This window comes from Streptomyces sp. NPDC001904 (assembly GCF_040297005.1).
In the GTDB taxonomy this organism is placed as follows: Bacteria; Actinomycetota; Actinomycetes; order Streptomycetales; family Streptomycetaceae; genus Streptomyces.
In genome coordinates this window covers 1-47,981 of the sequence record NZ_JBEOYI010000039.1, presented here as the reverse complement: position 1 = coordinate 47,981, position 47,981 = coordinate 1, and the positions used below count along the sequence as shown (strand labels likewise).

Below are 47,981 nucleotides of genomic sequence, written 5' to 3'. Positions count from 1 at the left end.
CGCGCAGTTCCCCGCGCCCCTTAAGGCTGCGCTGCGCGCAGCCTCCCCTGAGCGAGCGGAGCTCGCTTCAGGGGCGCGGGGAACTGCGCGAGCGACCACGACGAGACCCGCACCCGGCGACGAAACAGCCCCCACCCGAAAAAGACGACCCGCACCGAAGAGGAGCCCCGATGACAGCCGCGCCCCAACCGGAGGTACTCCGCGCACCCTTGGTCGTGGAGTTTCCTTTCACCCGCTCCCTGGGCCCCGTCCAGAGCGCCTTCCTCACCGGCCTGCGCCACCGCACCGTACTCGGCGTCACCACCACCGACGGCAGAACCCTCGTCCCGCCCGTCGAGTACGACCCCGTCACCGCCGACGAGCTGCGTGACCTGGTGGAGGTCGCGGACACCGGCACCGTCACCACCTGGGCCTGGAACCCCGAACCCCGCCGCGGCCAGCCCCTCGACACCCCCTTCGCCTGGATCCTGGTCAAGCTCGACGGCGCCGACACCGCCCTGTTGCACGCCCTCGACGCGCCGGGCCCGGACACCGTGCACACCGGCATGCGGGTCCGCGTCCGCTGGGCCGGAGAACGCACGGGCGCCATCACCGACATCGCGTGCTTCGAACCGTACGACGGGCAGAGCGAACAGAACCCGCCCGCCCCGCACACCGGCACGTTCGACGGGGACCCGGTCACCGGCATCGTGGCCGAGGCCCGGCTCGACTACACCTACAGCCCGGGCGGCGCCCAGAGCCGTTACATCAACGCCCTCGCGGACAACCGCACCGTCGGTGAACGCTGCCCCTCCTGCCACAAGGTGTACGTCCCGCCGCGGGGCGCCTGCCCCACCTGCGGCGTCGCCACCACCGACCAGGTCGAGGTCGGCCCGGCCGGCACCGTCACCACGTACTGCATCGTCAACGTCAAGGCCAAGAACCTCGACATCGAACTGCCCTACGTCTACGCGCACATCGCGCTCGACGGCGCCGACCTCGCCCTGCACGGCCGCATCGCCGGCATCCCCTACGACCAGGTCCGCATGGGCCTGCGCGTCGAGCCCGTCTGGAGCGAGGGCGGCCGCTACCCGGATCACTACCGGCCGACCGGTGAACCCGACGCCGACTACGACACGTACAAGGAGCTGATCTAGATGCGGCCGCCGATCCGGGACATCGCCGTCGTCGCCTTCGCCCAGAGCGACCATCTGCGCACCACCGACGAGATGTCGGAGGTGGAGATGCTGATGCCCGTCCTGCACAAGGTGCTCGCGGCCACCGGCCTGAAGACCGCCGACATCGGGTTCACCTGCTCCGGCTCCTCCGACTACCTCGCGGGCCGCGCCTTCTCCTTCACCATGGCGCTCGACGGCGTCGGCGCCTGGCCGCCGATCTCCGAGTCGCACGTGGAGATGGACGGCGCCTGGGCGCTGTACGAGGCGTGGACGAAGCTGCTGACCGGAGAGGCCGACACCGCGCTCGTCTACTCGTACGGCAAGTCGTCCCCCGGCAGCGTCCGCGACGTGCTCACCCGTCAGCTCGACCCGTACTACGTCGCCCCGCTGTGGCCCGACGCCGTCGCCCTCGCCGCGCTCCAGGCCCAGTCCCTCATCGACGCGGGGGAGACCGAGGAGGGCGCCCTCGCCGGGGTCGCCGCCCGCAGCCGCACGGCCGCCACGGACAACCCGCACGCCCAACTGCGCGGCCCGGAGGTCGCCCACGGCGACTACGTCGTCCGTCCGCTGCGCACCGGAGACTGCCCGCCGATCGGCGACGGGGCCGCCGCCGTGATCCTCGCCGCCGGGGACCGGGCCCGCGAGCTGTGCGAGCGGCCCGCCTGGATCCGGGGCATCGACCACCGCATCGAGGCGCACAGCCTCGGGGTGCGCGACCTGACCGACTCGCCCTCCACCCGGCTCGCGGCCGAGCGTGCGGGGGCCTTCGAACGTCCCGTCGACACGGCCGAGCTGCACGCCCCCTTTACCTCGCAGGAGGTCGTCCTCAGGAAGGCCCTGCGGCTCGGCGGCCCTCAGGACGGCGTAACCGTCAACCCGTCCGGCGGGGCCCTCGCCGCCAACCCGATGATGGCCGCCGGCCTCATCCGGATCGGCGAGGCCGCCGCCCGCATCCACCGCGGCGAGTCCCGCCGCGCGCTCGGCCACGCCACCTCCGGGCCCTGCCTCCAGCAGAACCTGGTCGCCGTACTCGAAGGGGAGGACCAGTGATGTCCCAAGCTGTGGCCAAGGAACCGGTGGCGGTCGTCGGCATCGGCCAGACCAAGCACGTCGCCGCCCGGCGCGACGTGTCCATCGCCGGACTCGTCCGCGAAGCCGCCCGGAGTGCCCTCGCCGACGCCGAGTTGACCTGGGCCGACATCGACGCCGTCGTCATCGGCAAGGCGCCCGACTTCTTCGAGGGCGTCATGATGCCGGAGCTGTACCTCGCCGACGCGCTCGGCGCCGTCGGCAAACCCATGCTGCGCGTGCATACCGCCGGCTCGGTCGGCGGCTCCACCGCCCTCGTGGCCTCCAACCTCGTCGCGGGCCGCGTCCACGGCACCGTCCTCACCCTCGCCTTCGAAAAACAGTCGGAATCCAACGCGATGTGGGGACTGTCGCTGCCCGTCCCCTTCCAGCAGCCACTGCTCGCCGGAGCCGGCGGATTCTTCGCGCCCCACGTGCGCGCCTACATGCGGCGCACCGGCGCACCCGACCACGTCGGCTCGCTCGTCGCCTACAAGGACCGCCGCAACGCCCTGAAGAACCCGTACGCCCACCTCCACGAGCACGACATCACCCTGGAGAAGGTCCAGGCCTCGCCCATGCTGTGGGACCCGGTCCGCTACTCCGAGACGTGCCCGTCGTCCGACGGCGCCTGCGCGATGATCCTCACCGACCGGGCGGGCGCCGCCCGGTCGCCGAAGCCCCCCGCGTGGATGCTCGGCGGAGCCATGCGCAGCGAGCCGACGCTTTTCGCGGGCAAGGACTTCGTGTCGCCGCAGGCCGGAAAGGACTGCGCCGCCGACGTGTACCGGCAGGCGGGGATCGCCGACCCGCGCCGGGAGATCGACGCCGTCGAGATGTACGTGCCGTTCTCCTGGTACGAGCCGATGTGGCTGGAGAACCTGGGATTCGCCGCCGAGGGCGAAGGCTGGAAGCTCACCGAATCCGGCGTCACGGAACTCGACGGGGACCTCCCCGTCAACATGTCGGGCGGAGTCCTGTCCACGAATCCCATCGGCGCCTCCGGAATGATCCGGTTCGCCGAGGCCGCCCTCCAGGTCCGCGGGCAGGCGGGAGAACACCAGGTGGACGGGGCGCGCAAGGTGCTCGGCCACGCCTACGGGGGCGGCTCGCAGTTCTTCTCCATGTGGCTGGTCGGCGCCGAGCCGCCCACCCACTGACCTTCGGCCCCTTTCGTGGCCTGTGCGCGGCACCGGCCGATCGCTAGGCTGACGCACGGACGACGAACCGGGAGGAGCACGGACGTGGCCGAGAGCACCATCGACCAGCACCCGCTCGCGGGATGGGACAAGCCGGACCTGGATCTGAGCAAGGCGGACTGGCGCTCCAGCAGCAGGGGACTGGGCGATGTCCAGATCGCCTTCATCGAGGGCTTCATCGCGATGCGCAACAGCGGCAGCCCGCAGAGCCCGTCGCTGATCTTCACTCCCGCCGAGTGGGGCGCGTTCGTGCTCGGGGCCCGCGAGGGCGAGTTCGATCTGACGTAGACCCCGGGCGGGAGAGATCCCGCTCCGCCTCCGACACGTGACTTTCGGCCCTGTCCTGTGGCACTTGTGTGCGCGACCCTGGCCACGAGAACACAGGAACAGCCGGTCAGCGAGGGCACGGCCAGCGTGCCCGGTGTCGGAGGCATTGATCCATGAGCACGCCCGAGTCGCAGCACCTTCCCGTCGTCGTCGCGGTCGACGGGTCCGACGACAGCCGCGCGGCCCTGGAGTGGGCGCTCGCCGAGACGACCCGGCGCGGCGCCGTCCTGCGCGTCGTGCACGTCCGCCAGTACGCGCCCCTCCTGCAGCCCGCCGTCCTGACGGCCGGGCCGGAGGAACCGGCCGACGACCCCGTCATCGCAGAGGTGTGCGAGGAACTCGAAGGGCGTTCGGGGCTGCCGTCGGTGGAGTACGTCTGTCTGGAGGGCGTGCCCGCCGGCGTCCTGCCCGAACTGGGCGGCGAGGCGCAGCTCCTGGTGCTCGGCTCGCGCGGGCGCGGCGGGTTCGCCAGCCTGCTGCTCGGCTCGAACGGAGTGGCCGTCGCCCGTGACGCCGCCTGCCCCGTCGTGGTGGTGCGCGCCCAGGAGGCGACGGCGGAGCGCGTGGTCGTCGGCCTGCAGCCGGACGACCCCGACGAGACGACGCTGGCCTTCGCGCTCGACCACGCCGCGCGGACGGGCGCGCCGGTGCGGGTCGTCGCCGCGTACGCGTGGCCCGTGCTCGCCTGGACCGCGTACGGCGACTTCGCACTGACCGGCCAGGAGCAGGAGACCGTCGAGAAGGAGACCCTCGCGCTGGCCCGGCAGGCCGTCGCACCGCTGCTCGACTCTCACCCTAAGGTCGAGGTTGAGATTCTGGTCGCTCCGGGCGATGCGGCGGGGCAGCTCGTCGACAACTCCGAGGACGCCGCCCTCGTCGTCGTCGGCCGGCACCGGCGGCGCTTCACCCGGCCCGCGCCGATGCTCGGCTCGGTGACGCACGCCGTGCTGCTGCACGCGAAGAGCCCGGTCGCCGTGGTCCCGCCCGCGCCCCAGGAGTAGGGCTCTACAGCAGGGTCACGCAGCCCCGCCCGGCCAGCTCGTCGAGCAGGCCGGGCGGAATGCGCAGGTCATTCCATCGGAGGTCGAGTTTCTCCAGGGCCGGCAGCCCGGCCACCCACCGCGGCAGCTCCGACAGACGATTGCCGCGCAGATCCAGTCGGCGCAGCCGGGGCAGACCGCGCAGCGACTCCGGCACCGTCTCCAGCGCGTTGTCCCGCAGCTCCAGTGCGCGCAGCTCGCGCAGATCCCGTACCGAATCCGGCAGGCCGGTCAGGAGATTGCCGCGCAGCCACAGTTCGCGCAGCGCGGTGAGCCGGCCCAGACCGTCGGGCAGCCGCGTGAGCCGGTTGTCCTGCGCCCGCAGCTCCACCAGACCCGTCATCGCGCCGAGCGTCTCCGGCAGCGCGGCCAGCCGGTTTTCCCCGACGTTGAGGTACGCGAGCCGGGTCAGCGCGCCGAGCCGGTCGGGCAGGGCCGTCAGCCGGTTGTCGTGCAGGTACAGATACCGGGTCAGACCCGTGAGGGAGCCGATCTCCGGGGGAACCGCGGCGAGCCGGTTGTGGCCGAGGTCCAGGGTGTGCAGCGCGGTCAGTGAGCCGATCCGGGCCGGAAGCGACGTGAGCCGGTTGTCGCACAGCAGCAGGACCTCGGGCCCCGGGTGCGTCCACACCTCTTCGGGCACCTCGTCCAGACCCGCACGCCAATAATCGAGCCGCAGGTCGTCCATGTGCTCCTCCCCTCCCGCGCCGCTGATCGCGCATCCTATTCAAGGGCCCCGAAGGGGGCCGTCGCGATGTCCGCCGCGGGTCTCGCGAAACGGCCCCCGCCGGACCGCGTCGGCGTACGCTGAGGTGCCTGGAACCCGCGGCGCGCACCGGCTCCCCGCGCCGGACCACCACCGCGGGAGGGGGTGCGACATGGTGCTGCGTGCTGGCCGGGGTGGGACAGGACGAGAGACCTTGTTCGAGCGCGAGAGCGAACTCGCCGCGGTCGACGAGGCGCTCGCCGAGCTGACCGGGATACCCCAGGGCGGCGATCCGCCCGAGCGGCCGCACGGCGCGCTGCTCGCCGTCGGCGCGCCCGCCGGACTCGGCAAGACGACCCTGCTCGCCGAGGTGCGCAGGCGCGCCGCCGCCCGGGGCTGCACCGTCCTGTACGCCCGCGGCGGCGACCAGGAACAGGGCGTCGCCTTCCACGTCGCACGCCAGCTGATCCAGCCCCAGCTCGCCGCACTGCCCGAGGCCGAACTGCGCGCCCGGCTCGGCAGCTGGTACGCCATCGTGGGCCCCGCGCTGGGCCTGTGCGCGGACTCCGACGGCGCGCCGCCCGACCCGCAGGGCCTGCGCGACGGCCTCGACTGGGTCCTCACCCACCTCGCCGTGCGGCGCGCGCCCATGGTCCTCGTCCTCGACGACGCCCACTGGACCGACCCGGAATCCCTCGGCTGGCTCGCCGCCTTCGCTCCGCGTGCGGAGGAACTGCCCCTGCTGATGGTCGTCGCCTACCGCCCCGAGGAGCTGCCCGAACACGGCGAGGCACTGCGCGGCCTGCCGGGCCGCAGCGGCCGGCGACCGCTCGGCCTCGAGCCGCTCAGCGCGACAGCCGTCGCCGACCTGGTACGCGAATCCCTCGGCGCCCACGCCGACGACGCGTTCTGCCGCGAGTGCTGGGCCGTCACCGCCGGCAACCCCTTCGAGGCCGTCGAGCTGACCGCCAAGGTGCACGACCGCGGGCTCGCCCCGACCGTGAGCGGCGCCCACCTGTTGCGCGATCTCGCCGCCGCCGTCAAGGGCAGCGGTCTCATCGCCCGCCTCGAACGCCTCGGCACCTCCACCGTCCGGTTCGCCTGGGCCTGCGCGGTCCTCGGCACCGAGATCTCCCCCGAGCTGGCCGCGAGCGTCGCCGGGCTCGGCGCGGAGGAGGCGGCCGACGCCGCCGACCGGCTGCGCGCCGCCCGCATCCTCACCGGTGAGGTGACCGCCGAGGGCACCCTCGAGTTCGTCCACCCGCTCATCGCCACCGCCGTCTACCGCGCCATCCCCGGCGCCGTCCGCGTCGCCCTGCACGGGCAGGCCGCCTGGACCGTCCTCAACGCCGGGCTCGGCCCGTCCACCGCCGCCCGCCACCTCCTGGAGACCCACCCCGACGGCGACGGCTGGGTGGTGCAGCAGCTGCGCGCCGCCGCCCGCGAGACCGTCCGCGCCGGAGCCCCCGACGCCGCTCGCCGCTATCTCGCGCGCGCCCTGCGCGAACCCCCGCCCTTCGAGGACCGCGCCGCCGTCCTCTACGAACTCGGCAGCGCCTCCCTGCTCACCGAGCCCGCCACGACCGTCAACCACCTGCGCGCCGCCCTGGAGGAGACGGTCACCGACCCCGCGCTGCGCCACGGCATCGTCTACCGCCTCTCGCAGGTCCTCGCCCACAGCGACCGGCTCGCCGAGGCCTCCGAACTCCTGGCCCGCGAGATCCGCACCACCGGCGACGCCCGCGTCCGCCTGCGGATGCAGGCCGAACAGTTCATGTGGGACGCCTTCCGCGCGGACGAACCCGACTCACCGTCCCGCTCCAGGCGCCTGGCCAGGCTCGCCGACCGGCTCGGCGGCCGCGACCTCACCGAGCGCTACATCATCGGCCTGCGCACCTGGGACGCCACTCTGCGCGGCGAACCCACCGACGTCGTCCTGCGGCATGCCGAGCGTGCCCTGGAGGGCGGCCTGCGCTGGGCCGCCGACGAGGACCGGGGCTTCGAGGTGCCCGTCCTGGTCGCCATGGCGTTCATGTACGCCGACCGGCCCGGCCGCACCGAGGAGCTGTTCATCGACGGCATCGCCGACTTCGAACGCGCGGGCTGGCACGGCGCCCACCTCTCCTTCGCGTACACCCTGCTCGCGTACGTCCGCCACCGGCGGGGCAGGCTCGCCGAGGCCGAGGACTTCGTCCGCGCCGGGCTCCGGCTGGCCCGGCGCGTCGGACCCGGCACCCCCGCCCACTGGTACGCCAGCGGCACCCTCATCGAGGTCCTGCTCGCGCGCGGCCGGGTCGCGGAGGCCGAGGAGGCCGCGCGCACCCACGGCTTCGGGCCACCGTTCCCCGCAGCGGTCGTCTTCCCCGACGCGCAGACCGTCTACGGCGAGCTGCTGCTCGCGCTCGGCCGCACGAAGGAGGCGGCGGCGGAGCTGAGCGCGGCCGGACGGCGCCTCGACCCGCGCGGCATGCGCAACCCCGGCTGGTGCCCCTGGCAGCTCCACCTCGCCCGCGCCGAGGCGCACGAGGCCCCCGAGCGGGCGCTCGCCCTCGCCCACGACGCCGTCGAGCGGGCCCGCCACTTCGGTGCCCCGTCCGCGATCGGGCAGGCGCTGCGGGCCGCCGCCGACGTCTCGCCGCGCTCCGCACGCGCCAAACTCCTGGAGGAGTCCGTCGCCCAGCTGGAGCGCTCACCGGCCGGCTACGAACTGGCCTGCTCGCTCGTCGCCCTCGGCGCCGAGGCCCGTCGCGGCGGCCATGCCGGGGACGCCGCGGACCACCTGTACCGGGGTCTGGAGACGGCGGCCGACTGCGGTGCCGACGGCCTGGTGGAGCGCGCGCGGGACGAACTCGCCGCCGCGGGCCTGCGGCCCCGCCCGCTGCGCGGAGCTGCCACCGACGCCCTCACCGCCGGCGAGCGGGCCGCCGCGGCCTGTGCGGTCCGCGGTCTGTACCCGGCGGAGACGGCGGCCGAGCTGCACCTGGCGGAGACGGACGTGGTGCGCCTGTTGTCCGCGGTGTACCGGAAGGTCGGCACGGATCAGGCAGGACTGGCCGCGGCGCTCGGCACCTAGCGTCGAGCAGGTCCCGGTGCGAGAGCCCCGAAGCGGGAGAAGGCGCCGGGGCGACGTACCATGGCCGCATGTCCTTCCTCCGCCGCCGAGCAGCGACCCCCGCGGGCCCCGACTTCGACGTCCTGGCCATGGACCCGGGCGACTGGCCGGGCAACCTCGGCGCGGGCCTGCTGCCCGCCCCCGACGGCACCTGCCAGGGCGTGTTCCTGCGCTACGACCTCTTCGGAGGCCGCGGCCCGGCGATGGTGATCGGCAACCTGCCCGAGGGCTCCCCGGCCCGCGAGGTCGCCGAGGGCGAGATCCCCTTCGAGGTCGCGCAGCTGCTCATCGCGCTGGAGAACGACGAGGAGGTCACGGTCACGGACGTCGAGGACGTCCCCGTGATGCAGGGTGACAACCTCCTCATCGTGCGCCGCCTCAAGCTCTCCGAGACGCGGATCTCCTGCGTCCAGTTCGACCGCAGCGACAATGTCCTGGTGACCATCGCGTCCTGGGACCGCCCCATCACCGACGACCTGTACGCGCTGCTGAAGCCGCTGCCCGCCGAGCTGTTCCAGCAGGGCTGAGCACCCGCACACGACAAGGGCCCGGGACCGCGCACGCGGACCCGGGCCCCACTTGTCAGCCGTGCACGGCCGTCACTTCACCGTGGACGGCACCACCCGCACGTCCGCCGCCCGCACATACGCGACGCGGTGTCCGAACTGGATCTCGTAGTACACGTCCTTGCCCTTGACCACCTTGTGGGAGGTGGTGTCGAAGGTGGGGGAGTAGAAGTACTCGCCCGTGGTCCTCCCGCCGATCACATAGCGCTGGCCCGCGAGGAGCGTGTACGACAGCGGAGAGACCGCCTGCGGGGTCATCCCCGCCGGATAGGCCTCCTTCTCCGGGTAGGCCCGCCCGTACACCGGGACCGACGCCGCGCCGTCCTTCGGCTCGACGACAAGTCCCTTGGCGTTCAGGGCCGTCGGCTGCTTCTTCGGGTTCTTGAACCAGGCCTTCTGGCCCAGGTACCAGATCGCCGTCCAGTCGCCCTCGCGCCCCGCGACCGCATACTGCTGGCCCGTCGAGGCCCGCGACGCCATGTCGTTCACATCGATCGTGGAGTCCTGGCCGCCCGGACGCAGCCCGATGTCCTTGACCAGCGGGGCGTCCTCACTCGGCGCCGTGTACAGCCGCACCGCGCTCGAACCGTGCGGCGCGCACGCCACGCCCGCCTTCTCGCAGCCCGTGAACTCCGGCTGATTCCGCGCGAACTGCGGGTCGATCGTGACCACACCGCCGCGCGCGCCCGCCGTCGGGTGGAACGGCTTCCCCATCAGCTGGAAGTAGTGCGCCCAGTCCCAGTACGGGCCCGGGTCCGTGTGCATCGACGGGATGGTGGACGTCGTCGGCCCCGGCACCGTGTCATGGCCGAGGATGTGCTGCCGGTCCAGCGGGATGTCGTACTTCTTCGCCAGGTACGACACGAGCCGCGCCGACGAGCGGTACATCTCCTCCGTGTACCAGGAGTCCGGCTGCGCGAGGAAACCCTCGTGCTCCAGACCGATCGACTTCGCGTTCACGTACCAGTTGCCCGCGTGCCAGCCGACGTCCTTCGCCTTGATCGACTGGACGATGTGGCCGTCCGTCGAGCGCAGCGAGTAGTGCCACGCCAGATACGTCGGGTCCTGGACCAGCTTGAGCGTCTGCTCCCACGTCGCCTCGGTGTCGTGGATGACGATGTAGTCGATGCTCTGGTCGTGGGGCCGGTCCGCCAGATCGTGGTTGCCGTAGTCGCCGTCGCCGAACTCCTCGTACGGTGCCGGGATCCACTCGCACGACACGGTCCTCGGGCACTCGGTGCCGGACGTGTCCGTCTTCTTCAGGCCCATGGCCCTGAGCTGCGCGGCCTGCGGCTGCGCGGCGCGGTCGGCCGCCAGGGTCACCCGCTGCCCGGCGTCCGTGGTGCGCTGCTCTCCGTCGCGGATCACCGCGAACACATCATTGGCGTACGTCGCCGCGGTCGACGCGTCGTCCGCGCCGGAGAACGACGCGATCGCGCCGTACCAGTCCGCGGGGTCGGAGCTCAACGGCTTGCCGAGCTCCTTCTGCGCGTCGGCGAGCAGGGCCGCGCCACCGCGCACGTTCGCCGCCGGGTCGGTGCGCAGGTCGTCGGCCGCGATGCCGGTCAGACCGGCGGCGCGTACCAGCGTCTTGAGCCGCGCCGGGAGCTGCGACTCGGTGGGGACCGAACGGGACGTCCCGGCGGCCTTCAGCGCGGCACGCGAGTCGTCGCCGCGCGCGTCGCCCTCCGCGTGGTCGTACGCCACCGTGTTCGCGAGGGCGGTGCGCGCGTCCGTCAGGTGCATCGGACCGTAGCCGCCGCTGACGCTGGGCGCGCCGGCGTGCCCGTCCCACCGCGACTGCAGGTACGACACGCCGAGGAGCACGCTCTGCGGCACCTTGTACTCGGCCGCGGCGGACGCGAACGCGTGCTGCAGCGCGGCCGACGGTGCCGCCGTGTCCTGGGGCGGGGCCGCGCCGAGGAGGGGCAGGAGCAGGGCGCCGGTCGCGAGGGTGCCCACCGCCCGTGCGCGCGTGCTGCCGCCGGGACCTCTGCCAGTGAGGGAACGCGGGGTTCGTTGCAACGGTGCCTCCAGGGGCCGGCGAATCTCGGGTTGGTGCGCGGTGCGTGCGGGGCCGATCGTCGTCAGTGGTATCGGCTCACCGACGATCCGTCAATGATCGGACCGGCAACGGAGATTCGCGGGATTTCCCATGTCAGCACGCGTACGCCCGGGTTTCCGGCGCGGTGGTGCGGCCGCCTGCGGCGCGTCAGTGGTGTGGACCAATGTGCGGCAACGGAGAGCGGATCCGGGGGAGTTGGGCGTGGGCCGTGGCCCGGACACGGGGAAGATCCGCGGTACGCCATCCTCCACCCCGGCGTACCACGGATCTTCGTCTCGGTCAGCGAGTGCCGACGGCCGCACGCACCGCCTTGCGGGCCATGTTGCAGTCGTCGTGCAGACGGCGCAGCAACAGCCGCTGCTCCTCGCCGGTCGGTACGGCACCGGGCGGCTGGGGCTGACCGGGCTGTGCCGGTGCCGCCGGGGCCTGGTCGTGCATCGAACGCTGCACGACCGTCTCGTAGGTACGGATCTCGCGGGTCAGGACCAGCATCAGATTGACCAGGAACGCGTCGCGGGAGGCCGGGCCGCCGGACTGCGCGAGCTGGCTGATCTGCCGGCGGGCCACCGGCGCGTCGCCGAGGACCGCCCACAGCGTCGCCAGGTCGTACCCCGGCAGGTACCAGCCCGCGTGCTCCCAGTCCACGAGCACCGGGCCCGCGGGGGAGAGGAGGATGTTCGACAGCAGGGCGTCGCCGTGGCAGAACTGGCCCATGGAGCCACGGCCCGAGGCGTGCGCGATGCCGTGCAGCAGCTTCTGCAGATCGCCCATGTCACGGTCGGTCAGCAGACCCAGATCGTGGAACCGGTTGATCCGCTCCGCGTAGTCCAGCGGCGCGCCGAAGGTGCCCGCCGGGGGCCGCCACTGGTTGAGGCGGCAGACGGCGCCGAGCGCCGCCCTGATGTCCGCCCGGGGCGGTGCCTCGGCCGGGTGCCGCTGCAGGGCTGCCACCCGGCCGGGCATCCGCTCGATCACCAGCGTCCCGTTGTCCGGGTCCGCCGCGATCAGGCGCGGCACCCGCACGGGGGGCCGGTGCCGGACGAACGAGCGATAGGCGGCTATCTCGTGCCGGACCCGCTCCGCCCACACGGGGGAGTGGTCCAGTAAACATTTCGCGACGGCGGTGCTGCGCCCTGTCGTACCGACGAGGAGCACGGACCGCGGGCTGCGGCGCAGTACCTGTACCGGATGGAACTCCGGGCAGATCCGGTGCACCGCGGCGACGGCCGTGCGCAGCTGGGCGCCCTGAGGGCCGGACAAGTCGAGTCTCCCGCTGAGCGGTTGCGTGCCGAGCCCCGGGACACGCCGGGTCCTGCCGACGCCACCGAGCGCCGTGGACCCCGGTCGCGCGGGGTCGAGGTACGGGCCGCCAGCGACCACCGGGCGGGCGGAGCGCAGCGGCCGGGGCGGGGCGGACACGGAGGACGATGCTGCGTACATGGGAGATACAGATCCCTTCGTGTGCCGATCAGTTGCGTGCGCCTCCCGGCCCGGCCGAGTTCGGTAACACCCTGGGGAATGCCCTGCGACGACCGGGTCGGGGTGGCGCATTCCTACCTGACACCCGAGGGGCAGGAGCACAACAGCTGGCGCACCCTGGCGAACCGTGGCGAATAGTCGCTCAGCAACTGACAGAGGGCTACTGTCAACTTCAGCCGAGAACCTGGGGGCTTGAAGTGAGCGGACAACCCAACACCCGCCTGAACGACCTGTTCGGCCTGGCCGGCTGGTCCAAGGGCGAGCTCGCGCGACTCGTCAACCGGCAGGCGGCGGCCATGGGCCACCCCCAGCTGGCGACGGACACCTCGCGGGTGCGGCGTTGGATCGACATGGGAGAGATCCCGCGCGATCCGGTACCGCGGGTGCTGGCGGCGCTGTTCACCGAGCGACTCGGCCGTGTCGTGACCATCGAGGATCTCGGTCTCGTCCGACACGGGCGCACGGGGAAACGGCAGGGCGGCGGAGGCTTGGAACAACAGGGCCCCGACGGAGTGCCGTGGGCGCCCGAGCGGACAGCTGCGGTCCTCACCGAATTCACGGGAATGGACCTCATGCTCAACCGACGCGGCTTGGTGGGCGCGGGTGCCGCGCTCGCCGCAGGATCCGCACTCAGCAGCGCCATGCACGACTGGCTGCACACCGACCCGGCCCTCGTGGCCGACGCTCCCCGGACCTCCGATCCCCTGCACGCCGACCCCGCCGGGTTCGACCGCTACGAAGCGGCCCCCATCGGGTCGCAGGAGATCGAGGAACTGGAGCGCTCGGTCGAGGTGTTCCGGGCCTGGGACGCCTCCCGCGGCGGCGGGTTGCAGCGCAAGGCAGTCGTGGGCCAGCTCAACGAAGTCGGCGGAATGCTCTCGTACCGCCATCCCGACCATCTCCAGCGGCGCCTGTGGGGCGTCGCCGCCAATCTCGCCGTCCTCGCGGGCTGGATGTCGCACGACGTCGGCCTGGAGCCCACGGCCCAGAAGTACTTCGTCATCGCCGCGCACGCCGCGCGCGAGGGCGGCGACCGGCCGCGCGCCGGCGAGGCCCTGTCACGGGCCGCCCGCCAGAAGATCCATCTCGGCGCGCCCGACGAGGCGCTCGACCTGATGAAGCTCGCCAAGTCCGGCTCGGGCGACCAGGTGCTGCCCCGCACCAAGGCGATGCTCTACACCATCGAGGCCTGGGCCCAGGCGTCCATGGGCAAGGGGCAGGCGATGCGGCGCACCCTCGGCCGCGCGGAGGATCTCTTCGTCTCCGACAAGGGGGACGTGGAGCCGCCGAGCTGGATGCAGATGTTCGACGAGGCGGACCTGCACGGGATGCAGGCCCTGGCCTACCGCACCCTCGCCGAGCACGAGCCGGGCGCGGCCGTCATCGCCCAGCAGCACGCGAGGGAGGCGCTCGCACTGCGGGCGGGTGGCCGGGACCGGTCGAAGATCTTCGATCACCTGTCGATGGCGTCGGCCTGCTTCATCGCCGACGACCCCGAGCAGGCGGACCGGTACGCGCGCCTCGCCCTCTCCTCGATGGGGGCGAACTCCTCGCACCGCACCTGGGACCGGCTGCGCGAAATGTACCGGCTCACCGGCCAGTACGCCGGTTACCCGAAGATCGAGGACCTGCGACAGGAGATCAAGCTGGCACTGCCGAGGAGTGCGGGAAAGAGGATGCGGGCCTGAGTCCACCAGGGCGCCCACGCCGACAGGGCGTCAGAGATCGATCCTCGCGATGAGCACACAGGCGTCGTCCTCGCGCTCGCCCGAGCCCAGCGCATCGGTCACCACGCGCACGCACTCCTGTGCGTCGCGGGCCTGAGCGAGGCGTGGCGCCAGTGCGAGCAGACGGCCGGCCGCCGCCTTCTCGCCGCGTCGTGGCACCAGTGCGTCGGTGTGCAGCACCAGTACGTCACCGCTGCGCAACCGCACTTCGGCCTGCTCGTACTCGGCACCGGAGGTGGCGCCGAGCAGCACGCCCCGAGGAGGCGTGAGCGCACTCCCCGTCCCGTCACGGAAGAGCAGTGGGGCGGGATGTCCCGCCTGCGCCCACGCCAGTGTGCGGTCCGCCGGGTCGTACCGACAGCACAGGGCGCTGCCGAGAGCGGGCCGTACGGCGTTGTCGAGCAGGTGCCCGAGGCGGCCGAGGAGCTCGGCCGGCGGGGTGCCGCACACGGCCATGCCGCGGACGGCGCCGAGCAGCATCGCCATGCCGGAGGTGACGGCGACGCCCTGTCCGGTGAGGTCGCCGACGGTGAGGAGGGTCTTGCCGTCGGGCAGTTCCAGTGCGTCGTACCAGTTGCCACCGGTCGGGGTGCCGTTGGAGGAGGGGAGGTAGCGGGCCGCGACGTGGAGACCGCCGGGGCCGCCGTGCGGGAGCCGCAGGGAGCCACGCCACGGCGGCAGCACGGCTTCCTGCAGCTCGACCGCGAGCCGGTGCTCGGTCTGCGCGATGTGCCGCTGGCGCTGGAGCGAGTCACGGGTCTCGCTCACCGCTCGCTGGCTGCGGCGCAGTTCGCTGACGTCGCGCACGACCGCCCACATGGAGGCGGTCGAGCCGTCCGCGTCGAGCACGGGCTCGCCCATCATGTGCACCGCGCGCACGGTGTCGTCCGGGCGCACGATGCGGAACTCGCCGTCGATGGGCTTGCCGTCGATCAGACAGTCCGTGACCATCGCGGTCAGCTTGGGCTGGTCGTCGGTGTGCACCACGGCGGACAGCTCGTCGAGGGTCAGGGCGGGGGAAGCGGGGTCGCGGCCGAGGATCTCGTACAGCTCGTCGGACCAGTGGGCCTCGTCGGTCAGCAGGTTCCAGTCCGCGCTGCCGACGCGGGTCTCCGGCGAGCCGGTGGGCGCGTCGGTGGCCGGTCGCTGGGCCGGTACCCCGGTCCGCGGTGCCGGGCCCTCCCGGAGTTGCGCCAAGTGCCGGTCCAGGTCACTGAGTTGATGGACCGCCAGCTCGTACAGGGCGCGCTGCCAGCGGGCCTCGGGGGCGGTCTCGTCGGGGATCGCGTCGACGGAGTCGCGGCGCACCGCGTCGACGTCACCGAGCAGCCGGCGTGTCTGGTCGATCAGCGCGTCGACGGTGCCACGCTCCGGCGGCTGGCCGGCGGGGCGGTCCGCGAAGACATGGGGCGGCATGACGAACTCCGATGCAGGCACGGGAACGGCCGAGGCGGACGGAAGGACCGCCAACGACTCTGGCACAGGCACCCTGGCCTCGTAAGGCATTTGGCCATACACGATGCGGTGGTGCTTCTGGCATATGCCCTTGTCCTCGTGAATCGTTCTTCCGGGTGGCTTGGTCGAACGGGTGCCCGGTTATGGCGTAGCTCCGGCTGGTCCGGGCCGTACGGGGCGCGGAGTGGAAACGCGTAGCCGTCCTACGCCGGACGACGTGCCGCCCGGACCCCGTGCCAGAGGGGTCCGGGCGGCACGCGTCGTGCGGGTCGGGGTCCCTACTGCCCCAGTCTCGTACCGGGTACGGCCGAGGCTGCCGCCGCGGTGGGACTTCCGTTGATGACGAACTGGGAGCCCGGCTCGATGAGCACGTTGCCGTCGCGCGAGTCCTTGATCGTCACGCCGGAGAGCGTGGCGCTGCCCCGGGCCCCGCTCATGGCGAGGATGCCGGATCCGTTGACGGACTTGGAGATCGACACATTGCTGATCTGCACGTCCGGCATGGCGCCGCCACCCGTCTTGAACTGGATGCCGTCGTACGTGGAGTCCTGGATGTCGGTGTCCCTGATGGTGACGCCCGGGATGTTCTGCCCCTGGGCGAACAGGGTGATCGCGCCGAACTCCTGGTCCTCGTTCCAGAACGCCCCGCCCGTGCGGTACAGGCCGTTGTTCGCGATCAGCGTCTGCCCGGAGAAGGGCAGCGGGTCGTGGTCGGTCGCGAGCATGATGCCGGGGTAGTTCGCCGTGTCGTACACCAGGTTGTTCTCGATCTTGTTGCCGTAACCGCCGTACACGGCGATGCCGTTGGCCCGCCACGGCAGCTGCACCGTGTTGTTGCGGAAGACGTTGTCGTGCCCGATGTCGACCGAGGTGTCCTTCACGTACTTGTTGGCCCACACGGCGAGCGCGTCGTCACCGGTGGTGCGGAACGACGAGTTGTAGACGCTCGAGTTGCGCGTGCCGTTGGAGAAGTTGATGCCGTCGGCATACGTGTCCCGGATCCGCATGCCGCTGAACTCCAGGCCGTCGGCCGGGCCCCACAGTTCCGGGATGTTGCTGTAGTCGCGGCCCACCCACACAGCGACGTTGGCGTGCTCGATCCACACGTTCGAGATCTTGGTGTTCTTGCCGAAGCGGCCGTTGAGACCGACGCCGCCCTCGGCGTTGCCGTCACCGCCGCGGATCGTGCCCGAGCCGAAGATCGCGATGTCGGAGATCTTGGTGTTGTCGTCGATGTCGAAGCCGAAGTTGCCCTCGTGCGGGTGGTTGATGCCGCCCGCGTTCTGCGGCGCGGTCAGCGTGTAGAGCTGCGAGTGCCACATGCCGGCACCCTTGATGGTGACGTCGCGGATGCCGACCTGGTTGTACTGGCCGCGGTTCAGCGGGTCGTCCGTGAGGATCTTCTGCTCCTGGCGCCACTGCCCGGCCGGGATCCACACGCAGGCGATGTCGCCCTTCTGGTCGGCGGTCACCGCCTTCTGGATCGCCGCCGTGTCGTCGTTGCCGTCGTTCGGCACCGCTCCGTAGGCGGTGATCGAGGTGCACTCGGCGGGCTTGCTCGCCGGCGGCGCCACCTGCTCCAGGTCGACGAGGTCGACGATGTAGTACGCGGCGTCGTCACCGGAGTCGCGCTGCAGCCGGAACTTCGTGCCCTGGGGGTAGGTCTGCGCGAGGAGGGCGTGCGTCTCGTCGAAGAGACGGCGCGCGTCACCGCCGGGGGTGTTGGTCAGCCCCTCGGGGTCGTCCGTGTGCCCGTAGAGCCAGCTGTGCTTGGAGGACAGGTTCAGCTTCTGCACGAACGTGCCGTTCGCGTAGAGGCTGAGGGTCTTCTCCTGGCCTCCGCCGCCCGCCGCGTCCGGGATGGAGTTGCGCACGACGATTGAGTTCGTCGAGTTCTTGGAGGTGAACTCCACGTACTGGCCGGTGGAGTTGAGCCGCACCGACTTGCGGCCGGACGACTCCGACGCGTAGTTCGTGTGACCGAAGGTGCGCACGGCGTCCGCCGTCAGGAGCGTGCCCGTGTACGTGCCGTCCTCCGCCTCGTACTCGGTGTAGGGCACGGCCGCGCCCCGGCCCACGACGATCGAGCGCGCGAGGACGTTGTTGTTCTCGTTCGTCTCGGCGACCGTGCCGGTGGCGTCCGCGGTGGCGGTGAGGGTGGCGCCGCCGCTGACCGCGGTCCAGCTGCCGGAGAGGGCGACGTCGGCGCTCGCGCCCGCGGCGAGGGCGGGCGTCGTGCCGTTCAGCGTGGTGGTGCCCACCGTCAGCCGGGTCACGGAACCGGCCGGGACCGCGCTGGTGCCGCGGTTGTGCACCTTCACCGAGAACGTGACGTTCGCGCCGACCGCGGGGCTGGCCGGGTTCGACGTGATGCCGGTGACCTCCAGGTCGGGACCCGGGGTCTGGCCGACGGTGAGCTTGGTGTCGGCGGTGCGGCTGTTGTTCGTCTCGTCCTGCTCGTTGATCGCGTTGGTCGGGTCGACCAGCGCGGACACGGTGTAGCTGCCCTCGGCGCGCTTGCCGATGGTCACCGGCACCGTGGCCGACGCCCCGGCGGCGAGCGCGGGGACCGCCACGCTGCCCGCGACCGTCCCGCCGACGCTCACGTCCACGGTGGTCGCCGCGGCGGCCGCCGTACCGGCGTTGCGCACCGTGGTGTTCACCTTGATCGTGTCGGCCTCACTGGGCTGCGCGGGATCCCAGGACAGACCGGACACCGTCAGATCCGGGTTCGGCGCCGGAGTCCCGTGCACCTCGAACTCGGCCACCTGGCCACCGTAACCGGCGGTGTTGGAGGAGAACTTCAGCTGCACGTCGGAGTAGCGCCCGGACACCGGGATCGTCACGGTGTTCTGGTTGCCGGACGGGTTGAACGTGTAGTCGGCCTTGGCCTTGACCGAGCTGAACGCGCTCGCCGACGCCGCACGCCCGAGCACCTCGATGCTCTGCGTGCGGGTGGCCCAGGCCGGGTCCGGGTTCAGCTTCAGGACGAGCGAGTCGAGATCGGCGTCGGCGCCGAGCTTCACCGTGAGGGTCGACGGGCTGCCGCTCGCCTCCCAGTACGAGCCGGTGCTCCCGTCCACGGCGTTCTTCGCGACATAGTTCTGAATGGTCGACGACGCCTCGACGGGCTTGTTCAGGGCCAGGTTCGGGCCAACCGTCGCCGATGCCGGCTGGGCGGTGACGGGCAGCAGCCCGAGCGTGCCCAGCGCGGCGCCGAGCAGGACGGCGGTCAGCCGTCTGCCTCTCTGCCTGTCTCTCTGCCTGTGTCTCACGACGCGGTCCTCTCGATACGGGGGATACGGGCGATGCGGGGGATACGGGGGCGGATCACTTCAGGTACGCCTCGACCTCGCTGAGCTGCGCGGCGGGCCAGCCCGTGTTGGCGGTCACCTGCACGCGCAGGTGGCGGGTGGCGGGCGAGGAGGTGGGCAGGGTGACGGTCACGGTGTTGCCGGTGGCCGGATCGAAGCGGTAGTCCTTCGACGCGGCCAGGGTGGTGAAGGAGGACCCGTCGGTGCTGCCCAGCACCGAGAGGGTCTGGGTCCGCGCGCCCCAGGCCGCCGACGGCGGCAGCTTCAGAACGACCCGCCGCACGGCCTGGGCCGAGCCGAGGTCGACGGTGAGCGCCTGCGGGAAGGCGTTGTTGGTCGACTCCCAGTACGAGTTCGCGTCGCCGTCGACCGCCTTGCCGGGCGTGTACACATCGGCCGATCCGGTCGCGGTGGCCGGGCGGCCCTGGGCGAGGTTGCGGGCCGGGTCCGGGTCCGGGTTGCCGGAGCCGGGCTGCGGCCAGGCCGAGCAGTTCGACCAGGTGCTGGACCAGCCGGAGTTCCCGCCGCCGTCGGTGAGCGCGAAGGTGCCCGCACCGGACGGGTAGGGGCAGTTGTAGACACCGGCCACGCCGACCCCGGTGGCCTTCAGGTTGCTGATCTTCACGGCGCCGGGCGTCTCCGCCTGCACCACGACCGTGCCGACCTTGTCCACGGTCGACCCGTCGACGGTCACGTTCTTGACGGCCTTGCCGGTGCCGCTGCCGGAGACGAACTCGTAGGCGCTGTAGGGGCTGTCCTTGATCGTGGTGTTGGTGATGTTCACGGTCGCCTCGATGGCGCTGTCGTAGGCGTCGACGCGCAGCGCGCCCATGGGATGGCCCCAGTTGGGGTTGATCGCCCCGGTGCGGACGAGCGTGTTCCCGGAGACCGTGATGGTGCCGGCGAGCGGGGAGAACGGGTCGAGGAACTTCTGGTTGGAGATCGCGATGCCGCTGCCGAGGGCGTTGGTGTCCTGGACCAGGTTGTCCTTGACCGTGATGTCGGTGCCGCCGTAGATCGCGATGCCGTTCGCGAGGTTGGGCTGCGAGATGGTGTTGCCGGAGAACGTGGAGCCGGTGTCGGCGCCGTTCAGCGACCACATGGCGAGCGAGTCGTCCCCCTGGTTGCGCAGGAAGTTGCCGCGGACCTGGACACCGTGCGCGTTGCCGTTCAGGTTCAGGCCGTCGGCCGTGGTGTCGAGGATCCGGTTGTTCTCGACGATCAGGTTGTCGTTGTTGCCGGTCAGCCAGAAGCCGCACTTCAGATGCTGGATCCACATGCCGGACACGGACGAGTTCGGGCCGAGGGAGCCGTTGACGAAGTTGTCCGGGTTGTTGTCGACGCGCTCGGTGACCTCGCCGATCACCGCGAAGTTCTTGAGGTTGACCCTGCCCGCGGAGTTCGACTGATCGATGAAGTGGGAGGAGCGTACGACCGAGTACCAGCTGCCCGCACCGAGCAGGGTCACGTTCTCCACGCCGCTGAGCGCGGAGCCGACCTTGAAGTTGCCGGCCGGGATCCAGACCGTGCCGCCGCTGCCCTTGGCCGCGCTGATCGCGTCGCGGAACGCCTGGGTGGAGTCCTGCTGACCGGTCGGGTCGGCGCCCTTGTCGACCACGGAGATCGCCCCGGCGGGCTTGGCCGCGGCGGCGGCGACCTGCTCGAAGTCGGCGACGTCGACGGTGACCTGGGTCGAGGCGGCCTCCAGCTTCACCTTGTCGCCCGCCTGGAGGTTGCGGCCGAGCAGCAGGCGGGCGTTGTCGAAGAAGTGGTGCGTCTTGGCGCCCGCGATCCAGGACGTGTCGACATAGCTGTACTTGGAGGTGACGGCCAGCGACGAGGAGAGCTTGGTGCCGTTCACGTAGACCGCGAGCGAGCCCGACTGTCCGTCGGGCACGTTGTAGGCGACGTTCACGGCGTTGGCCGCGCCGGTCAGGGTGAACTCGACGCTCTGGCCGGCATTCAGGCGGACGGCCTGGCGGCCGGAGGCCTCCGAGGTGACGGTGCCCTGGGTGTAGTCGGGCCCGGTCTTCGTGCCGCCGGTGACAGCGGACTCCGCCTCGTAGGAGGTGAAGGGGAGTGTGGCGCCCGCGGCACTCGCGGCGGCGGCCCGCTGCGGGGCCGCGTGGGCTGTCGCCGAGCCTCCGGCGCCGACCACGGCGCTGACCAGGGCGACCGCGAGGGCGAGCACGGGGAGTCGGCGCGAGGACCGGAATGGCGCGTTCATGACATGCGGGTTCATCTGCGGTGGGGGCCTTCCTGGTGGGGGTGGGGAGGTGGGGGTGAGGATGGGGCCGATGGCGGAGAGATGCCTTCCGGGGACCGCGGGGTGCCCCGGCCGCAGGCAGCGCTCACTCAAGCATCGCCTTCAGGACTGCACAAGATGTTGGGCAAAGACTGCAAATAATTGACAGCCTTGCGCAATCTCTGACCAGGCAAGGAAGTTGACGTCTCTTGAGGTTCCGGAGGGTCGATCGTCGGCGTCCGGCTCTCAGCGGAGGATCCGGCTCCGCCCACCGCCTGTATGGCGCACGCTTCCCGGGCCTGGTGCGGTTCGGCACTGACGGCGCATCACCGGGGAGCCGTCGTGATGTAGTCGTAATCTTGCAATTTTGGATCCGAATCTTGCGGTCATCTGTGCGCCGTCCTATCGTCACGTCTCGAATCAAGGGCAGTGCTTGGGCTTGACCCCTGGAGGAGCCGTAATGAAGCCCCGTAACCTCGCGATCCTTCTGACCACAGGTCTGGCACTCACTGCCACCGCCTGCGGCGGTGACTCGTCGGACGACGGCGCCGGAGGAAAGGTCAACATCACCGTGGCCTGTCAGCCGGCGAAGACCGCGCCGAAGCAGCGCAAGGCGTGGAACGACGACGTCGCCGCGTTCGAGAAGGCGCACCCGGACGTGAAGGTCAAGAGCACCGATCAGCAGCCGTGCTACGACCCGAAGACGTTCGCGGCGAAGCTGGCCGGCGGGCAGATGGAGACCGTGTTCATGGTCCCCGTCACCAACTACGCGGACGTGATCTCCAAGCGGCAGGCGAAGGACATCACGGGCGACACCAAGTACGTGAAGAACTTCGGTGACATCAAGCAGAACGTGCGCGACATGGTCACCAAGGACGGCAAGGTCTACGGGATCCCGAACGTCAGCTACAGCGTCGGTCTCGTCTACAACAGAGCCGTCTTCAAGAAGGCCGGCCTGGACCCGGACTCCCCGCCGAAGACGTGGGACGAGGTCCGCACCGCCGCCAAGAAGATCGCCGGAATCGGCAAGGACTACATCGGCTACGGCGAGTACGGCGGCGGCAACACCGGCGGCTGGCACTTCGCCCAGGCGATCTACAGCCGCGGCGGCGAGATGGTCACCGACCACAAGGCGGCCTTCAACAGCCCCGAGGGCAAGGCCGTCCTGCAGACGCTGCACGACATGCGCTGGAAGGACAACAGCACCGGCAGCAAGGTCAACATCGGCTGGGAGTCGCTGATGCAGCAGATGGCGGCCGGCAAGACGGGCATGATGCTCGGCGCCCCGGACGTCGTCACCGACGTGGTCCAGAAGTTCCAGGGCAAGGTCGACGACTACGGCATCACCGGTATCCCCGACGGCAAGGCGTCGCTGACCGGTGGCGAGGCCTACATGATCAACCCCAAGGCGAGCGCGGCGCAGACCAAGGCCGGCCTGGAGTGGATCGACTTCCAGTTCAACACGCCGGGCAAGGGCCGCTTCGACTTCGCCCGCGGCAAGGCCAACGGCGAGGCCGTGGGTGTGCCGAACAACGACTACATGGGTGACTCGCCCACCGGCAAGAAGCTCGCCGAGGAGCGCAAGGCCAACGCGAGCCTGCCGGTCGAGTACTACGAGCCGTACGTCGCGACCTCGACGTCGGTCGCGCCGAAGCTGGAGCCGGAGAAGGCGCAGGAGCTGTACGCCGTCCTCGACGTCGCCATGTCGGCGGTCCTCACACGGGAGAACGCGGACATCGACCAACTGCTCAAGGACGCCGAGTCCAAGGCGAACTCGATCCTCGCCAAGAGCTGACGGCACAAGGTTCCGGGGTGCCGCCCATCGTGGCGGCACCCCGAGTCGGCACCGCACCGGGTCGGAGCCGGGAACGGGAGATCACGATGGAAACACTCACGGTGGAGCCTCAACGGCGGACCGCGCCACGGCGCCGGCCACCCTCCAAGCGCGGCCGGGCCGCGCGCAGAAATCTGAGCGCCTACGGATTTCTGTGCGCAGCACTTTTCTGTTTCGCCATGTTCGCGTGGTGGCCGATCGTCAAGGAGGTCCTGCTCAGCTTCCAGTCGACCAATCTGGTCGACCCGCCGAAGTGGGTGGGCCTGGACAACTTCCGCACGGTGGTGGACGATCCGGCGTTCGGCCAGGCCTGGCGCAACACCCTGGTCTTCACCCTGCTGGCCCTGGTGTGCGGCTACGTCATCCCGTTCGCCGTCGCGATCGTGCTCAACGAACTGCGGCACGCCCGGGCGTACCTGCGGTTCGTCGTCTATCTCCCGGTGATGCTGCCGCCGATCGTCGCGGTGCTGCTGTTCCGCTGGTTCTACGATCCCGGACCCGGTCTGTTCAACCAGGCCCTCGACTTCGTCGGCCTGCCGACCCTGGCCTGGCTGGACTCCACCAGTACGGCGCTGATCTCCCTGGTGATCGTCGCCACCTGGATGAACCTGGGCTCCGGCGTGCTGATCTACCTGGCCGCCCTGCAGAACATCCCCGGTGACCTCTACGAGGCGGCCGAACTCGACGGCGCCGGCATCTTCAAGCGGATCTGGCACGTCACCATCCCGCAGACCCGGCTGATCCTGCTGCTGATGTTGATGCTGCAGATCGTCGCCACCATGCAGGTGTTCATCGAGCCGTACATGCTCACGGGCGGCGGCCCGGAGAACGCGACGGTCACCGTCGTCTACCTCATGTACCAGTACGCGTTCGTCTACGGCGGCAACTACGGGGCGGGCAGCGCGCTCGGCCTGATGCTCATGGTCGTGCTGCTGGCGGTCGCGGCGGTTCAGCTCCGGCTGACCCGAGAGGAGAACTAGGTCCATGGTCAACACCACCGCCCGCCCGGACGCGCCGGAGCAGACCCGGGGCGAGAAGACCGCCGTCCGGCGCACCGGACGGCCCCGGAGCAAGCGCCGCGGCGCCTGGGCCGAGGGCCACACCAGGACCATCGTCTCCCCGCTGGAGCTCAAGTCCCGCTGGGGCCGCAAGATCTACTGGACGCTGCTCGTCCTCGTCCTGCTCGTGTTCACCATGGTGTTCGTCTTCCCCCTGTACTGGATGGTGACGGGGGCGATGAAGTCGGGCGAGGAGATCGCCCAGATGCCGCCGACCCTCTTCCCCAAACATCCCGACTTCGGCGTCTTCGCCGACGCCTGGCAGCTGTTCGACATCGGGACCCTGCTCAAGAACACCCTGTACTACGCCGTCGGCGCGTGGCTCTTCGCGCTGGCGGTCGACGTCTGTGCCGCCTACGCCCTGTCCAAGCTCCGGCCGATGTTCGGCAACATCATCCTGGCCGGCATGTTCGCCACCCTGATGATCCCGCCGATCGTCGTGATGATCCCGGCGTACATCACCGTGACCGATGTGCCGATCTTCGGCTGGCACCTGCTCAACTCGCCCTGGGCGATCTGGTTCCCGGTCGCGGCCAACGGGTTCAACATCTTCCTGCTGAAGCGGTTCTTCGACTCGATCCCGAACGAACTCCTGGAGGCGGCCGAGATCGACGGCGTGCCCCCGTGGCGGATCCTGGTCTCGATCATCCTGCCGATCTCCCGCCCCATCCTCGGGGTGGTCTCCATCTTCACCGTCGTCGCGATCTTCAAGGACTTCGTCTGGCCGCTCCTCGTCCTGCCCGACAGCGAGAAGATGACCATCAGCGTGGGCCTGTCGCAGACCGCGGGCGCGGTGACGCAGAACCAGATCATGGCCGGTCTGGTCATCGCCAGCATCCCGATGATCATCGTGTTCTTCTTCTTCCAGCGCAGCATCATGGCGGGCCTGACCGCCGGAAGCCTCAAGGGCTGACCGCACGCACCGCGCCGGGCCCGAAGCCAGTACCACCCCTCAGCACTCCGCCGCCGGCCTCAACCATCCATGCCCCCGCACCGGCCGGCGGCGGAGTCCCACCTGCCCGAAAGGACCTCCCGTGGCAGCTGTTCCCTCGTCCCGCACCGACGACTGGTGGCGCGACGCCGTCATCTACCAGGTGTACCCCCGGAGCTTCGCGGACGGAGACGGCGACGGAGCCGGGGACCTCGCGGGCGTCCGCGCCCACCTCTCCTATCTCGCCGAACTCGGCGTGGACGCGGTGTGGTTCACTCCCTGGTACCAGTCCCCGCTGGTCGACGGCGGCTACGACGTGGCCGACTACCGCACCATCGACCCCGCCTTCGGCACCCTCGAAGAGGCGGAGAAGCTGATCTCGGAGGCCGCCGACCTCGGGATCCGCGTCATCGTCGACATCGTCCCGAACCACGTCTCCGACCAGCACGCCTGGTTCCGGGCGGCGCTGGCCGCGGGCCCCGGCAGCCCCGAGCGGGAGCGCTTCCACTTCCGGCCCGGCCGTGGCGAGCAGGGCGAACTCCCGCCGAACAACTGGCCGTCCGAGTTCGCCGGCGGCACCTGGACCCGGGTGCCCGACGGCGAGTGGTACCTCCATCTGTTCACCCCCGAGCAGCCCGACCTCAACTGGGCCCACCCGGATGTGCGCAGGGAGCACGAGGACGTGCTGCGCTTCTGGTTCGAGCGCGGTGTCGCTGGGGTGCGCATCGACTCCGCGGCGCTGCTCGCCAAACACCCCGACCTGCCCGACTACGAGGAGGGCGTCGGCCCGCACCCGTACGTCGACCAGGACGAGCTGCACGACATCTACCGGTCCTGGCGGGCCATCGCGGACGAGTACGGCGGCGTGTTCGTCGGCGAGGTCTGGCTGCCCGACGCCGAGCGCTTCGCCCGCTACCTGCGCCCCGACGAACTGCACACCGCGTTCAACTTCAACTTCCTCAGCTGCCCGTGGGACGCCGACCGGCTGCGCCGCACGATCGACGACACCCTCGCCGAGCACGCCCCCGTCCACGCGCCGGCCACCTGGGTCCTGTGCAACCACGACGTAACCCGCACCGCCACCCGCTACGGGCGCGAGGACACCGGGTTCGACTTCGCGACCAAGGCGTTCGGCACCCCCGTCGACCTCGCCCTCGGCACCCGGCGCGCCCGCGCCGCCGCTCTGCTCACGCTGGCCCTGCCCGGCTCCGTCTACCTGTATCAGGGCGAGGAACTGGGCCTGCCCGAGGCGGACATCCCGCTGGACAGCATCGAGGACCCGATGCACTTCCGCTCCGGCGGCACCGACCCCGGCCGGGACGGCTGCCGGGTGCCGCTGCCCTGGGTGGCGGACGCCCCGCACTGCGGGTTCGGGTCCGGCGCGGACCCCTGGCTGCCGCAGCCCGCGTACTGGGCGGACTACGCGGTCGACCGGCAGGCCGGGGACCCGGCCTCGATGCTGACGCTGTACCGCACCGCCCTGGAGGTCCGGCGCGGAGGTTCCGGTTTCGGCGACGGGCCGATGGAGTGGCTGCCCGCGGAGGACGGGGTGCTCGCCTTCTCCCGGCCGGGCGGCCTGCTCTGCGTGGTCAATCTGGGCGACCGGCCCGCCGAACTGCCGTCGTACGACCGGCTGATCCTGACGAGCGGGCCCCTTGACGGCCAGGGACGGCTGCCGGGCGACACAGCGGCATGGCTGCAGATCTGAACCCCCGGGCGGTTGCCGGCAGAAGCGGGCAGATGGAGGCACATCAAATGCCAGAGGGTGTAAGTTCTTTGCAAGCCAATGAGATAATCTTGCAGATATGACACGACGACTTGCTCAAGTTGCCAGGAAAGCGGGAGTCAGCGAGGCAACGGTGAGCCGTGTCCTCAATGAACGGCCGGGCGTCTCGGAGGCGACGCGGCAGTCCGTGCTCACCGCACTCGACGTGCTCGGCTACGAACGCCCCACCCAACTGCGCGGCGAGCGGGCCCGGCTGGTGGGCCTGGTCCTGCCGGAGCTCCAGAACCCGATCTTCCCCGCGTTCGCGGAGGTGATCGGGGGCGCGCTCGCCCAGCAGGGCCTGACCCCCGTCCTGTGCACCCAGACCAAGAACGGCGTCTCCGAGGCCGACTACATGGAGCTGCTGCTCCAGCAGCAGGTCTCGGGGGTGGTGTTCGCGGGCGGACACTTCGCGCAGGCCGACGCCGACCACGGGCACTACCGGCGGCTGGCCGAGCGCAAGATCCCGGTCGTCTTCATCAACGCGTCGATCAAGGGCCTCGACTTCCCGTGCGTGTCCTGCGACGACGCGGTCGCGGTCGAGCAGGCGTGGCGTCACCTCGCCTCGCTCGGCCACGACCGCATCGGCCTGCTGCTCGGCCCGCTGGACCACATGCCGTCCCGCCGCAAGCTCCGGGCCGCGCGCGGCGTCGCCCGGGCGATGGGCATGACCCTGGACGACACCCTGGTGGAGCGGTCGCTGTTCTCCCTGGAAGGAGGGCAGGCCGCCGCCTCACGACTCCTCGACCGGGGAACCACCGGCATCATCTGCGCGAGCGACCCGCTGGCCCTGGGAGCCATCAGGGCGGCCCGGCGGCGGGGGCTCTCCGTCCCCGAGGACCTGTCGGTCGTCGGTTACGACGACTCCGCGTTCATGACCTGCACCGAGCCGCCCCTGTCGACGGTGCGCCAGCCCATCGAGGCGATGGGCCGGGCGGCGGTCGAACTGCTCATGGCGCAGCTCCAGGGCTCGCGCACGCATCTCGGCGAACTGCTCTTCGAACCGGAGCTCGTCGTCCGCGGCTCCACGGGACAGCTGACCGCCTCCGCATAGCGCGCCGGCCGGTCAGTCGGAGGCCCGCGGCGGCGCGGTGGAGCCGCGCACCACCAGCTCGGGCTCGAAGAGCAGTTCACCCGGCGGCACCGCACCGCCCTGGATCTGCGCGACGAGCAGCTCGACCGCGGCCCGGCCCATCGCCTCGATGGGCTGCCGCACGGTCGTCAGCGGCGGCTCGGTGCAGTTCATGAACGCCGAGTCGTCGTAACCGACCACCGAGATGTCCCGGGGCACCGAGCGCCCGGCACGGCGCGCGGCGCGCACCGCCCCGAGGGCGAGCGGATCGCTGGCGCAGATGATGCCCGTGATGCCGCGCCCGATCAGCCGGGCCGCGGCGGCGTGCCCGCCCTCCAGGGAGAACATCGCCCGCTCCACCGCGTCGTTGCCCAGTCGGCCGCCCGCCGCCTGTGCCGCGGCGCGCGCCGCGGCGAGCTTGCGCTGCGACGGCATGTGGTCGTCCGGACCGAGCACGAGCCCGATGCGCTCGTGCCCCAGCGAGGCGAGGTGCCGCCACGCCTGCTCGATCGCGACCGCGTCGTCGCACGCCACGCACGGGAACCCGAGCCGCTCTATCGAGGCGTTCACCAGCACCACCGGCACCTTGCGCTCCGCCAGCCGCTGATAGTGCCCGTGCTCCGCGTCGGCCTGCGCGAACAGACCGCCCGCGAACACCACCCCCGAAACCTGCTGCTGGAGCAGCAGCTCCACGTAGTCCGCCTCGGAGACGCCGCCCTTCGTCTGGGTGCACAGGACGGGGGTCAGGCCCTGCTGGGCGAGCGCGCCCCCGATCACCTCCGCGAACGCGGGGAAGATCGGGTTCTGGAGCTCCGGCAGGACCAGGCCCACCAGCCGGGCCCGCTCGCCGCGCAGTTGGGTGGGGCGTTCGTAGCCGAGCACGTCGAGTGCGGTGAGCACCGACTGCCGCGTCGCCTCCGAGACACCGGGCTTGTTGTTGAGCACCCGGCTGACCGTGGCCTCGCTGACCCCGACCTTCTTCGCCACCTGAGCAAGTCTGCGCGTCATGGAACGCAAGATTAGCGCAACACTTGCGGTCCGTTTGCGTGATCGGGGCATCCGTCCGGCGGCCCGCACGTCCCCGCTCCCTGCGCCGATCAGGCGGCGCGACGACGGCTCCGGCGTGCCATGGCCCGCGCCCGGGGAACAGATGGCCGCGTGAACGACACGACCGTACGCGACGACCCGACGGCCCCGGAACCGGTGGGGGGCATCTCGACCGCCCACGAGTGGCCCCTGGACGACCTGCCCGCGCTCACCTTCGACCCGCTCCTCGCCGATCTGCTCCGCGAGGAGCCGGTGGCCCGGGTGCGGATGCCCTTCGGACAGGAGCGCGAGGCATGGCTCGTCACGCGCTACCCGGATGTGCGCCTGGTGACCTCCGATCCGCGCTTCAGCCGCTCCGCGCTCGTCGACCGCGAGGTCAACGGCATGTCGGCGCACCGCGTCGCCGCCACCGTCGGCCTCAACTTCACCGATCCGCCGGACCACACGCGGCTGCGCAAGGTGATGACCAAGGCGTTCACCGGCCGCACCATGAAGAGTCTGCGCCCGCGCGCCGAGGTCACCGTCGCCACGCTGCTCGACGCCATGGAGGAGGCGGGCCCGCCCGCCGACCTCGTGGAGCGTCTGCACGGCCCGTTCCCGCTGACCGTCGTCAGCGACCTGCTCGGCGTCCCTGTCGAGGACCGGGCACGGCTCGCCGACTGGCCGGATGTGATCCTCTCGGCGGGCCCCGGACCGAAGTCGAGCGAGGCCGCGAAGGAACGGATGCGGCAGTACATCGTGGACCTGCTCACCGAGCGCCGGGAGAGCCCCGCCGACGATCTGGCCTCCGTGCTGGGGCGGGCCTGCGCCGACGGCGGGATCACCGAGGCGGAGGCGGTCTCCCTCGCGACGGCCGTCCTGGTCAGCGGCGCCCACGCCGTCCGCAACAACAGCGCCAACATGGTCTACATGCTGCTCACGCGACCGGAGCTCGCCGAGCGGCTGCGCGCGGACCCCGGGCTGCTGCCGCAGGCCGTCGACGAACTCCTGCGCCACATCCCGCACCGCAACGGTGTGGGCCTGCCCCGCATCGCCACCGAGGACGTCGAGGTCGGCGGTGTGCTGATCCGCGCGGGCGAGGCCGTCTACGCCTCCTACCTCGCGGCCAACCGGGACCCCGACGTCTTCGCCGACCCCGACACGCTCGACCTCGACCGCGCCGGGACGGCCCATCTCTCCTTCGGGCACGGGCCGCACCACTGCATCGGTGCGATGCTGGCCCGCATGGAGTCCGAGGTGATGCTCGGCGCCCTGCTGACCCGCTTCCCCCGGTTGCGCCTCGCGGTCGACCCGGCCGAGGTGGAGTGGCAGAGCAAGGGGTTCATCAGAGGACCGAAGGCACTGCCCGTCAGCTGGTGACGCGGAACCCGGCCACGAGTTCGAGCACCTTCCGGTCGTCGTCGGCTGACCCGCGCCGCGCCGGGTCGCCCGGATACGTGTCGAAGAGCACGTGCCCTGCGCCGAGTCCGGCCAGCGTCTCCACGTCGGCCCGGATCTGCTCGGCGCTGCCGTGGCCGAGCGGCCGGTCGGCGGTGTCGGGGACGGGCCGCTCGCTCAGGGCGAGCTGGATCCGCGGCGCGAGCCCCGGCACCGCCCGCCCCGCCCGGTCGGCCTCCTCCGCCAGCAGGGGAAGCTTCGCCCGCAGCCCGGCGAGCGTCGGCAGATACGGATGCCAGGCCTCGCCCAGCCGCGCGGCGCGCCGCAGCGCGGCGGGGGAGTCGCCGCCGACCCACACCGGCACGTGCGGGGCGGTCGCCGGCGCGGGACCCGTCCGCACGTTCTCGAACTCCACATAGCGGCCCTCGAAGCTGCACGGGTCCTGGGTCCAGGCCGCCCGGATCGCCGTCAGGTACTCGTCGGTGATGGCGCCCCGCTGCTCGAACGGCACGCCCAGCGTGCGGTACTCGGCCACCGACCATCCGACACCGGCCCCGAGGATGAACCCCGCGTCGTTCAGCCGGTCGATGTTCGCGGCGAGGCGTGCCGTCTGGAGCGGATGCCGGTAGGGGATGACAGTGATCGTCGTGCCGAGCGTGAGCCCCGGAACGCGGCCCGCGAGATGGGCGGCGAGAACGAACTGGTCGTAGAACGGTGCCGGATAGACCGCGTGGACATCCGGGGTGACCGCGATGTGGTCGGAGATCATCGCGAAGGAGAAGCCCAGGTCACGGGCGTCCGTGGCCTGACGGACAAGGCTCTCGGGGGTGGTGCCCGAGCCGAAGTTGAGGAGGTTGACGCCGAATCGCATGCCCGGCAGTCAAGTTGATCTTGCGGGCGGTCGTCGAGACGGAGCGATCGATTCCGGCCACGGCCCGCCCGAAGCCCCCGCTCACCTCTCCGGCAACTCGAAGATCCCGTAACCGAATCCTTCCGCCCCGACCTCCGCGCCGTCCGCGGAGACCCGAGCCCCGCGCACCTCCACGGCCCGCGCCCCGGCAAGGCGGCCCGCGTGTCCCGCGGACGGCCAGAGCGTCGAGGTGCGGCTCGGGTTGACGACCACGAGCAGCCGGTCCCCACGCACGTACACGAACGGATGGCCCTCGTTCAGCACCTCCACCGGTGCCCGGTACCCGAGCGCCGGAGTGGAGCGGCGCAGGGCGACCAGGCGTCGCACGAGATGGAGCAGCGAGGTCTCGTCCGCGCGCTGCGCCGCCACCGAGGGGCGGTCCGGGGACGGGTCGAGGGGCAGGTAGAAGCGGTCCTCGGACGCGGTCGAGAAACCGGCGCCGGGGCCGTCGTCCCACTGCATGGGAGTGCGGGAACCGGCCCGGTTGTAGCGCGGGCCGAGGACGCTGCCCTCCTTCTCCGGGAGACCGGGCACGTACCGCATCCCGATCTCGTCGCCGTAGTAGATCGCCGGCAGGGTCGGCCAGGTGAGCTGGAAGGCGAACGCGGCGGGGAGCTGTTCGGCCGTGCGCGGGCCGCAATTGAGGCGGGAGAAGTCGTGGTTGGCGGTCGGCAGCGCGACGAACCCGGTGCCGTCGAGCGCGGCCGACGCCTCCCGCCACGCACGGACGAACGGGCCGGGCGTGCCGTGCCCGGAGGCGTCGAAGAAGCAGTCCAGCGGGTCCCAGGCCTCGTCCGTGGTCCCCGTGCCGTTGCTCCACAGGGAGCGCATCGCCAGACCGTTCGCCGGACCGCCGAACTGGAGGAAGAAGTCGGTGTGGAAGCCCGCCGGCACCGAGACCTCCGGGTCGCCCCACTCCGAGAGCAGGACGGCCTCCGGATGGGCGCGGTCCAGCCAGTGCCGCAGCTCCGTCCAGATCGCCGAGGTCGCCCGCTTTCCCGGATCGTCCTTCACCAGCGATGCCGCCATGTCGACGCGGAACCCGGACACCCCGAGCCGCAGCCAGTGGTCCATGATCTCGCGCAGCGCCGCCCGGTTGGCGCGCGGCCCCTCCGCGTCGGCCGTCTGCCGCCAAGGCTCCTCCGGATTCGTGCGCGCGTAGCCGAAGTTGAGCGCGGGCTGCGAGTCGAAGAAGTTCGGCAGATAGCCGCCGAGACGGCTGCCCGGGGAGGGGACGAAGCCCTCCGGGACCTCCCCGGTGGTCCAGATGTAGCGATGGTCGCCGGGATCGTCGACGGCGGCACGGAACCACGGATGCTCGTCGGAGGTGTGCCCCGCGACCAGGTCGAGCAGGATCCGGATGCCGCGCCGGCCCGCGAGATCCACCAGCTTGGCCAGATCGTCCGCGGTGCCGTAGCGCGGCGCGATCCGGAGATAGTCGGCGACGTCGTAGCCCGCGTCCCGGAACGGCGAGGCGAAGCACGGGTTGAGCCACACCGTGTTCACGCCGAGCCACGCCAGGTGGTCCAGCCGCTCGGCGATCCCGCCGAGGTCACCGATCCCGTCCCCGTCGGAGTCGGCGAACGACTGCGGATAGATCTGGTAGAACACGGCCTCGGCGAGCCAGGCCGGAGCGGGACGGAACGGCGCTGCGTCGTGCATGGGATCGCCAACTCCCTCGCGATGTGGGGACGTCGAGCGTACGAGGGGTGGGGCGGAGCCGGGTAGAGGGCCCGGCGGCAGGTCCGCGATCAGGTGTGCGGGACGATCGCCACCGGGCTCGTCGCGTGATGCACCACGGAGTGGGCGGTCGCGCCCAGCCGGGGTGCGTCGGCGCGCCGGCCGATCACGGTCAGACCTGCCCCCGTCGACGACTTCAGCAGATGGTGGCCGGGCTGCCCGTACAGCAGGCGCTCCTCCACCTCCACCTCCGGATACTTCGCCCGCCACGCCCGAAGGGCACCCGACAGCGCCTGGCGGCCCAGCGACTCGCGGTGGGCCGCGTCACCCGCCGGCGCGCCCCCGGCCACGCCGCTGCGCAGCGGCGGCAGCTCCCAGGTGTGCAGCGCGTGCAGCGGCGCCCCGCGCAGGGCCGCGGTCTCGAACGCGTAGCTGAGGAGGTCGTCGGTGGCGGACGCCACGTCGAGGCCGACGACCACCGGCCGGAAACGCCCCTCGGGCGTCCGCTCGTCCTGGGGGAGCGAGCCGGCCCGCACCAGCACGACCGGGCACGGCGCCCGGGTCGTCACGGCGAGCGCGATCGGACCGACCAGGAACCCGGCGTATCCCGTGAAGCCCCGCGAACCGAGCACCAGCGACTCGGAGTTGGCCGCGGCCTCGAGCAGCGCACCCACCGGGGGCTGCGGTCGGCGACGGGCCAGGATCTGCAACGCCGGGTGCGTGTAGGAGAGTTGGAGCGCGGTCCGGTCGAGGACGGCGCGTCGCGGCAGATCGACGTCCAGCGGCGGGGGCGAGGTCCTGCGGCCCTCTCCGGCGTGCACCAGGCGCAGGGGCAGACCGCGGCGCAGCGCCTCGCGGGCCGCCCAGTCGGCGGCGTCCATGCTCTCGCGCGAGCCGTCGGTCCCGACGCTCAGAACGCGAATACTGGTCATGACGGGAACCTCCAGGGCGATCGGGCGGACGGTGTTCTGCCGAGCGGGTTCCACGCGAGGGCGGGGTCAGTCGTGTGTGTGGCGCGGGCGGCGCACCTGTCCGGGCAGGACCTTCGGCACACGCCCTAGGACGCTCCCACCGGGAGCACCGGCCCGGGAGAGGTGAACCGGCCCTGGGCGCCGGGACGTTCGGCCCCGCCGACGGGACCGTCGGACGTCCCGCGCGCCCGGCACCGACAGGCCCCGGGCCGGAGCCGATCGGCCCCTGGCCGCCGGAGAGGCGGTCCCGCAGGATGGATCCTGTCGCACGACGGCAGTCCGGAGCCGAGGCGAGCCGCGGGCAGGACCGGGTGCCGCCGATCGTCCGGCCCCGCCCGCGTCGCACGCTCCGGAGGGAAGCGCTCCCGGCCGGCCGTGAGATGCCCCTGGAAGGAGGCCGCACACGCGGTGAACCCGTCGACCGGTCCTGGCTGTTGCCGTCGTACGGATCCGGTGCGTCCGTGTCCGGATGACGGTCCCGTAGGACAGGAGATCGGGGCCGTTCGGCCCTGGCGGATCACTCCCGGTGCCCCCAGGATCTAGGGAACGACCGTCCGAGGGGAGGGGCCGCCATGCAGCCGCCACGCACCTTCAGCGCTGACGATCCCGTCCGCATCCTGCTCCTCGACGACCACGAAGTGGTCCGTCGGGGGCTGCGTGACCTCCTCGGGGCCGAGCCCGACCTCCAGGTCGTGGGAGAGGCGGCCACCGCGGCGCAGGCCCTCGCCAGAGGACCTGCCCTGCGGCCCGATGTGGCCGTGCTCGACGTCCGGCTCCCGGACGGCGACGGCATCACCGTCTGCCGTGAACTGCGCGGTCTGCTGCCGGAGGTGAGCTGTCTGATGCTCACCTCGTTCGACGACGACGACGCCCTGCTGGACGCCATCATGGCGGGCGCCTCCGGCTACGTGCTGAAACAGATCAAGGGCTCCGACCTGATCTCCGCCGTGCGCACCGTCGCCTCGGGCGAGTCCATGCTCGACCCGGCGACGACGGCCCGGCTGATGCGCAGCCTGCGCGGCCCCGAGCAGCACGCGACGCAGAACGGCGGAGCGCCGCCCGACGGCCAGGCCGTCGACCTCACCGAGCGGGAACGGGACATCCTCGAACTGGTCGGAGAGGGGCTGACCAACCGGCAGATCGGCCAGCGCCTCTTCCTGTCCGAGAAGACGGTGAAGAACAACATCTCGCGGCTGCTCGCCAAACTCGGCGTCGAGCGCCGCATCCAGGCGGCCGTCCTCGCCACCCGGCTCCCGCCCAAGGCGACATGAGGCACCGTCACCCCTGCTTCCCCAGCGGGACGTTCCACACCAGCTTGGTGCCGCCCTCCTCGCGGGGCGTGGCCGTCAGCGTTCCGTCGCGCCGCGCGGCACGCGCCGCGAGGTTCGCGAGCCCGCTGCGATGGGCGTCCGGCTCGGTCGTGATGCCGATGCCGTCGTCGAGGACGCTCAGGGTGACGGCGCCGCCCCTGACGACCAGGACGACCTCGGCAGACGACGCCCGCGCGTGCCGGGCGACGTTCGTCAGCGCCTCGCCGAGCACGGCCAGCACGTCGTCGGCGACCGGTCCCGGCACATCCACGTCGACCAGGCCCTCCATCCGCAGGGCGGGGGTGAAGCCCAGTACCCGGGCTGCCTCCTCCACGGCCCGCACCACCCGGATCCGCAGGCCCGCGCCGGTGGGCGGGGCGTCGCGCTCCCGCAGCCCGAAGATGGTCGATCGGATGATCTTGATGGTGGTGTCGAGGTCGTCCACGGCCCGCATCAGACGCTCCGACGCCTCCGGATGCTGCACGAATCGCTGCGCGCTCTGCAGCGTCATCCCGGTCGCGAACAACCGCTGGATCGCCAGGTCGTGCAGGTCGCGGGCGATCCGGTCACGGTCCTCCAGCAGGCTCATCTGCTCCGCGTCGCGCCGCCGGTCGGACAGTTCGAGAGCGAGCGTCGCCTGCCCGGCGAAGCCCACCAGCGGCGCCAGCTCGGCCGCGGAGAAGGGCTGCTCCTCCGCGTGGCGCGCCAGCATCAGCACCCCGCGCTCCCGGTCGGGTGTGCCGAGGGGCATGGCCACCGCGGGCCCGAGCCCGTCCCAGCGCGCCGGCTGATAGGTGATCCGGGGGTCCTTGCGGATGTCGTCGGAGGTGACCAGTTCGCCCGCGGAGAGCGCGGTCCCGGCGAACGTCCCCCGGCGCGGCAGGACGGTGTCGTGGTGGGCGCCGGCCTGGCGGCCCAGGGCCAGCACCTCGTGCAGCTCATCGCGGCCCGGCACGACCAGCGCGATCACGCCGAGGTCGGCTCCGGTGATCTCCCGTGCCCGCTCCACCATCAGCCGCAGCACCTGGGTCTCCCCGGCGCCCGACAGCAGGCTGCCGGAGAACTCGGCGCTCAACTGCAGCCACCGCTCCCGCAGCCGCACCTCCTCGTACAGCCGGGCGTTCTCGATGGCGACGCCCGCCGCCGCGGCCAGGGTCTGCAGCACGGCCACGTCCTCGTCGTCGAAGTCGCCGCTGTCGCGCTTCTGGGTCAGGTACAGATTGCCGAACACCGCCTCCCGCACCCGGATCGGCACCCCGACGAACGTGTGCATCGGCGGATGGTGCGGCGGGAAGCCGGACGAGGCGGGATGCTCGGCCAGTTCGCGCAGCCGCAGCGGCTCCGGATGCCGGATCAGCTCGCCCAGCAGCCCGTGCCCGGAGGGCAGTTCGCCGATCCGCGCCCGCAGTTCGTCGCTGATGCCGACCGGCAGGAACTGCGACAGCTTGCGCCGGTCCTCACCGATGACCCCGACGGCGCCGTACTCGGCGTCGACCAGGACGACAGCCGCCTCGACGATGCGCCGCAGCACCTGGGAGAGATCCAGCTCCTGACCGACCGACAGGACGGCCTCGAGCAGGGCTTGCAGGCGATTCCTGGTGCCCCGTACGGCATCGATCCTGACCTGGAGTTCCTCAAGGAGTTCATCGAGACGCAGACGGGGCAGTGGTCCGGGACCCCGTGCCTCCTCCACGCCCATTCCGCCTCCGCCAGACGTAGACGTCGCGTTCCGTCTCTCACGGTAGCGGCTGGGCGCGCCGCGACGACCTGCTTCGTCGCACCCCGCCGTGCAAAACGGCGCGGACCGTCCGTGCGGGGTGGGCCCATGGGGCGGGAGAGGGGACCGGGCCCGGTGGTGACGGCCTCGCCGGGGGAGCGCGGCCGCCGATACGTGCGCCTGGTTCACGTCGTGCGCAGGTACTTGAAAGAAACCGTCACAGAGAGCGGCGAGATGACTACACTTCCGTGGGTCCCACCCGACGCGCGCCTCCCCACCTGGCATCCGGCCGCACTTTCGGAAGGCCTCCCCATGACCGTCCGCCCGCCGTCGCGCACCTCCCACCCGGACAAGGTCGGCGCCCTGAGCGTCAGCGCCCGGCGGCTGACCGCGGGCTCCGGGTGCGGTGGCGCGGCCGGGGATCTGCACGGAGCCCTCGACACGCCGTTCGGCACCCGGCTGCTGATCGGCGATGTGATGGGCAAGGGGCGCGAAGGTGCGCGCACCGCCGCCACGGTGCTGCAGACGTGGCACGAACTGGCCCCGCGGGAGAGCTCGTTGGAGGCGCTGGCGGTCCGGCTGCACTCCGTGGTCGCCCACTCCGCCGAGCCCGACCGCTTCGTCACCGCCGCACTGCTCACCGTCGCTCCCGACGGAGGAGCCGACCTCGTCTGCTGCGGACACCCGCCGCCCCTGCTCATCCGCGACGGCGGCGCCGTCCCCGCCGCGGTGCCCGCGCCGGCACCCCCGCTGGGGCTGCTCGACCTCGCCCACGGCTGGTGCGCCGCCCAGCCGGTGCCCGCCCGTTCCTGGGAGCGGATGCTGCTGCACACGGACGGGGTCACCGATGCGCGCGACGCCGACGGCGTCTTCTATCCGCTCGCCGAGCGTGCCGCCGAACTGGCGGGCCGTCCGCTCGCGGTGTTCACCGCGGCGCTCGCCGCGGATCTTCTGCACCATGCGCGGGGCAGCCTGCAGGACGACGCCTCACTGCTCGCCGTGGAGGCGGCACCCGCACTCCTGCGGGCGTGATCACGTCCGCGCCCCGCCGGCCGTTTGGCGGGCGGCGGCGCGGGCAATCGCGGAACTGTCCGGCTCACCCCGAATCGAGGAGCACCCGCCGATGCTGCTGGCCCACCCCGCTCTGCTGGCCGATCTCGTCCGTGAATACGACTCGCTGAGCGTGCTGGACGCCCAGGACGGCGGCCCCGAGGCGCGCCGCCGCCTGGACGACGTCTCCTACACCCTGTGCGTCGCCACCGGCACCCGGGACGTCGACGCCGCGCTCGTCGCGGCCCGGTACCGGCTGCCCGGTGCCCGGGTCCACGACGACTCGCTCATCGGGGCGCCCCGGCCGCGTACGTCAGGGGTATGACACGACCGTGGAGGGCACCGTGTCGGTGCCCGAGGTGGCCGCTCCCGTGTTGTTGATGACGTGTTCGAACTGGCCCTTGCCGCCGAGCGACACGACCGACAGGCCGTGGAACTTCACCCCCGGCTTGTCCGGCACGGCGAACCCGTGGTCCTGCCGGATGGTCGGGTCCGTGTTGTAGAAGCAGTACGAACCGAGCCCCCAGCCCTCGTGGTCCGTCACCGAGTCGGCGACCTTGTAGGCGGCGAACCCCTTGACCGAACCGTCCTGGACCGCGGCCTGGTTCGGGGCGTCGTACGCCTTCTCGTTCTGGAAGAAGATGGTCCGGCCGCGCTCGCCGGACCACTGCACGTCGTACTTGTTGAAGTGTTCGACGAACAGGCCGGTCATCAGCACGTCGTCGCCGTTGACCACGACGCCGTAGTCGGCCCGGTTGGTGTCCCAGCCGACGCCGTCGCCGTGGTCGGCGCGCCACACCCAGGTGTGGTCGACGATGGTGTGCCGCGCGTTCACCACCAGGCTGGTGGTCGCCTTGCCGGCGCCCGCGCCGCCGATCCGTACGAACACGTCCTGCACGGTGATCGGATCGGCGGAGTGGTCGGCGGACGCGCCCGACGGCCCGATCTCCAGCAGGGTGTCGGAATTGACCGTCCCGGCGTCCACCAGGAACCCGGCGAGCCGCACCCCGCTCACGTCGGCCACCTGTACGGCCGTGGCGCCGCCGTCCGGAATCAGCGTCGCGTAGCCGAGCCCGAGCACCACGGTGCCCGCGCGCTTCACCTGCAGCGGCGCGTCGAGGTGGTAGATGCCCGGCGTGAGCAGGAGGTGCAGGCCCTGGTCGAGCGCGGTGTTGAGCGTGGCCGCGCCGTCCCCGGGCTGAGCCACGTAGAACTGCGTCAGCGGCACGGACGTGCCGCGCGGCGTGCCGTTGCCCCAGCTGGTGCCCCGCGCGTTCGTCCGCTTCTCGGGCAGGAACACCTTGTAGTCGGCGCCGTCCAGGTACAGGAACGGCTTCTCGCGGGAGACCGGTGTCGTGTCCAGCGTCGTGTACGGAGGATTGGGGAAGCTCTGCGCCGGCGCGCCCTCGACGCCCGAGAAGACCATGTTCCAGACCGCGTTGAGCCAGCCGCCCACCGACGAGTCACGGGTGTACCACTGCTGCTGCGAGTAGGGGCCGACGGAGCCGTCGACACGGCTGTCCGCGATATAGCCGCCGCTCGCCCAGCCGTAGCCGTCGGGCGACAGGTTCAGGCCGCCGCGCACATGCATCCGGCGGAACGGAGCCGCCTGCGCCACCGCCCACCGGTTCGTCCCGCTGACCGGCACGAGAGCCAGGTTCTCCGCGCTGCGCCAGAAGTTCTGCGTGGCGTTGCCGTCGAACCAGCCCGCGTCGACCGTCACGTCCCCGTTGATCGTGGTGTCGTCGGGGGAGAGGCCGAGGCCGGCGATCGAGGTGTAGAAGCCGAGCTGCGCGTTGAGCCCGCTGTACGTGCCCGGCTTGAACAGCAGCGCGTAGCGGCCGGTGCCGAACTGGGCCGACTCCTGCTGCTTGAAGATCTCGTCCAGCTTGGCCTGGATGCCGGGGGTGGACGGGTCGAACACGATGACGTTGGGGCCGAGGTCGCCGCCGGCCTGGAGCTTCGCCGACGGTGCGGCCGCCCGGGCCTCGGCGGCGGAGGCCGTGACCGTACCGAGCGCGGGCAGTGCCGCCGTCGCGGCGGCCGCGCCGAGGACCGTACGACGGGACAGGGGTGTGGGGAAGTGGGGCACAGCGGCTCTCCTGGTTCATGAAGTGAACGAGTGGGGGTGTGGGAGCGCTCTCCTGGCGACGCATGTTTCAGGTGAGTGAATCGGGCGTCAAGAGTCGTGACCAAAATTCGCGTGATTCCCGGGCCGAACTCTCAACAAAACGCCCACAAGCGGCAGTTGATGGACTCGAGGACTTCAGGAAGTGTCAGAAAGGCTGTACTTCGCCTTGCGTCACGGTGGTCCCGGCCGCCCCCGTTGACACACCGAGGAGCACCCCCCTACGTTCCGCTCCGGAGCGCTCTCCTTCCGGCGTCCTGTGCACGCTCCGTGGCACCCCACATCCGTGAACCCGTGAAGGAGAGACATGCGCCGTCCCCTCCTGCTCGCTTGCGCCGCCACGGCCCTCGCCGCCCTGGTCCTCGCACCGCAGGCCCTCGCAGCACCTCCCGTCGCCGCTGCCGCGGCGGCCGACTGGACCACCGATCTCGCGGCCGCCGCCTACGCGGCGAACCCCGCGTCCGTCACCGCGTCCGGCAGCGAGAACGCCGGCACCCTCCCCGCCAAGGCCGTCGACGCGGACCCCAACTCCCGCTGGTCCAGCGACTTCTCGGACACCGCGTGGCTGCGCGTCGACCTCGGCGCCACCCTGCGCATCGACCGCGTGACGCTCGACTGGGAGGCCGCCTACGGCAAGCGCTACGTCATCGAGGTCTCGAAGAACGGCACGGACTGGCAGCCCTTCTACACGGAGGACGCCGGCACCGGCGGCAGCGTCACCGCCCACACCTACCCGCAGGAGGTGCGGGGCCGGTACGTCCGGTTGCGCGGCATCGAGCGCGCCACCCCCTACGGCTACTCGCTGTACTCGTTCAAGGTCTACGGCGGCACCCCGGCCCCCGCCTCCACCACCCGCACCAACCTCGCCCTGCACCACCCCGCGTACAGCAACTACTACCAGCACGCGGGCAATTCACCGGCGTTCGTGACCGACGGCGGCTGGCCCGCCGACCTGAAGGCCGATCAGACCCGCTGGTCCAGCGACTGGAACGCGGACCGCTGGGTCTCCGTCGACCTGGGCGCCAACTCCACGATCAACAGCGTGGACTTCTACTGGGAGGCCGCCTACGCCGTCGACTACGAGCTGCAGGTCTCCGACGACAACAGGACCTGGCGCACCGTCTACCGGCCGAGCGCCGCCGAGGTCGCCGCGCGCCGCGCCGACATCAAGTCCCCGGGCGACGCGACGGGCCGGCACGACACCGTCCAGCTGCCCTCCCCGGCCACCGGCCGCTACGTCCGCATGCTCGGCAAGGAACGCCGGTCGTTCTACAATCCGGCGCCCGCCACCGCCCAATTCGGCTACTCGCTCTACGAGTTCCAGGTCTGGGGCACCGGCGGCAGCGCCGACGCCGCCTACCCGGCCCTGCCCGGCGAGCAGTCGGGCGCGTACCGCACGACGTTCTTCGACGACTTCACCGGCGCGGCCCTCGACCGCTCCAAGTGGCGCGTCGTCAGAACCGGCACGGAGATGGGCCCGGTCAACGGCGAGTCCCAGGCCTACGTCGATTCGACGGACAACATCCGCACCGAGAACGGCAACCTGGTCCTCGCCGCCAAGTACTGCAAGGGCTGCACGAAGGCGGGCGGCGGGACCTACGACTTCACCTCGGGCCGCATCGACACCCACACCAAGGTCGACTTCACCTACGGCCGGGTGAGCGCCCGGATGAAACTGCCGGTCGGGGACGGTTTCTGGCCCGCCTTCTGGCTGCTCGGCAGCAACGTCGACGACCCGTCGGTGTCCTGGCCCGCCTCCGGCGAGACGGACATCATGGAGAACATCGGCTACCGCGACTGGACCAGTTCGGCGCTGCACGGACCCGGCTACTCCGCCGACGGCAACATCGGCGCGCAACAGCACTACCCGGGCGGTTCCACCGCCGACCAGTGGCACACCTACGGCGTGGAGTGGACGCCGACCGAGATGCGCTTCACCGTCGACGGCACGGTCGTCCAGCGCACGACCCGGACCAAGCTGGAGTCCACCCGCGGGCAGTGGGTCTTCGACCGCAACCAGTACCTGATCCTCAACCTCGCCCTCGGCGGCGCCTACCCGGCCGGCTGGAACAAGGCCACCCAGCCGTACTGGGGCCTGCCGCAGTCCAGCGTCGACGCGATCGCGCGCGGCGGCGTCCAGGCCCAGGTCGACTGGGTGCGGGTCGAGCAGAAGGGGTGACGCGCGCTCCGGACAGAGCCTAGGCCTGGAACCAGCCGGCCGTCTGGTCCTCGATGACCTGCGCGGCCCGGGCCGGTGACGCCATCCACGGTGTCGTCACCGGCTCCCAGACCTGGATCCCGGTCGGGGCGCCGAGCGTCATCGCCTGGAAGCCCCGGCCGCTCTGGTCCGGCGACGCGGCCACCCGCAGGGACGGCACGGTCCGCGGCTGCTCGTCGGAGTCGGTGGCGGCGAGCGAGCGGACGGCCGCGTACGCGGTGGCGTGCGCGGCCAGCTCGTACGTGCCGCTCTTGGTCGCGGGCCGCGGCTGGGCCGCGCCGTCCAGGTCCCCGTACGTCACCGTCGGCGCGACGTCGACGGTGCAGGCCCGGCCCGATTCGTTGCGGACGCTGAGCTTGATCACGCCGTCACTGTCGTCGGACGGCTCGGCCCGCAGGGTCAGATCGTTCTCACCGCACGCGGCGGGCGTGGCCGACACGGCTGCCGGTGCGGTCAGAGCGGCAAGGCTGAGGGCCGCCGCGGCGGCGGCTGCGATGTGGCGAGCGCGCATCGTGGATCCCCGCAAACTGGTGGATTCGGCGAAATGGGTACATTGCACGTTATACCGAATGGGTGATCTGGGACACAAGGGGCGGGGTGGGGGTGCAGTGACCGCAAGTTTGCACGGTGTGCAAGAATCCGGCTCGTGATCACCTCCCACCCGCAGCAGAGCGCCCCCGCAGAGGGCCTTCGCGCGCGCAGGCGGCGCGAGACACGCGCCGAACTGCACGCGACGACGCTGCGTCTGGCCCGCGAGCTCGGCTTCGCGCGCGTCACCGTGGAGATGATCAGCAAGGAGGCCGGGGTGTCCCCCCGTACCTTCTTCAACTACTTCCCGAGCAAGGAAGCCGCGCTCTTCGCCCTGCCCGGCGCCCTCCCGCCCGCCCTCGCCGACCGCTTCGCCGAGGGGGACGGACAGGACACCGACGCCGTGCTGCGCGACCTCGGGGACGTCCTCGCCGACCATCTCCAGGAGGCCGCCCCGGGCCCCCGCGAGCTGGAGGACATCCTGCGCATCGCCGAGGGCGTGCCCTCGGTGCTGGCCACGTTCCTCGCCCAGTGCGAGGCGGTGGAGCGGGACCTCGCCGGCACCGTCGCACGCCGCACCGGAACCCCGGCCGACGGCGAGGACGCCGAACTGCTCGCCGGGATCGCCATGGCGACCGTGCGCAGCGGACTCAAGCGGTGGTCGCAGGAGAGCGCTTCCGTCGACGGAGACGGAGACGGAGACGAGGCCGGGCCCGGGGCCGACGGCCTCGCCGCCTCCATCCGCGGCTCCTTCACCACCCTGCGGGCCCTGCTCGCGGCGGGCACCGCACGACCCGGGCCGGACGCGGTGAAGTAACCGCCCCCTCCGTGTGACCGGCCTCCCCCGTCGCGGTCACCCACGCACCTCTCCCCGAAACCCGCGGCACCGCGGGACCCGCACGCGGCAACCGCTCTCCCCGCTGCCGCGCGCCCTGTCAGACCTGATCCACTCGCACCCACCTCATCGGAGAAGCACGCAATGACGCACGCCCCCGCAACCGAGGGCACGGACACCGGCGCCGACCCGGCGGCCGAGAACACGGTGAAGCCCGCCAACTTCGGGCTGATCTTCGCCGCGCTGATGCTGACCATGCTGCTCGGCGCGCTCGACCAGACCATCGTCTCGACGGCGCTGCCGACCATCGTCGGCGAACTCAACGGCATCGAGCACATGGCGTGGATCACCACCGCCTACATCCTCGCCGCCACCATCGGCATGCCGGTCTACGGCAAGCTCGGCGACCTCATGGGCCGCAAGAACATCTTCCTCGCGGGCATAGCCCTGTTCCTGGTGGGCTCGGTGGTCTGCGGACTGGCCCAGAACATGGGCACCCTGATCGCCGGCCGCGCCCTCCAGGGCCTCGGCGGCGGTGGCCTCATGATCACCTCGCAGGCGATCATCGCCGACCTGGTGCCGCCGCGTGAGCGCGCCAAGTACATGGCGCCCATGGGTGCCGTCTTCGGCCTGTCGTCCGTCGTCGGACCGCTGCTCGGCGGCTGGTTCACCGACGCGCACTCCTGGCGCTGGGCGTTCTGGGTCAACCTCCCGCTCGGTGTGCTCGCCCTCTTCGTCGCCGCCGTCGCGATCAAGCTGCCGCGCAAGGCCGTCGACGTCACGCTCGACTACCTCGGCACCGCGCTGATGGCCGCCGCCGTCACCTGCACCGTCCTGTTCGCCAGCTGGGGCGGCACGCAGTACGAGTGGAGCGACCCGCTGGTCATCGGGCTCGGCATCGGTGCGGTCGTCGCCTGGGTGCTGTTCTTCGTCGCGGAGCGGCGCGCACAGGAGCCGGTCATTCCGCTGCACCTGTTCCGCTCGCCGATCTTCAACGTCGCCACCCTGCTCGGCATGATCGTGATCGGCCTCGGCATGTTCGCGATCGTCGGCTACATGCCCACGTATCTGCAGATGGTCTACGGCAAGACGGCGACCGAGTCGGGTCTGCTGCTCATCCCGATGGTCGTCGGCATCATGGCCACGGCCCTGCCGTCCGGCGCCATCATGTCCAAGACCGGCCGCTACAAGGTCTATCCGATCGCCGGCACCGTCATCATCATGGCCGTCGCCTACCTGATGTCGACGCTCGACGTCTCCGACCCGGTCTGGGTCGTCTGCCTCTACGTCGGTCTCGCGGGCGCCGGCGTCGGTCTGATGATGCAGACGCTGGTTCTCGCCGTGCAGAACGACTTCCCGGCCTCGGAGGTCGGCACCGCCACCTCCGCGAACAACTTCTTCCGGGAGATCGGCGCGACCCTCGGCGTCGCCGTCGTCGGTGCCGTGTTCGCCAGCCGCCTCACCGACAAGCTCGCCACGAGCATCCCGGCCGAGGCCGCGTCCAAGATCGGCGACAGCGACTCGCTGACGCCGGCGCTGGTCAGGTCGCTCCCGACGGAGCTGCGCGACACCGTCGTCAACGCCTACCAGGAATCGCTCGTCCCGATCTTCCTGTACCTGCTGCCCGTCTTCGGCGTCGGCCTGGTGCTCGCCTTCGTCCTGAAGGAGAAGCCGCTGGCAGACACGGCGGACTGGCACGCCGAGAACGCCGGTCCCGAGGCCCCGGCCGACAAGGAGCCGCAGCCGGTCGGCTGATCCTGCTGGCCCTGTGTGCCCCTCACCGCCCGCGCGGTGAGGGGCACACGTGCGTCGGCCCCCGACCGGCCGGAGTCCGTCATGCGTCGGGCCCCGCCCGTCGAGGTCCTTCACCTCGCGTCGGCTCGGACACGCAAGGCCCAGGTGCCACGTCCCTGCTATCGCCGCTTCGCCGAACGGGCGGCCTCCGTCAGGGAGTCTTCCTCGGCAGTGACCGGCTCGCGGCGGGCGCCGCGTAGCAGCGCACGGTCACGGACGTGCCCGACGACCACTGCTGTCGCCCCGCGCCCAGGAACGTCCAGCCGAGCCGCTCGTACAGGGCGATCGCCGCGGTGTCGGTGGTCACGACGTCGAGGACGGTCCGGGCTCCCCGGGTGTGCGCCGCCTCGGCGGCCCGCGCGAGCAGGCGGGCTCCGACGCGCAGGCCGCGGGCGCCGGGATCGACGAAGAGCCGGCTGACGACGGCCGCGGGCCCGCGCCGGAGCAGGGTGGGTGCGACGTCGTCCGCGGCGGGCCCGACCAGGGCGACGTGGCCGACGATCCGCCCCTCCCGCTCCGCGACCCAGGCCCGGCCGTCGGTGCCGGGACCCAGCCAGGCCGCCGGATCGTCCGGCCAGACGGTGGGGTAGCCGTCCGCGCGGTGCACGGCGCCCAGCACCGCGACGCACGCGGCGAGGTCGCCCTCGTCGCGCGCTCTCACCCGGGTCTCGTCCCGCACGTCGTCGTCCCGCACCGTGTCATGAGATCACGCTCGGGGGAGGTGATCCAGCGATGGCGGCCGAGTGCGGTCAGCGCTTGGGAGAGCGCTCTCCCAGATTCACGACGGGTTCGGCGAAAAGTCTTCGGCTTGATCCATCGATGGAGTCACGCCTCTGACCTGCGCGGGCAACTCCGTTGCTCAGGAGGTGTGTTGGTCCGCCGTTTAACGAGACGTTCACCGAGTCTTGACGGGGTCGTGTCACGGCCGGAACACTGCGGGAAGTGGGAGAGCGCTCTCCAACGCTTCTCCACCGCACGAGGGTGCGCCCTCGTCGGCGCACCCCGGGCCCCTCCCCATGGCCGGTCCGGGGCGCGCCCCTCATCCCCCCAACAACCCTGCATCGCAGGAGGCATCCATGGCCCGAAGAGCACGAACCCTCTCGGGGGCCCTGATATCCGGTGCACTGCTCCTCACCTCGCTCGGAGTGGGCGCAGTGGCCGCCGTCGGCGCGGGCGCCGACACCGTCGCGGCCGCTCCCGCACCCGCCCCCGCCGCGCACACGGGCCACGTGATGGCCGCATCGACCAAGGCGTCCGGGGACGACCCGGACGGCGACGGCTACATCCCGGCGAACCCGCCGGTCACCGGCGTGCAGCCGTCCGACAAGGAGCCGCCGCACCGCTACTTCCACGAGTTCCAGGCGCACTGCACGGTCACCCACACCCGGCCCGACGACCCGATCGTGTACCCCGGCCAGCCGGGCAAGTCCCACGACCACACCTTCATGGGCAACAAGACGACCGACGCGAACAGCACCACCGCCTCGCTCGACAGGGGGCCGACCTCGTGCCTCGCGCCGGGTGACAAGTCCGGCTACTGGATGCCCACCATGCTCAACGGCGACAAGCCGGTGCTCCCGGTGGGCGAGCAGACCATCTACTACAAGGCCGGTGTCACCGACTACACCAGCGTGCGGCCCTTCCCGAAGGGGCTGCGGTTCGTGGTCGGCAGCCCGATGCAGACGGCGCAGGAGTTCCGCAACCACCCCGGGTTCGTCGAGGGCTGGGAGTGCGGGGACAGCTTCTTCAACGTGGACTTCCCGAAGGACTGCCCCACCACCCCGTCGACCCAGGTCAACATCCGCTTCCAGGCACCCAGTTGCTGGGACGGGAAGTACCTGGACACGCCGGACCACAAGAGCCACATGTCCTACCCGGTGGTGAAGCCCGGCACGAACAACAACGTCTGCCCGGCCGACCACCCGGTCGCGCTGCCGATGATCGAGTTCAAGATGGCCTTCCCGGTCAACGGGGACCTGTCGAAGCTCCGGCTGGCCAGCGGACCCAGCTACTCCTTCCACTACGACTTCTTCAACGCCTGGGACGACCGGACGCTGAAGGCGATGGTGGACCACTGCGTCGTCGGCGGGCTCCAGTGCGACCCGCGCGGCTACGACCAGAGCCACCCGGAGAACGGCGCGGTCCTCAACGACCGTTACGAACTCCCCTGAGGTGAGGGGTGGCCGGCGCCTTCCGGCGCCGCCGCGTCGTCGTGCGCGGTGCAGCCGTCGAGGTCCGCGGCGAGCTTCTTGGCGCGCTCCACCTCCACATCGGCGACGGCCACCACCCGCGCCCC

Annotated in this window: 35 protein-coding genes; 21 read left to right on the top strand and 14 right to left on the bottom strand. The window is 71.5% G+C overall.

The genetic code is table 11. From position 1 onward, the window contains the following. Positions 1-170 precede the first annotated feature (170 nt). From ABT127_RS36435 to ABT127_RS36415, 5 genes are all read left to right on the top strand, one after another. Positions 171-1,136, top strand: coding sequence for a Zn-ribbon domain-containing OB-fold protein (locus ABT127_RS36435; protein WP_351459931.1), 966 nt, complete (start codon positions 171-173; stop codon positions 1,134-1,136). Then, positions 1,137-2,207 (top strand): thiolase family protein, encoded by a 1,071-nt coding sequence (locus tag ABT127_RS36430; protein ID WP_351459928.1) that lies wholly within the window; start codon positions 1,137-1,139, stop codon positions 2,205-2,207. A gap of 11 nt (positions 2,208-2,218) precedes the next feature. Then, positions 2,219-3,385: a thiolase family protein gene (locus tag ABT127_RS36425; RefSeq protein WP_351459934.1), complete on the top strand. Its 1,167-nt coding sequence runs from the start codon at positions 2,219-2,221 to the stop codon at positions 3,383-3,385. A gap of 84 nt (positions 3,386-3,469) precedes the next feature. Next, on the top strand, positions 3,470-3,712 hold the full coding sequence (locus tag ABT127_RS36420; protein ID WP_351459926.1) for a DUF397 domain-containing protein: 243 nt from the start codon (positions 3,470-3,472) through the stop codon (positions 3,710-3,712). 152 nt (positions 3,713-3,864) lie between these two features. Then, positions 3,865-4,752 (top strand): universal stress protein, encoded by an 888-nt coding sequence (locus ABT127_RS36415; protein ID WP_351459923.1) that lies wholly within the window; start codon positions 3,865-3,867, stop codon positions 4,750-4,752. A gap of 4 nt (positions 4,753-4,756) precedes the next feature. Here the strand turns inward: ABT127_RS36415 and ABT127_RS36410 are convergent, their stop codons facing one another. Further along, positions 4,757-5,479, bottom strand: coding sequence for a leucine-rich repeat domain-containing protein (locus tag ABT127_RS36410; RefSeq protein ID WP_351459921.1), 723 nt, complete (start codon positions 5,477-5,479; stop codon positions 4,757-4,759). Between the two features lie 190 nt (positions 5,480-5,669). Between ABT127_RS36410 and ABT127_RS36405 the strand changes: the two genes are divergently transcribed. Next, entirely contained in the window at positions 5,670-8,570 is a 2,901-nt protein-coding gene (locus ABT127_RS36405) for an ATP-binding protein (protein WP_351459918.1), read from the top strand. A gap of 68 nt (positions 8,571-8,638) precedes the next feature. After that, positions 8,639-9,136, top strand: a complete 498-nt coding sequence (locus ABT127_RS36400) for a hypothetical protein (protein ID WP_351459915.1) — start codon at positions 8,639-8,641, stop codon at positions 9,134-9,136. Positions 9,137-9,208: 72 nt separating this feature from the next. Here ABT127_RS36400 and ABT127_RS36395 read toward each other — a convergent pair whose 3' ends face one another. Next, on the bottom strand, positions 9,209-11,137 hold the full coding sequence (locus ABT127_RS36395; protein WP_351459912.1) for an N-acetylmuramoyl-L-alanine amidase: 1,929 nt from the start codon (positions 11,135-11,137) through the stop codon (positions 9,209-9,211). A 382-nt stretch (positions 11,138-11,519) separates the two neighbouring features. After that, positions 11,520-12,680, bottom strand: a complete 1,161-nt coding sequence (locus ABT127_RS36390; RefSeq protein ID WP_351459909.1) for an aminoglycoside phosphotransferase family protein — start codon at positions 12,678-12,680, stop codon at positions 11,520-11,522. Between the two features lie 236 nt (positions 12,681-12,916). Here ABT127_RS36390 and ABT127_RS36385 point away from each other — a divergent pair, with 236 nt between their 5' ends. Beyond that, a complete protein-coding gene (locus ABT127_RS36385; RefSeq protein ID WP_351459907.1) occupies positions 12,917-14,407 on the top strand; it encodes a DNA-binding protein NsdB in 1,491 nt (496 codons plus the stop codon). A 30-nt stretch (positions 14,408-14,437) separates the two neighbouring features. On the opposite strand, the gene ABT127_RS36380 is transcribed toward ABT127_RS36385, so the two are convergent. From ABT127_RS36380 to ABT127_RS36370, 3 genes are all read right to left on the bottom strand, one after another. Continuing rightward, positions 14,438-15,862 (bottom strand): PP2C family protein-serine/threonine phosphatase, encoded by a 1,425-nt coding sequence (locus ABT127_RS36380; RefSeq protein WP_351459904.1) that lies wholly within the window; start codon positions 15,860-15,862, stop codon positions 14,438-14,440. A 317-nt stretch (positions 15,863-16,179) separates the two neighbouring features. Further along, the gene (locus ABT127_RS36375) at positions 16,180-19,110 is read right to left on the bottom strand and encodes a CARDB domain-containing protein (protein ID WP_502971836.1); all 2,931 of its coding nucleotides are present in this window, start codon (positions 19,108-19,110) and stop codon (positions 16,180-16,182) included. 121 nt (positions 19,111-19,231) lie between these two features. After that, complete coding sequence (locus tag ABT127_RS36370) at positions 19,232-21,442, bottom strand: discoidin domain-containing protein (RefSeq protein ID WP_351459900.1); 2,211 nt, start codon at positions 21,440-21,442, stop codon at positions 19,232-19,234. A 478-nt stretch (positions 21,443-21,920) separates the two neighbouring features. Here ABT127_RS36370 and ABT127_RS36365 point away from each other — a divergent pair, with 478 nt between their 5' ends. From ABT127_RS36365 to ABT127_RS36345, 5 genes are all read left to right on the top strand, one after another. Then, entirely contained in the window at positions 21,921-23,255 is a 1,335-nt protein-coding gene (locus ABT127_RS36365) for an ABC transporter substrate-binding protein (protein ID WP_351459897.1), read from the top strand. Positions 23,256-23,341: 86 nt separating this feature from the next. Beyond that, on the top strand, positions 23,342-24,274 hold the full coding sequence (locus tag ABT127_RS36360) for a carbohydrate ABC transporter permease (RefSeq protein ID WP_351459894.1): 933 nt from the start codon (positions 23,342-23,344) through the stop codon (positions 24,272-24,274). Positions 24,275-24,278: 4 nt separating this feature from the next. Further along, on the top strand, positions 24,279-25,265 hold the full coding sequence (locus ABT127_RS36355; RefSeq protein WP_351459891.1) for a carbohydrate ABC transporter permease: 987 nt from the start codon (positions 24,279-24,281) through the stop codon (positions 25,263-25,265). 121 nt (positions 25,266-25,386) lie between these two features. Continuing rightward, positions 25,387-26,991 carry a glycoside hydrolase family 13 protein gene (locus ABT127_RS36350; RefSeq protein ID WP_351459888.1) on the top strand — a complete coding sequence of 535 codons (1,605 nt, stop codon included), beginning with the start codon at positions 25,387-25,389 and terminating at the stop codon, positions 26,989-26,991. A gap of 97 nt (positions 26,992-27,088) precedes the next feature. Further along, on the top strand, positions 27,089-28,102 hold the full coding sequence (locus ABT127_RS36345; protein ID WP_351459885.1) for a LacI family DNA-binding transcriptional regulator: 1,014 nt from the start codon (positions 27,089-27,091) through the stop codon (positions 28,100-28,102). Positions 28,103-28,114: 12 nt separating this feature from the next. On the opposite strand, the gene ABT127_RS36340 is transcribed toward ABT127_RS36345, so the two are convergent. Further along, the gene (locus tag ABT127_RS36340) at positions 28,115-29,128 is read right to left on the bottom strand and encodes a LacI family DNA-binding transcriptional regulator (RefSeq protein WP_351459883.1); all 1,014 of its coding nucleotides are present in this window, start codon (positions 29,126-29,128) and stop codon (positions 28,115-28,117) included. A gap of 150 nt (positions 29,129-29,278) precedes the next feature. On the opposite strand from ABT127_RS36340, the gene ABT127_RS36335 reads away from it, so the two are divergent. Beyond that, entirely contained in the window at positions 29,279-30,526 is a 1,248-nt protein-coding gene (locus ABT127_RS36335) for a cytochrome P450 (RefSeq protein WP_351459881.1), read from the top strand. Here ABT127_RS36335 and ABT127_RS36330 read toward each other — a convergent pair. The 3 genes from ABT127_RS36330 to ABT127_RS36320 form a co-directional block, all read right to left on the bottom strand. Next, positions 30,516-31,415, bottom strand: a complete 900-nt coding sequence (locus ABT127_RS36330) for a TIGR03619 family F420-dependent LLM class oxidoreductase (protein WP_351459878.1) — start codon at positions 31,413-31,415, stop codon at positions 30,516-30,518. The genes ABT127_RS36335 and ABT127_RS36330 overlap by 11 nt on opposite strands. Positions 31,416-31,496: 81 nt before the next feature. Beyond that, complete coding sequence (locus ABT127_RS36325; protein WP_351459876.1) at positions 31,497-33,116, bottom strand: alpha-amylase family glycosyl hydrolase; 1,620 nt, start codon at positions 33,114-33,116, stop codon at positions 31,497-31,499. A gap of 89 nt (positions 33,117-33,205) precedes the next feature. Continuing rightward, complete coding sequence (locus ABT127_RS36320; protein ID WP_351459874.1) at positions 33,206-34,066, bottom strand: universal stress protein; 861 nt, start codon at positions 34,064-34,066, stop codon at positions 33,206-33,208. Between the two features lie 611 nt (positions 34,067-34,677). Between ABT127_RS36320 and ABT127_RS36315 the strand changes: the two genes are divergently transcribed. Continuing rightward, complete coding sequence (locus ABT127_RS36315) at positions 34,678-35,376, top strand: response regulator (protein ID WP_351459871.1); 699 nt, start codon at positions 34,678-34,680, stop codon at positions 35,374-35,376. A gap of 7 nt (positions 35,377-35,383) precedes the next feature. Here ABT127_RS36315 and ABT127_RS36310 read toward each other — a convergent pair whose 3' ends face one another. After that, positions 35,384-37,114 carry a sensor histidine kinase gene (locus ABT127_RS36310; protein WP_351459869.1) on the bottom strand — a complete coding sequence of 577 codons (1,731 nt, stop codon included), beginning with the start codon at positions 37,112-37,114 and terminating at the stop codon, positions 35,384-35,386. Positions 37,115-37,444: 330 nt separating this feature from the next. Here ABT127_RS36310 and ABT127_RS36305 point away from each other — a divergent pair, with 330 nt between their 5' ends. Then, entirely contained in the window at positions 37,445-38,164 is a 720-nt protein-coding gene (locus ABT127_RS36305; protein ID WP_351459866.1) for a PP2C family protein-serine/threonine phosphatase, read from the top strand. Between the two features lie 91 nt (positions 38,165-38,255). Beyond that, positions 38,256-38,507 carry a DUF5133 domain-containing protein gene (locus ABT127_RS36300; protein WP_351459864.1) on the top strand — a complete coding sequence of 84 codons (252 nt, stop codon included), beginning with the start codon at positions 38,256-38,258 and terminating at the stop codon, positions 38,505-38,507. Here the strand turns inward: ABT127_RS36300 and ABT127_RS36295 are convergent. Next, positions 38,496-40,274 carry a pectate lyase-like domain-containing protein gene (locus ABT127_RS36295; protein ID WP_351459861.1) on the bottom strand — a complete coding sequence of 593 codons (1,779 nt, stop codon included), beginning with the start codon at positions 40,272-40,274 and terminating at the stop codon, positions 38,496-38,498. The genes ABT127_RS36300 and ABT127_RS36295 overlap by 12 nt on opposite strands. A 343-nt stretch (positions 40,275-40,617) precedes the next feature. Here ABT127_RS36295 and ABT127_RS36290 point away from each other — a divergent pair, with 343 nt between their 5' ends. Further along, on the top strand, positions 40,618-42,489 hold the full coding sequence (locus ABT127_RS36290) for a discoidin domain-containing protein (RefSeq protein WP_351459858.1): 1,872 nt from the start codon (positions 40,618-40,620) through the stop codon (positions 42,487-42,489). A gap of 19 nt (positions 42,490-42,508) precedes the next feature. Here the strand turns inward: ABT127_RS36290 and ABT127_RS36285 are convergent, their stop codons facing one another. Continuing rightward, complete coding sequence (locus tag ABT127_RS36285) at positions 42,509-43,039, bottom strand: DUF4232 domain-containing protein (protein ID WP_351459856.1); 531 nt, start codon at positions 43,037-43,039, stop codon at positions 42,509-42,511. A 135-nt stretch (positions 43,040-43,174) separates the two neighbouring features. Here ABT127_RS36285 and ABT127_RS36280 point away from each other — a divergent pair, with 135 nt between their 5' ends. Together ABT127_RS36280 and ABT127_RS36275 are read left to right on the top strand one after the other, a co-directional pair. Beyond that, positions 43,175-43,873, top strand: coding sequence for a TetR/AcrR family transcriptional regulator (locus ABT127_RS36280; protein WP_351459853.1), 699 nt, complete (start codon positions 43,175-43,177; stop codon positions 43,871-43,873). A gap of 162 nt (positions 43,874-44,035) precedes the next feature. Further along, a complete protein-coding gene (locus ABT127_RS36275) occupies positions 44,036-45,646 on the top strand; it encodes an MDR family MFS transporter (protein WP_351459850.1) in 1,611 nt (536 codons plus the stop codon). 190 nt (positions 45,647-45,836) lie between these two features. Here the strand turns inward: ABT127_RS36275 and ABT127_RS36270 are convergent, their stop codons facing one another. Further along, on the bottom strand, positions 45,837-46,379 hold the full coding sequence (locus ABT127_RS36270; protein WP_351459848.1) for a GNAT family N-acetyltransferase: 543 nt from the start codon (positions 46,377-46,379) through the stop codon (positions 45,837-45,839). Between the two features lie 382 nt (positions 46,380-46,761). Here ABT127_RS36270 and ABT127_RS36265 point away from each other — a divergent pair, with 382 nt between their 5' ends. Then, on the top strand, positions 46,762-47,856 hold the full coding sequence (locus tag ABT127_RS36265) for a DUF1996 domain-containing protein (protein WP_351459845.1): 1,095 nt from the start codon (positions 46,762-46,764) through the stop codon (positions 47,854-47,856). The last annotated feature ends 125 nt before the right edge of the window (positions 47,857-47,981 follow it).

Excerpts from the sequence above, each read along its gene's own strand:
- ABT127_RS36435 (WP_351459931.1), top strand. The coding sequence starts at position 171 with ATGACAGCCGCGCCCCAACCGGAGGTACTCCGCGCACCCTTGGTCGTG.
- ABT127_RS36430 (WP_351459928.1), top strand. The coding sequence starts at position 1,137 with ATGCGGCCGCCGATCCGGGACATCGCCGTCGTCGCCTTCGCCCAGAGC.
- ABT127_RS36415 (WP_351459923.1), top strand. The coding sequence starts at position 3,865 with ATGAGCACGCCCGAGTCGCAGCACCTTCCCGTCGTCGTCGCGGTCGAC.
- ABT127_RS36410 (WP_351459921.1), bottom strand. The coding sequence starts at position 5,479 with ATGGACGACCTGCGGCTCGATTATTGGCGTGCGGGTCTGGACGAGGTG.
- ABT127_RS36405 (WP_351459918.1), top strand. The coding sequence starts at position 5,670 with ATGGTGCTGCGTGCTGGCCGGGGTGGGACAGGACGAGAGACCTTGTTC.
- ABT127_RS36400 (WP_351459915.1), top strand. The coding sequence starts at position 8,639 with ATGTCCTTCCTCCGCCGCCGAGCAGCGACCCCCGCGGGCCCCGACTTC.
- ABT127_RS36390 (WP_351459909.1), bottom strand. The coding sequence starts at position 12,680 with ATGTACGCAGCATCGTCCTCCGTGTCCGCCCCGCCCCGGCCGCTGCGC.
- ABT127_RS36380 (WP_351459904.1), bottom strand. The coding sequence starts at position 15,862 with ATGCCGCCCCATGTCTTCGCGGACCGCCCCGCCGGCCAGCCGCCGGAG.
- ABT127_RS36370 (WP_351459900.1), bottom strand. The coding sequence starts at position 21,442 with ATGAACGCGCCATTCCGGTCCTCGCGCCGACTCCCCGTGCTCGCCCTC.
- ABT127_RS36365 (WP_351459897.1), top strand. The coding sequence starts at position 21,921 with ATGAAGCCCCGTAACCTCGCGATCCTTCTGACCACAGGTCTGGCACTC.
- ABT127_RS36360 (WP_351459894.1), top strand. The coding sequence starts at position 23,342 with ATGGAAACACTCACGGTGGAGCCTCAACGGCGGACCGCGCCACGGCGC.
- ABT127_RS36355 (WP_351459891.1), top strand. The coding sequence starts at position 24,279 with ATGGTCAACACCACCGCCCGCCCGGACGCGCCGGAGCAGACCCGGGGC.
- ABT127_RS36345 (WP_351459885.1), top strand. The coding sequence starts at position 27,089 with ATGACACGACGACTTGCTCAAGTTGCCAGGAAAGCGGGAGTCAGCGAG.
- ABT127_RS36340 (WP_351459883.1), bottom strand. The coding sequence starts at position 29,128 with ATGACGCGCAGACTTGCTCAGGTGGCGAAGAAGGTCGGGGTCAGCGAG.
- ABT127_RS36330 (WP_351459878.1), bottom strand. The coding sequence starts at position 31,415 with ATGCGATTCGGCGTCAACCTCCTCAACTTCGGCTCGGGCACCACCCCC.
- ABT127_RS36325 (WP_351459876.1), bottom strand. The coding sequence starts at position 33,116 with ATGCACGACGCAGCGCCGTTCCGTCCCGCTCCGGCCTGGCTCGCCGAG.
- ABT127_RS36320 (WP_351459874.1), bottom strand. The coding sequence starts at position 34,066 with ATGACCAGTATTCGCGTTCTGAGCGTCGGGACCGACGGCTCGCGCGAG.
- ABT127_RS36315 (WP_351459871.1), top strand. The coding sequence starts at position 34,678 with ATGCAGCCGCCACGCACCTTCAGCGCTGACGATCCCGTCCGCATCCTG.
- ABT127_RS36310 (WP_351459869.1), bottom strand. The coding sequence starts at position 37,114 with ATGGGCGTGGAGGAGGCACGGGGTCCCGGACCACTGCCCCGTCTGCGT.
- ABT127_RS36305 (WP_351459866.1), top strand. The coding sequence starts at position 37,445 with ATGACCGTCCGCCCGCCGTCGCGCACCTCCCACCCGGACAAGGTCGGC.
- ABT127_RS36300 (WP_351459864.1), top strand. The coding sequence starts at position 38,256 with ATGCTGCTGGCCCACCCCGCTCTGCTGGCCGATCTCGTCCGTGAATAC.
- ABT127_RS36290 (WP_351459858.1), top strand. The coding sequence starts at position 40,618 with ATGCGCCGTCCCCTCCTGCTCGCTTGCGCCGCCACGGCCCTCGCCGCC.
- ABT127_RS36285 (WP_351459856.1), bottom strand. The coding sequence starts at position 43,039 with ATGCGCGCTCGCCACATCGCAGCCGCCGCCGCGGCGGCCCTCAGCCTT.
- ABT127_RS36275 (WP_351459850.1), top strand. The coding sequence starts at position 44,036 with ATGACGCACGCCCCCGCAACCGAGGGCACGGACACCGGCGCCGACCCG.
- ABT127_RS36265 (WP_351459845.1), top strand. The coding sequence starts at position 46,762 with ATGGCCCGAAGAGCACGAACCCTCTCGGGGGCCCTGATATCCGGTGCA.